Source organism: Martinezella calliandrae (assembly GCF_030272695.1).
Taxonomy (GTDB): Bacteria; Pseudomonadota; Alphaproteobacteria; order Rhizobiales; family Rhizobiaceae; genus Rhizobium; species Rhizobium calliandrae.
The window spans coordinates 1-55,327 of record NZ_JARFYN010000021.1; the positions used below are offsets into that span (position 1 = coordinate 1).

61 protein-coding genes (1 of these 61 cut by a window edge) are annotated in these 55,327 nt (G+C 59.8%); 25 read left to right on the top strand and 36 right to left on the bottom strand.

The window, feature by feature from the left end:
- Positions 1–163 precede the first annotated feature (163 nt).
- Complete coding sequence (locus PY650_RS17285) at positions 164–889, bottom strand: peroxiredoxin-like family protein (protein ID WP_285880651.1); 726 nt, start codon at positions 887–889, stop codon at positions 164–166.
- A 453-nt stretch (positions 890–1,342) separates the two neighbouring features.
- Between PY650_RS17285 and PY650_RS17290 the strand changes: the two genes are divergently transcribed.
- Together PY650_RS17290 and PY650_RS17295 are read left to right on the top strand one after the other, a co-directional pair.
- Positions 1,343–1,690, top strand: a complete 348-nt coding sequence (locus tag PY650_RS17290) for an ArsR/SmtB family transcription factor (RefSeq protein ID WP_285880652.1) — start codon at positions 1,343–1,345, stop codon at positions 1,688–1,690.
- A complete protein-coding gene (locus PY650_RS17295) occupies positions 1,683–2,186 on the top strand; it encodes an SRPBCC family protein (RefSeq protein WP_285880653.1) in 504 nt (167 codons plus the stop codon). Before PY650_RS17290 ends, PY650_RS17295 begins: the two co-directional genes overlap by 8 nt.
- A gap of 223 nt (positions 2,187–2,409) precedes the next feature.
- Here the strand turns inward: PY650_RS17295 and PY650_RS17300 are convergent, their stop codons facing one another.
- The 4 genes from PY650_RS17300 to PY650_RS17315 all read right to left on the bottom strand — a co-directional run bounded on the left by PY650_RS17300 (position 2,410) and on the right by PY650_RS17315 (position 8,886).
- Positions 2,410–3,735, bottom strand: a complete 1,326-nt coding sequence (locus PY650_RS17300; RefSeq protein ID WP_285880654.1) for a hemolysin family protein — start codon at positions 3,733–3,735, stop codon at positions 2,410–2,412.
- A gap of 142 nt (positions 3,736–3,877) precedes the next feature.
- Complete coding sequence (locus tag PY650_RS17305) at positions 3,878–7,339, bottom strand: chromosome segregation SMC family protein (RefSeq protein WP_285880767.1); 3,462 nt, start codon at positions 7,337–7,339, stop codon at positions 3,878–3,880.
- Positions 7,340–7,462: 123 nt separating this feature from the next.
- A complete protein-coding gene (locus PY650_RS17310; RefSeq protein ID WP_285880655.1) occupies positions 7,463–8,197 on the bottom strand; it encodes a DsbA family protein in 735 nt (244 codons plus the stop codon).
- Positions 8,198–8,385: 188 nt separating this feature from the next.
- A complete protein-coding gene (locus tag PY650_RS17315) occupies positions 8,386–8,886 on the bottom strand; it encodes a DUF721 domain-containing protein (protein WP_285880656.1) in 501 nt (166 codons plus the stop codon).
- Positions 8,887–8,985: 99 nt separating this feature from the next.
- On the opposite strand from PY650_RS17315, the gene mutY reads away from it, so the two are divergent.
- The 3 genes from mutY to PY650_RS17330 are packed head-to-tail and all read left to right on the top strand — an operon-like array spanning position 8,986 to position 11,079.
- Positions 8,986–10,098, top strand: a complete 1,113-nt coding sequence (gene mutY / locus PY650_RS17320) for an A/G-specific adenine glycosylase (protein ID WP_285880657.1) — start codon at positions 8,986–8,988, stop codon at positions 10,096–10,098.
- A complete protein-coding gene (locus PY650_RS17325) occupies positions 10,095–10,709 on the top strand; it encodes an HAD family hydrolase (protein ID WP_285880658.1) in 615 nt (204 codons plus the stop codon). The genes mutY and PY650_RS17325 overlap by 4 nt, the downstream gene beginning before the upstream one ends.
- A gap of 4 nt (positions 10,710–10,713) precedes the next feature.
- Entirely contained in the window at positions 10,714–11,079 is a 366-nt protein-coding gene (locus PY650_RS17330) for a nuclear transport factor 2 family protein (RefSeq protein ID WP_285880659.1), read from the top strand.
- Positions 11,080–11,243: 164 nt separating this feature from the next.
- Here the strand turns inward: PY650_RS17330 and PY650_RS17335 are convergent, their stop codons facing one another.
- From PY650_RS17335 to PY650_RS17345, 3 genes are all read right to left on the bottom strand, one after another.
- Entirely contained in the window at positions 11,244–12,374 is a 1,131-nt protein-coding gene (locus PY650_RS17335; protein ID WP_285880661.1) for a site-specific DNA-methyltransferase, read from the bottom strand.
- A gap of 101 nt (positions 12,375–12,475) precedes the next feature.
- Entirely contained in the window at positions 12,476–12,862 is a 387-nt protein-coding gene (locus PY650_RS17340; protein WP_285880662.1) for an antibiotic biosynthesis monooxygenase family protein, read from the bottom strand.
- Positions 12,859–13,188 carry an NIPSNAP family protein gene (locus PY650_RS17345; protein WP_285880663.1) on the bottom strand — a complete coding sequence of 110 codons (330 nt, stop codon included), beginning with the start codon at positions 13,186–13,188 and terminating at the stop codon, positions 12,859–12,861. The genes PY650_RS17340 and PY650_RS17345 overlap by 4 nt, the downstream gene beginning before the upstream one ends.
- Positions 13,189–13,259: 71 nt before the next feature.
- Between PY650_RS17345 and PY650_RS17350 the strand changes: the two genes are divergently transcribed.
- Positions 13,260–13,982 (top strand): ArsR/SmtB family transcription factor, encoded by a 723-nt coding sequence (locus PY650_RS17350; protein ID WP_285880664.1) that lies wholly within the window; start codon positions 13,260–13,262, stop codon positions 13,980–13,982.
- Between the two features lie 402 nt (positions 13,983–14,384).
- Here the strand turns inward: PY650_RS17350 and PY650_RS17355 are convergent, their stop codons facing one another.
- Positions 14,385–15,053: a GntR family transcriptional regulator gene (locus PY650_RS17355; RefSeq protein ID WP_285880665.1), complete on the bottom strand. Its 669-nt coding sequence runs from the start codon at positions 15,051–15,053 to the stop codon at positions 14,385–14,387.
- Between the two features lie 94 nt (positions 15,054–15,147).
- On the opposite strand from PY650_RS17355, the gene PY650_RS17360 reads away from it, so the two are divergent.
- Together PY650_RS17360 and PY650_RS17365 are read left to right on the top strand one after the other, a co-directional pair.
- Positions 15,148–15,582 carry a MarR family winged helix-turn-helix transcriptional regulator gene (locus PY650_RS17360; protein ID WP_285880666.1) on the top strand — a complete coding sequence of 145 codons (435 nt, stop codon included), beginning with the start codon at positions 15,148–15,150 and terminating at the stop codon, positions 15,580–15,582.
- A gap of 195 nt (positions 15,583–15,777) precedes the next feature.
- On the top strand, positions 15,778–16,470 hold the full coding sequence (locus PY650_RS17365) for an HAD family hydrolase (protein WP_285880667.1): 693 nt from the start codon (positions 15,778–15,780) through the stop codon (positions 16,468–16,470).
- A gap of 117 nt (positions 16,471–16,587) precedes the next feature.
- Here PY650_RS17365 and PY650_RS17370 read toward each other — a convergent pair whose 3' ends face one another.
- A complete protein-coding gene (locus PY650_RS17370; protein WP_285880668.1) occupies positions 16,588–17,106 on the bottom strand; it encodes a hypothetical protein in 519 nt (172 codons plus the stop codon).
- 426 nt (positions 17,107–17,532) lie between these two features.
- Between PY650_RS17370 and thrC the strand changes: the two genes are divergently transcribed.
- The 4 genes from thrC to PY650_RS17390 are packed head-to-tail and all read left to right on the top strand — an operon-like array spanning position 17,533 to position 23,823.
- The gene (gene thrC, locus PY650_RS17375) at positions 17,533–18,930 is read left to right on the top strand and encodes a threonine synthase (RefSeq protein ID WP_285880669.1); all 1,398 of its coding nucleotides are present in this window, start codon (positions 17,533–17,535) and stop codon (positions 18,928–18,930) included.
- Positions 18,931–18,950: 20 nt separating this feature from the next.
- Positions 18,951–20,249: a M16 family metallopeptidase gene (locus PY650_RS17380; protein ID WP_285880670.1), complete on the top strand. Its 1,299-nt coding sequence runs from the start codon at positions 18,951–18,953 to the stop codon at positions 20,247–20,249.
- A gap of 50 nt (positions 20,250–20,299) precedes the next feature.
- A complete protein-coding gene (locus tag PY650_RS17385; protein WP_285880672.1) occupies positions 20,300–20,914 on the top strand; it encodes a GNAT family N-acetyltransferase in 615 nt (204 codons plus the stop codon).
- Complete coding sequence (locus tag PY650_RS17390) at positions 20,911–23,823, top strand: sensor domain-containing phosphodiesterase (protein WP_285880673.1); 2,913 nt, start codon at positions 20,911–20,913, stop codon at positions 23,821–23,823. Before PY650_RS17385 ends, PY650_RS17390 begins: the two co-directional genes overlap by 4 nt.
- A 6-nt stretch (positions 23,824–23,829) precedes the next feature.
- On the opposite strand, the gene PY650_RS17395 is transcribed toward PY650_RS17390, so the two are convergent.
- The 3 genes from PY650_RS17395 to PY650_RS17405 all read right to left on the bottom strand — a co-directional run bounded on the left by PY650_RS17395 (position 23,830) and on the right by PY650_RS17405 (position 25,916).
- Positions 23,830–24,882, bottom strand: coding sequence for a zinc-binding metallopeptidase family protein (locus PY650_RS17395; protein ID WP_285880674.1), 1,053 nt, complete (start codon positions 24,880–24,882; stop codon positions 23,830–23,832).
- Positions 24,883–25,022: 140 nt separating this feature from the next.
- Positions 25,023–25,214 carry a CsbD family protein gene (locus PY650_RS17400; protein WP_285880675.1) on the bottom strand — a complete coding sequence of 64 codons (192 nt, stop codon included), beginning with the start codon at positions 25,212–25,214 and terminating at the stop codon, positions 25,023–25,025.
- 96 nt (positions 25,215–25,310) lie between these two features.
- The gene (locus PY650_RS17405; protein WP_285880676.1) at positions 25,311–25,916 is read right to left on the bottom strand and encodes a YqgE/AlgH family protein; all 606 of its coding nucleotides are present in this window, start codon (positions 25,914–25,916) and stop codon (positions 25,311–25,313) included.
- A 140-nt stretch (positions 25,917–26,056) separates the two neighbouring features.
- On the opposite strand from PY650_RS17405, the gene PY650_RS17410 reads away from it, so the two are divergent.
- Both PY650_RS17410 and PY650_RS17415 read left to right on the top strand, forming a co-directional pair.
- The gene (locus PY650_RS17410) at positions 26,057–26,899 is read left to right on the top strand and encodes a protein-disulfide reductase DsbD domain-containing protein (RefSeq protein WP_285880677.1); all 843 of its coding nucleotides are present in this window, start codon (positions 26,057–26,059) and stop codon (positions 26,897–26,899) included.
- Between the two features lie 83 nt (positions 26,900–26,982).
- Positions 26,983–27,468, top strand: a complete 486-nt coding sequence (locus PY650_RS17415) for a peroxiredoxin (protein ID WP_285880678.1) — start codon at positions 26,983–26,985, stop codon at positions 27,466–27,468.
- Positions 27,469–27,602: 134 nt separating this feature from the next.
- On the opposite strand, the gene PY650_RS17420 is transcribed toward PY650_RS17415, so the two are convergent.
- The gene (locus PY650_RS17420) at positions 27,603–27,929 is read right to left on the bottom strand and encodes a VOC family protein (RefSeq protein WP_285880679.1); all 327 of its coding nucleotides are present in this window, start codon (positions 27,927–27,929) and stop codon (positions 27,603–27,605) included.
- A 211-nt stretch (positions 27,930–28,140) separates the two neighbouring features.
- Between PY650_RS17420 and PY650_RS17425 the strand changes: the two genes are divergently transcribed.
- The 6 genes from PY650_RS17425 (at position 28,141) to PY650_RS17450 (ending at position 32,171) form a co-directional block, all read left to right on the top strand.
- Positions 28,141–28,269 (top strand): hypothetical protein, encoded by a 129-nt coding sequence (locus PY650_RS17425; RefSeq protein WP_285880680.1) that lies wholly within the window; start codon positions 28,141–28,143, stop codon positions 28,267–28,269.
- A complete protein-coding gene (locus PY650_RS17430) occupies positions 28,266–29,048 on the top strand; it encodes a metal ABC transporter ATP-binding protein (protein ID WP_285880681.1) in 783 nt (260 codons plus the stop codon). The genes PY650_RS17425 and PY650_RS17430 overlap by 4 nt, the downstream gene beginning before the upstream one ends.
- Positions 29,045–29,917: a metal ABC transporter permease gene (locus PY650_RS17435; protein WP_285880682.1), complete on the top strand. Its 873-nt coding sequence runs from the start codon at positions 29,045–29,047 to the stop codon at positions 29,915–29,917. Before PY650_RS17430 ends, PY650_RS17435 begins: the two co-directional genes overlap by 4 nt.
- A 19-nt stretch (positions 29,918–29,936) precedes the next feature.
- A complete protein-coding gene (locus PY650_RS17440; RefSeq protein ID WP_285880683.1) occupies positions 29,937–30,839 on the top strand; it encodes a metal ABC transporter solute-binding protein, Zn/Mn family in 903 nt (300 codons plus the stop codon).
- A gap of 145 nt (positions 30,840–30,984) precedes the next feature.
- The gene (locus PY650_RS17445; RefSeq protein WP_285880684.1) at positions 30,985–31,479 is read left to right on the top strand and encodes a MarR family winged helix-turn-helix transcriptional regulator; all 495 of its coding nucleotides are present in this window, start codon (positions 30,985–30,987) and stop codon (positions 31,477–31,479) included.
- Positions 31,476–32,171: a GNAT family N-acetyltransferase gene (locus PY650_RS17450; RefSeq protein ID WP_285880685.1), complete on the top strand. Its 696-nt coding sequence runs from the start codon at positions 31,476–31,478 to the stop codon at positions 32,169–32,171. The genes PY650_RS17445 and PY650_RS17450 overlap by 4 nt, the downstream gene beginning before the upstream one ends.
- Before the next feature lie 36 nt (positions 32,172–32,207).
- On the opposite strand, the gene PY650_RS17455 is transcribed toward PY650_RS17450, so the two are convergent.
- The 11 genes from PY650_RS17455 to PY650_RS17505 all read right to left on the bottom strand — a co-directional run bounded on the left by PY650_RS17455 (position 32,208) and on the right by PY650_RS17505 (position 40,481).
- Positions 32,208–32,516 (bottom strand): Dabb family protein, encoded by a 309-nt coding sequence (locus PY650_RS17455; RefSeq protein ID WP_285880686.1) that lies wholly within the window; start codon positions 32,514–32,516, stop codon positions 32,208–32,210.
- A gap of 228 nt (positions 32,517–32,744) precedes the next feature.
- Entirely contained in the window at positions 32,745–33,029 is a 285-nt protein-coding gene (locus tag PY650_RS17460; protein ID WP_285880687.1) for an acylphosphatase, read from the bottom strand.
- A 137-nt stretch (positions 33,030–33,166) separates the two neighbouring features.
- Positions 33,167–33,796 carry an NAD-dependent epimerase/dehydratase family protein gene (locus tag PY650_RS17465; protein ID WP_285880689.1) on the bottom strand — a complete coding sequence of 210 codons (630 nt, stop codon included), beginning with the start codon at positions 33,794–33,796 and terminating at the stop codon, positions 33,167–33,169.
- 99 nt (positions 33,797–33,895) lie between these two features.
- Positions 33,896–35,341, bottom strand: coding sequence for a MocR-like pyridoxine biosynthesis transcription factor PdxR (pdxR, locus tag PY650_RS17470; protein ID WP_285880690.1), 1,446 nt, complete (start codon positions 35,339–35,341; stop codon positions 33,896–33,898).
- A 39-nt stretch (positions 35,342–35,380) separates the two neighbouring features.
- The gene (locus PY650_RS17475) at positions 35,381–36,007 is read right to left on the bottom strand and encodes an FMN-dependent NADH-azoreductase (RefSeq protein ID WP_285880692.1); all 627 of its coding nucleotides are present in this window, start codon (positions 36,005–36,007) and stop codon (positions 35,381–35,383) included.
- Entirely contained in the window at positions 36,004–36,441 is a 438-nt protein-coding gene (locus PY650_RS17480) for a GNAT family N-acetyltransferase (RefSeq protein WP_285880694.1), read from the bottom strand. Before PY650_RS17480 ends, PY650_RS17475 begins: the two co-directional genes overlap by 4 nt.
- A gap of 143 nt (positions 36,442–36,584) precedes the next feature.
- Positions 36,585–37,025, bottom strand: coding sequence for a ribonuclease HI (rnhA, locus tag PY650_RS17485; protein WP_285880695.1), 441 nt, complete (start codon positions 37,023–37,025; stop codon positions 36,585–36,587).
- Positions 37,022–37,987, bottom strand: coding sequence for a homoserine kinase (locus tag PY650_RS17490; protein WP_285880697.1), 966 nt, complete (start codon positions 37,985–37,987; stop codon positions 37,022–37,024). Before PY650_RS17490 ends, rnhA begins: the two co-directional genes overlap by 4 nt.
- 207 nt (positions 37,988–38,194) lie before the next feature.
- Positions 38,195–39,202, bottom strand: coding sequence for a 4-hydroxy-3-methylbut-2-enyl diphosphate reductase (gene ispH / locus PY650_RS17495; RefSeq protein ID WP_285880699.1), 1,008 nt, complete (start codon positions 39,200–39,202; stop codon positions 38,195–38,197).
- Between the two features lie 105 nt (positions 39,203–39,307).
- Positions 39,308–40,054, bottom strand: a complete 747-nt coding sequence (locus PY650_RS17500; protein WP_285880701.1) for an SURF1 family protein — start codon at positions 40,052–40,054, stop codon at positions 39,308–39,310.
- A gap of 7 nt (positions 40,055–40,061) precedes the next feature.
- Positions 40,062–40,481 (bottom strand): DUF983 domain-containing protein, encoded by a 420-nt coding sequence (locus tag PY650_RS17505; protein WP_285880702.1) that lies wholly within the window; start codon positions 40,479–40,481, stop codon positions 40,062–40,064.
- 260 nt (positions 40,482–40,741) lie between these two features.
- Between PY650_RS17505 and PY650_RS17510 the strand changes: the two genes are divergently transcribed.
- Complete coding sequence (locus PY650_RS17510) at positions 40,742–40,882, top strand: hypothetical protein (RefSeq protein ID WP_285880703.1); 141 nt, start codon at positions 40,742–40,744, stop codon at positions 40,880–40,882.
- An 86-nt stretch (positions 40,883–40,968) separates the two neighbouring features.
- On the opposite strand, the gene PY650_RS17515 is transcribed toward PY650_RS17510, so the two are convergent.
- From PY650_RS17515 to coxB, 7 genes are all read right to left on the bottom strand, one after another.
- Positions 40,969–41,778: an MBL fold metallo-hydrolase gene (locus PY650_RS17515; RefSeq protein WP_285880704.1), complete on the bottom strand. Its 810-nt coding sequence runs from the start codon at positions 41,776–41,778 to the stop codon at positions 40,969–40,971.
- Between the two features lie 223 nt (positions 41,779–42,001).
- On the bottom strand, positions 42,002–42,880 hold the full coding sequence (locus PY650_RS17520) for a cytochrome c oxidase subunit 3 (RefSeq protein WP_285880705.1): 879 nt from the start codon (positions 42,878–42,880) through the stop codon (positions 42,002–42,004).
- Positions 42,881–42,941: 61 nt separating this feature from the next.
- A complete protein-coding gene (locus PY650_RS17525; protein ID WP_285880706.1) occupies positions 42,942–43,556 on the bottom strand; it encodes a cytochrome c oxidase assembly protein in 615 nt (204 codons plus the stop codon).
- Positions 43,557–43,565: 9 nt separating this feature from the next.
- A complete protein-coding gene (locus tag PY650_RS17530; protein WP_490390930.1) occupies positions 43,566–43,703 on the bottom strand; it encodes a cytochrome c oxidase system small membrane protein in 138 nt (45 codons plus the stop codon).
- The gene (locus tag PY650_RS17535; RefSeq protein ID WP_285880708.1) at positions 43,703–44,662 is read right to left on the bottom strand and encodes a heme o synthase; all 960 of its coding nucleotides are present in this window, start codon (positions 44,660–44,662) and stop codon (positions 43,703–43,705) included. The genes PY650_RS17530 and PY650_RS17535 overlap by 1 nt, the downstream gene beginning before the upstream one ends.
- Positions 44,663–44,719: 57 nt before the next feature.
- Positions 44,720–46,414 carry a cytochrome c oxidase subunit I gene (ctaD, locus tag PY650_RS17540; protein WP_285880710.1) on the bottom strand — a complete coding sequence of 565 codons (1,695 nt, stop codon included), beginning with the start codon at positions 46,412–46,414 and terminating at the stop codon, positions 44,720–44,722.
- A 14-nt stretch (positions 46,415–46,428) separates the two neighbouring features.
- On the bottom strand, positions 46,429–47,319 hold the full coding sequence (gene coxB / locus PY650_RS17545; RefSeq protein WP_285880711.1) for a cytochrome c oxidase subunit II: 891 nt from the start codon (positions 47,317–47,319) through the stop codon (positions 46,429–46,431).
- 337 nt (positions 47,320–47,656) lie between these two features.
- Here coxB and PY650_RS17550 point away from each other — a divergent pair, with 337 nt between their 5' ends.
- Positions 47,657–48,289, top strand: coding sequence for an invasion associated locus B family protein (locus PY650_RS17550; protein WP_285880712.1), 633 nt, complete (start codon positions 47,657–47,659; stop codon positions 48,287–48,289).
- A gap of 64 nt (positions 48,290–48,353) precedes the next feature.
- Positions 48,354–49,769 (top strand): metalloprotease TldD, encoded by a 1,416-nt coding sequence (gene tldD, locus PY650_RS17555; protein WP_285880713.1) that lies wholly within the window; start codon positions 48,354–48,356, stop codon positions 49,767–49,769.
- A gap of 9 nt (positions 49,770–49,778) precedes the next feature.
- Here tldD and PY650_RS17560 read toward each other — a convergent pair whose 3' ends face one another.
- Both PY650_RS17560 and PY650_RS17565 read right to left on the bottom strand, forming a co-directional pair.
- Positions 49,779–50,096: a nucleoside triphosphate pyrophosphohydrolase family protein gene (locus PY650_RS17560; RefSeq protein ID WP_285880714.1), complete on the bottom strand. Its 318-nt coding sequence runs from the start codon at positions 50,094–50,096 to the stop codon at positions 49,779–49,781.
- Between the two features lie 113 nt (positions 50,097–50,209).
- Positions 50,210–51,511, bottom strand: a complete 1,302-nt coding sequence (locus PY650_RS17565; RefSeq protein WP_285880716.1) for a D-alanyl-D-alanine carboxypeptidase family protein — start codon at positions 51,509–51,511, stop codon at positions 50,210–50,212.
- A gap of 228 nt (positions 51,512–51,739) precedes the next feature.
- Here PY650_RS17565 and PY650_RS17570 point away from each other — a divergent pair, with 228 nt between their 5' ends.
- Positions 51,740–52,786, top strand: a complete 1,047-nt coding sequence (locus PY650_RS17570) for a polysaccharide deacetylase family protein (protein WP_285880717.1) — start codon at positions 51,740–51,742, stop codon at positions 52,784–52,786.
- A gap of 116 nt (positions 52,787–52,902) precedes the next feature.
- Here PY650_RS17570 and pdxH read toward each other — a convergent pair whose 3' ends face one another.
- On the bottom strand, positions 52,903–53,523 hold the full coding sequence (gene pdxH, locus PY650_RS17575) for a pyridoxamine 5'-phosphate oxidase (RefSeq protein WP_285880718.1): 621 nt from the start codon (positions 53,521–53,523) through the stop codon (positions 52,903–52,905).
- Positions 53,524–53,586: 63 nt separating this feature from the next.
- On the opposite strand from pdxH, the gene PY650_RS17580 reads away from it, so the two are divergent.
- Complete coding sequence (locus tag PY650_RS17580; protein ID WP_285880719.1) at positions 53,587–54,045, top strand: RT0821/Lpp0805 family surface protein; 459 nt, start codon at positions 53,587–53,589, stop codon at positions 54,043–54,045.
- A 15-nt stretch (positions 54,046–54,060) separates the two neighbouring features.
- Here the strand turns inward: PY650_RS17580 and PY650_RS17585 are convergent, their stop codons facing one another.
- Positions 54,061–55,327 carry the 3' portion of an HAL/PAL/TAL family ammonia-lyase gene (locus PY650_RS17585; RefSeq protein WP_285880720.1) on the bottom strand. 257 nt of this gene lie beyond the right edge of the window, so only the last 1,267 of its 1,524 coding nucleotides appear in the window; its start codon lies off the right edge, out of view; it ends in the stop codon at positions 54,061–54,063.

A 55,327-nucleotide genomic window follows, 5' to 3' on the forward strand; every position in this document is an offset into this window, starting at 1 on the left:
AACGGGCTCAGACCATGGATGCCGCAATGAATAACGGAGTGCCAAATGTCACCCTGACGAAAGTTCCGTGTTGACCCTCCTCATATAAGCAAATGCCACCAACCCACAAGCGCCGCTTGGCGCCACTAGCGGCTTTGCCCCGATTTAATACGTGTCGTCGCCCTCATTCGACATCGTCCAGCAATGCTGGCGGACGGTTTGCTGCAGGTCGGCGTCCAAGGCTGCCAGCGGCGGCGATGATCTCCGCCGCGGTCGGGAAGATGGAGAGGCTGTTCGGTCCGTCGAGCGCTTCGATTTGTGTCCAGCCGATGGTGCCGTTCGCATCGACCAGGAAGTGCCCGACGAGCTGGGTGGCGTGGTTCTCGAATATTGCGTTATCGGCTTCATCAAGCTCGAAGCGATCCTTGGCGTTGAGTATCGTATTGGCTTCCATTGGGTGTAGCGGCTCCGGCAGCTCACCTGTAGGGTTGATGCGTGCCGCCTTGAACTGCGCCATCGTTGCGCCATATGGCCACTCCGGCTGCTCGCTGCTCTCATCGGGCAGGAACTCGGCATGCGGCACGCCGTAGGCCCGATGCGTATGGCAGTCCGGGTCGCATAGAAGCGTTACTGGCGTCGGCCGGTGGCGGAAATACAGGCGGGCGCGTTCCACCGGCGTGTTGATAACGGCCACGGTCTCTACCCCGCCCGCGCGCAGGGCGGGCTGTATGCCGGCAAGCTGTTCTATCTGACGTCGGCAGAACGGGCAGTGCAGCCCGCGAAAAAAGCCGATCAAGAACGGGCGACCGCTCAAATCGGCGAAAGAGACCGTGCCGTCGGAGTTGGCCGTGGGTAGCGCGAACGCTGGCGCGGTATCGCCAGGTTGCAGCGGGCGCTTCTGGTCTCCCATGGAATAATCCTTTTTTGTATCGCCTAGGTGAAAGACCGAAATCTAATTATATCACTTGTCGCAAGAAGGCCCAGCACTCCATGTTTAAGATCATTGAGTGCGGTTCGGCATACCATTCGCTGCGCCGACCAGTGTCAAAGCCGACCTCCGTTTTTTTGCCTCCCCGGCCGGTAGAAATCCCAACACACCGCAAGAGGCCAAAATCGGCCCATCGCCCGTCTCGAATGCGCCACAAGCCGTCGTTAGCTCCCCTCGAATGGGCGACCGATTTGGGCCGTTAGCCGGCGGACTGCTTTCGGAGAGCAGGCGTTGAAAGCTGACAATCGTTCATCAGCGGCAGCAGACTTTTTTTGCTGCCGCCGCCGCGGTGCATGACCTCGGATGACCGGTCTACGGCATGGAAAGTTCGGGACGCTTGCGCTTTCTGCGAGAGCAGGTTATACACTGAACTAAATGGTTCAGTATTTAAGCCCTCCCATCGATCTCTCGTTTGCGGCGCTGTCCGATGCGACTCGCCGAGGGATCATCGATGAGCTTGGGCGAGGGGACGCGTCGATCACCAGTCTTGCGGATAAGTTCCAGATGACGCTGACCGGCATGAAGAAGCACGTCCAGGTTCTCGAGCGGGCGGGGCTCGTCGTCACGCAGAAGGTCGGACGGGTAAGAACCTGCAAGCTTGGGAAACGCGGCCTCGGGGCGGAGGCCGAGTGGATCGAGGCGCATCGCAAGCTCTTCGAGGCCCGCTTCGAAGCATTGGACGAAATCATTAGCGAAATGAAACAGGAGGGAAGCGATGACTGAGCAAGTTAGCAGTGCAGGTGGTGCGCAGAACCGCACGTCAGTCGAGCGCAGAGGGGATCGCGAACTCGTCGTAACGCGGACATTCAATGCGCCGCCGAGCATGGTTTACAGGGCGTGGAGCCAGCCCGAGCTGTTCCAGCGCTGGTGGGTGCCAAAATCGGTATCCGGCGTTTCGCTCGTATCGTGCGATATGGACGTCCGTACCGGCGGCAAATATCGGCTGGAATTCGGCGCCGGCGGTTCGGACACCATGGCCTTCTATGGCAAGTATCTCGAGGTAGTGCCGAACGAGCGCATCGTCTGGACCAACGACGAGGGCGAAGAGGGCGCGATCACGACCGTGACCTTCGAGGACCAAGGCGGGAGGACACTACTGAATTTCCACGAAGTCTATCCGTCCAAGGAGGCGCTTGAGGAAGCACTACAGGGCTCGGCGGCCGCATTGCCCGAGCAGTTGGAGCAGCTCGACGAATTGCTTTCCAGCATAGGCGAGTAGCGCGGTTCGGGAAACTCGCCTCGAGGAACGTCTGCTCTTGGGAAGTGGCTCCGCCGGCCTTTCTGGCCGGAGCGGGGGCGCAAAACAGCCGCATCCTGCAACAAGGATCAAATGTCCGCCTTGGGCCGAAAGCGGTCATTGGTGGCACCTGCTACATAATCCCGTTCAAAAGCAAGCCAAACGACCCGCCATCGACCACAACCTAAAAACCTCGAACAGGTGATTAAGCCTCCGCATCCCGCCGGGCCAGAATCTTGTCGATCCGCATACCGTCCAAGTCGACGATTTCGAAGTGCCAGCCATCGAATGTAAAGCTCTCGCCGACCTCCGGAATGTGACCGAGTTGGTAAAGCGCAAAGCCGGCCAAGGTGTGAAAATTACCGTTTTCCTCGCCCTCACGCAGGCCGAGCCTTGCGAAGGCGTCATAGACCGGCATCATGCCTTCCATGAGCAGTGAGCCGTCGGCGCGCTCAACGATATCCGGTCCTTCGTTCTCCAAATCCGGCAGATCACCGGCGATGGCCTCCAGCAGGTCCGTCTGGGTGACGATGCCCTCCAGGCTGCCATATTCATCGATGACCATGGCGAGACGAACGGGCGCGCGCTTGAAACTCTCAAGCACTTTGAACACGGCCGTCGCTTCATGAACGATAAGAGGCTGACGCATGATTGCTATCGGATCGAGGGGCTGGCCGTTCAGGAGCTGATCGAGAAGATCCCTCTTCAGGATCATGCCGATCGGTTCGTCTATGGTCCCGCGACCGACCAGGAGCTGCTCAAAGCGGCTTTCGCGAATGGCCTTCAACATCTCCTCAGATGTGTCCTCGGCATCGATCCAATCGATCTCCAGCCTCGGCGTCATTATATCGGAGACATCGCGATCGCCGATATTGAAGACACGTTCGACAAGCTCCTGCTGCGCCTGTTCCAGCAAACCGGCCTCCTGGCTTTCGGCGACCAGCAGCTTGATTTCCGCGGGGGAATGCAGCGAGCCTTCGCCGGTGCCTGGCCGCAGACCGAAGAGGCGCACGACCATATTGCCGAGGCCGTTCAACACAAAAATCGCCGGGCGAAGCAGAAACAGGAACAAGCCCAGCGGTCGCACGACACCGAGGGCGGTGCCTTCGCTGCGCTGCAATGCCAGGCTCTTCGGCGCAAGTTCACCGAGAACGATATGCAGGGCCGTGATGATGATGAAGGAAATCGCGACGGCCACGGCATGCGATCCAGCGGCAGCCAAGGAGCCGGGCAGAAAATCGAGAAGCGGTTCAACCAGATGGGCGAGCGCCGGTTCGCCGACCCAACCGAGCGCGAGCGAGGATATGGTGATACCGAGCTGGGTGGCCGCGAGATTGGCATCGAGATTGTCGACTGCCCGTTGCAAGGCTGCGGCGTTCATCCGCCGTTCGACCACGAGCTCAGCCACACGGCTGCGCCGGACGGAGACGAGCGAAAACTCAGCGGCAACGAAGAAACCATTGGCGGCGACAAGAAAAAACACGGCGAATATTCCGAGGACATCGAAAATACCGCCATCATATCCAGACATGCTTCCCTTCCGGGCGGATTAGCGCCACGTATTATTGATCGAAAACAAATCTAACACGCTTTCTGGCTGTGCGGCAGCCAAAGCAGCAATTTCTTGTCGATATGGGAATAGTTTATCTTTTTTCCAATCGAAAAGAGACGCCTCAAGCGATTTCCCGCAGTTGCTCCGCTGTCTGCAAATCCACGGAAACAAGCTGTGAAACGCCCTGTTCAGCCATGGTCACGCCGAAAAGGCGGTCCATGCGAGCCATGGTGATGGGATTGTGGGTAATGACCACGAACCGCGTCTCGGTGGAGGCGGCCATCTCGTCCATGAGATTGCAATAGCGCTCGACATTGTGGTCGTCGAGCGGCGCGTCCACCTCGTCCAGCACGCAGATCGGCGCCGGATTGGTAAGGAAGACGGCAAAAATAAGCGCCATCGCCGTCAGTGCCTGTTCGCCGCCGGAAAGCAGCGTCATGGTCTGCGGCTTCTTGCCCGGCGGGCGGGCGAGAATTTCGAGGCCAGCCTCCAGCGGATCGTCGGATTCGATCAGTTGCAGCTCAGCCGTGCCGCCGCCGAAAAGATGGGTGAACAACCGCTGGAACTGGACGTTGACGACGTCGAAAGCTGCAATCAGGCGCTCGCGGCCCTCCCGGTTGAGGCTTTGAATCGCGCCGCGCAGCTTGCGGATGGCGTCGATGACATCGTCGCGCTCCTTAATCAAAGCGCGCAACCTCTCGGTCAGTTCCCTGCTTTCCTCCTCGGCACGCAGATTGACGGCACCGAGGCGCTCTCGCTCGATCTTCAGCCGCTCGAGCTCGCGTTCCACCTCACGCAAATCAGGAACATCCTGCCCCACCGACAGGCCGGCAAGCCGCAACACCTCGTGCGGCTCGACATTCAGTGCCTGACGGATGCGAAGCTCGTTTTCCTGGCGACGCTCGCGCGCGGAAACCAGCCGCTCCTCGATACGGCCACGCTTTTCGCGGCTTTCGGCCAGTTCAGACAGTGCCGTGGCAGCTTGCCGATCGGCCTCGCGCTGAACGATCTCAGCCTCAACCAAGCGGTTGGCCGCAGCGCGGCGTGCCTCCTCCGATTTCTGCAGCTCGTTCATCAACGCGCGGCGCTTGTCCTCGAACTCATCCGGGGCAAGGTCAAGCTCAGCGGCTTCATCGCGCGCCTCTTCCTCACGATCGCGTAGGATTTGGATATGCTCTTCGGCGCTGGCGGCGCGCTGCCGCCAACCGTCGCGCTCCTGCCGGATCGCCAGGATACGGCGCTGCCGCGCTTCGTTTTCCCGGTTCAGGCCTTCATAACGGGCACGTGCCTCGGCGAGCGCGCCGCGATCCGTCGCGACTTCCGCCTGCTGATCGCGCAGCTTGAGATCGATAGCCGTCAGGTCAGGCGCACCCTCCAGTTCGATGCGGGCTTTTTCGTCCTGCCCCGTCACCTCTTCCATCTGCGCCTGTAGCTGGCTGACGGCCTCGGTGACGATATCACGACGGCGGAGCAGATCACCGGAGGCGCGCTCGGCCACCGCCAGCGCTTCGCGGGCCTCCGCGAGATGGCGAGCGGCAAGCCGGCTGGCATCGCGCGCAACCACCAGACGGCCTTCCTCACTCCGGATCGCGTCGCCGGCAGTCGCCAAACGTTCCTTGGACTCGGCCAGGACATCGTGCGCCACCCCGGTTTCGGCCTCAAGCTCCACGAGACGATTCTTCTGTGCCAGGCGCAGAGCCGCTGCGCTGGGGGCATCGGCTCCAGTCACATGCCCATCCCAGCGAAATACGGCGCCGTCCTTCGTCACCAGCCGCTGTCCCGGCTTCAAACCCGCCATCAGGCGCATGGCGTCTGCCGCAGCGACGAGACCGATCTGGCGCAGACGCCGAGTCAAGGCGGCCGGTGCGCCGACATGGGTAATCAGCGGCACGATGCCTTCCGGCAAGGCGGGATCGGTCGCGCCGCTGCCATTGTCGGACCAGTGGGCCGGCGCGTTCGGATCCAGCGGCGACTCCAGATCGTCGCCAAGGGCTGCGCCTAACGCGGTCTCAAAGCCACGATCGACACGCACCTCTTCTGCAACGGGTGCTGATGTACCCGAGGCGGCTCCGGCCGCCAGCATCTTCGAGATCGTGCGCGCTTCCGTTTCCAATTCGTTTAACCGCGAGCGGGCTTGATCGACTGGCGCGCGCGATAAAACTTCGATCTCGCGCGCCTTGGCGAGAGCCGCCTCGACGAGTTGGATCGCGCCCTCGGCATCGGCGACGACACTTTCGGCTGCTTCAACCATATCGCGTTTTTCGCCGGGATCAGGCAATGTGGCTATCTTTTCATCGATCGCGGCGAGCTCGCCGTTGGCCTCGTCCATCTGCCGTTCCAGCCGCATCTTGCGGTCGGCAAGATCGCGAATGGCGCGCTCAAGCTGATTACGGGCGGCGGCGGTTTCCGCACGCTCGGCAGTTAGTGCGGCAAAGATGCCCTCGCTATCCGCCAGGTTCGTGGCGGCCTCGTCGAAAGCCTCGCGCGTTTCCTCGGCGAGCCGGCCGGAATCGGCGAGGATGTCGGCGATGTCGGCCTCCTCCGCATCGAGCTTGGCCAGGATTTGGGTATTGTCGGAAACCAGGCGTTCTTCACGACGAATGTCTTCGGCCAGTTGCGCCAAGCGCCGGGTCAACTCGTCGCGACGGCGCAGAATGCGGTTGGCATCTTCTTCCAACTGCGTGCGGGCGATCTGCAGACGCTGCAAGGCGGCTGCGGCTTTCGCCTCCCCTTCACGCAGTTCCGGCAGCTTCAGGCTGGCAATGCCCTGTATTTTCGCCGCCTCTATCTGTATCTGCGCCTTTTCGGCGACCAGGAGCGTCGCCTGCTTAAGGGCGTTATCGGCCTCCGCTTCCGCCTCCTTCGCTTGCACCCAGTGGATATGCAGAAGCATGGCCTCGCGGGCACGGATATCGGCAGACAGCATCTTGAAGCGGTTGGCCTGACGTGCTTGGCGCTTCAGGCTATCGATCTGGCTTTCGAGCTGGGAGGTCACGTCATCGAGACGTTCGAGATTGCTTTCGGCCGCACGCAGTCGGAGTTCCGCCTCATGCCGGCGCGAATGCAGGCCGGAAATGCCGGCCGCCTCTTCGAGAAGCTGCCGGCGAGCCTGGGGCTTGGCCTGGATCAGCTCGCCGATACGCCCCTGCCCGACCATCGACGGCGAACGCGCGCCCGTCGAGGCGTCGGCGAACAGCAGCTGCACATCCTTGGCCCGGGCCTCCTTGCCGTTGATGCGATAGAGCGACCCCTGCTCGCGCTCGATGCGGCGGGTGACCTGGATTTCGTCGCTGTCATTAAAGGCGGCGGGCGCCGTGCGGTCGCTGTTGTCGAGATAGAGGCCCACTTCCGCGGTGTTGCGCGCCGGGCGATTACCCGAACCGGAGAAGATGACATCGTCCATGCCGGAGGCGCGCATGTTCTTGTAGGAATTCTCGCCCATCACCCAGCGGAGCGCTTCGACTAGATTGGACTTGCCGCAGCCGTTAGGGCCGACGACGCCCGTCAATCCGCGCTCAATGACGAATTCCGCCGGCTCCACAAAGGATTTGAAGCCGACGAGACGAAGCCTGTTGAACTTCATAAGCGCCACTCCCCCTCTCCCCGCCAGCGGGGGAAGGAAGGAAACCCTATCTTTTTAGGGGCGAGTGACAAAAAGACGGGCGCACGGGTTTCCCTGCCGCCCGCCGTTTCGAAAAGGCACGGATCAGAGAAGGCTATCGATGAGCTTCGACATGGCACCAACCGACATGTCCCCTGCATAACGCTTGCCGTTGATCAAGAAGGTCGGCGTAGCATTGACACCAAAGTCTTTGGCTGCACGTTCCCTAACTGAGTTGACATCATCCAGAAGCTTCTGGTTCGTCAAGCATTTCGTAAAGCTATCCTCAGTAAAACCGGCAAGTTTCGACATTTGAAGCAGCGCGGCACGGCCATCGACATCCGGCGAGGCCCAGGCGATCTGCTGTTTGAACAGCATATCGACCATCGGAAGATACTGTTCCTGCGGCGCGCAACGGGCCAACATAAAGGCAGCGGCGGCGCGCGGGTCGAAGGGAAATTCGCGGATGATGAAGCGGACTTTGCCTGTGTCGATGTATTTCTGCTTGATTGCGTCGAAGGTGGTAGTGGCGAAGTGCGCGCAATGCGGGCAGGTCAGCGACATGTATTCGACGATCTTGACCGGAGCATCTTCCTTGCCTAGCGCGATTTCCGGCAGGGCGCCGGGCTTCAGCACTTCGTTCATGTCGACGTTGCCATCTGGAGACGGAACTTGGTCCTCCGGCGAGCCGGCGTTGGTGGTCTCCTGGGCGCCGCCTGCGGTGGTGGCATTGGCGGCTAATGCGGTGTCGGCAAAGGCGGCGAACGCCAAGGAAAGGGCCGCGACGGCAGTGCCGCCCAGCAGGTGGCGTTTGGTCAAGAGCATGTCGGACATCGGCATAGAGTCACCCGTCGTAAGAGGTCTTTGAATGGTTCATTGCGATATAACGGCTCGTTACTACTAACAAGGCACGGTTGACCAACTTTCTTCAAAGAATTGTGACTTACAGAAGACAAAAAGGTTAAATTATCGTCAGAATTGGCGGGGATTGGCAATATGAGCGAGTTCAGTGGTAAGGCAAACCCGGACTATTTCCTACCCCGCTTCCAAGCCATCGCCGTGCCCAATCTCTGAACCGCAGCACGCAACTTGTCGTCCTCGATGCCGTCCATCATGTCCTCCAGCTTTCGCGCCGCCTCGCCCTTCAGCGGCGGCGGTGTGCGGGGGCGTTTTGAAGCAGTCGAAACTGGCTTCTGGACGATGCGGATCTGGTTGACGGCGTGGAAGCCGAAGAAGCCGTTGATGCGTTGGATAAGTTCGCCCTGCGCGTGGGTCAGAAACAGGGCGCGTGCACCTTCGCAGGCGATGGTCAACACGCCAGGCTGGTAACCGCCATCCTCGCCCGAACCGCCTCGTTTCGCCCAGGCGATCTTTTCCGGTCGCGTGCATTCGGCGAAATCCTCGCCGGCGATCTCGTCCCAGGAGCCAAGCAGCGCGGTATTGATACCCGCACGCTTCGCCAGAACGGGATCAATGATGCCGTTGGTCAGCTCGGAAATCTGTTTCTCGCCTTTTCGGGGATAACTCATTGGATAACAGAACCTGGAACCTTGTTTGTGCCTCCAAGACCTTGATCGTTCGGCGCAGCTTGGCCAAGTATAGAGCACTTCCCCTCGATGCGGCAAATCATGACGACGACAATAAAATCCCCGACGGCCGCATCCCTGCTTTTCTGGTACGATCGCCATCACCGTGACCTGCCATGGCGTGTCTCGCCGCCGATGGCAGCGCGCGGCATCCGGCCCGACCCCTATCAAGTCTGGCTATCGGAAGTGATGCTGCAGCAGACCACCGTGCCGGCGGTCAAGGCTTATTTCGCCAAATTCCTGGAGCGCTGGCCGACGGTTCGTGATCTGGCGGCAGCGCCCGCCGACGATGTCATGGCCGCGTGGGCGGGGCTCGGCTACTATGCCCGCGCCCGCAACCTCAAGAAATGTGCGGAGGCCGTCGCGGCTGAACACAACGGGCGCTTCCCGGACACCGAGGATAGACTGCGGTCTCTGCCCGGAATCGGCGAATATACGGCGGCGGCAGTCGCCGCCATTGCATTCGACCGGCAGGCGACGGTCATGGACGGCAACGTCGAGCGGGTTATCTCCAGACTATACGCCATCGCCACACCATTGCCGGCCGCCAAGCCATTGATGAAACAGAAGGTTGCGCTGTTGACGCCTGCCGATCGTCCCGGCGACTTCGCGCAAGCGATGATGGATCTCGGCGCAACGATCTGCACCCCGAAACGACCAGCCTGTTCGCTCTGTGCCTTCAATAACGCCTGCGAGGCGTTGCGGCTGCATGATCCCGAACATTTTCCAGTTAGGACAGCAAGGAAGGAAAAGCCCGTGCGCCAGGGTGCCGCTTTCGTTGCGGTGAATGGCGATGGCGAGATTTATTTGCGCCGGCGCATCGCCAGCGGTCTGCTCGGCGGCATGACCGAAGTGCCGACGACTGGTTGGACCGCACGGATCGATGGCGAGACCAGCGCTGCGGCCGCCCCCTTCCCTGCCGATTGGCGGGCAGCCGGGACCGTGACGCATGTCTTCACTCATTTCGAACTGAGGCTATCGATCTATCGCGCTCAAGTGGCATCGAGCACGATCCGCAATGACGGATGGTGGGAGCCGGTTACAAATCTTGAAGCACAGGCCTTGCCGACTGTCATGAAAAAAGCCATCGCTCAAGCTATTCCACGCGCATTCACAAAGACCAAGACATTCGAAAAGGCGGGACATATTTCATGACGACGGAAATCCGGCACATTGTCTTCGATATCGGCAAGGTGCTTGTTCACTACGATCCGAGCATCCCCTATAGCCGCATCATCCCCGATGAAGCGGAACGAACCTGGTTCCTCGCCAATGTCTGCACGCATGAATGGAATATCGAGCAGGATCGCGGCCGGACCTGGGAAGAGGCCGAAGCACTGCTGATAGCCGAACATCCCGAGCGCGAAGACCAGATCCGCGCTTTCCGCAAATATTGGAATGACATGGTACCCCATGCCTATGACGACAGCGTCACCATCATGGAAAAGCTCATTGCCGAGGGCTACGACGTCACGATGCTGACCAATTTCGCCCCCGACACGTTTCGCGAAGCACAGACGCGCTTCGACTTTCTCTCCAAGCCGCGCGGCGTCACCGTGTCAGGCGACATTGGCCTGATCAAGCCGGACCTTGCGATCTATGAGGCACATGTGAAGAGCTTCGGGCTCGATCCGGCTTCCACCATCTTCATCGACGATTCGCTTGCCAACGTCGAAGGCGCAAAAGCTGCGGGTTGGAGCGCAGTCCATTTTACTGGCGCCGAGAAGCTGCGCAGCGATCTCGCCGCCTTTGGCATCAAGGTTTGAACCCATGATTTTCGATCCGGCAGAACGAATCACCCTGTTCCACGACGCGATCAACAGGCTCGACTACGAGGCAATCGAGAATTTCTTCGCGGAAAATGCCACCTATGTCTCCAACGGCGTCGGCAGCCTTGCAGGTCGCGAGGCGATCATGGAAGCATTTCGTGGCTATTTCGATACCTATCCGGATCAAACCGCCGAAAATTCATTGGTGGAAACGCTGACGCCGCTTTCCGGCCGCGCCGTCTGGTCCGTCCGGGCGACGAACAGCAAGACAGGCAAGCCGCTGATCCGTGAGGGCGAGGAGATGATCACTTTCAACGAAGACGGACGCGTCGTCCGGGTCGATGTGACTGACTATCAGGAATTCTAAGCCGTCAGCAAAAAAAGCGCCCAGAGTTCGCGAACCCTGGGCGTCTTCGCCTTCCTCGCTAACTGGAGGTACTCGACGGGAGAAGGCGGACATGCGGATCCGGTTGCGGCATGATTGTGAACGCCGGGAAAGGCTTTCGGATCATACCGTTCAAACAGTTGGGATTAATCTGCCTTGGCCAGATCATTGCGGACGATCGAACGCAGATCGTCGATCGGGCGCAGGGACTGCCCGTCGTCGAAATGCCAGAACGTCCATCCGTTGCATGCATCAAGGCCTTGGACTTTCGCGCCGAGGCGATGAATGGAGCCGGCCTCGCCGCCGGACGCGACCGTACCATCGGCACGGACGATGGCGCTGTAGTGGCGCTTTGCATCCGTCAGCACCTGGCCGGGCTTAATGAGACCGCTCTCGATCAAAACGTTGAACGCGACGCGAACCTCGGCTTTCTTACCGGTCATCACGGTTAGTTCGGCCTTGCCGAGCGGCTCGACGGCGGCGATCCGGGCGCTGGCCGCATCGATGTAATCCTGCTCGCGCTCGATGCCGACAAAATGACGGCCGAGACGCTTGGCGACGGCGCCGGTGGTGCCCGAGCCGAAAAAGGGATCGAGCACGATATCGCCCGGCTTGGAAGAGGCCATGATGACGCGGGCGAGCAGGGCTTCCGGCTTCTGCGTAGGATGCGCCTTCTTGCCGTCCTGATCCTTCAATCGCTCGCCGCCGCTGCAGATCGGGAACAGCCAATCGGAGCGCATCTGCACGTCGTCATTGGCGGCCTTCAGGGCATCGTAGTTGAAGGTATAGCCCTTGGCCTTGGCGCCTGGGCTCGCCCAGATCATCGTTTCATGCGCATTCTGGAAACGACGCCCCTTGAAATTCGGCATCGGATTGGTCTTGCGCCAGACGATGTCGTTGAGGATCCAGAAGTTCAGATCTTGCATAGTCGCGCCGACGCGGAAGATATTGTGATAGGAGCCGATGACCCAGATCGTTCCCGTCGGCTTCAGCACGCGACGGCACGCAAGCAGCCAGGCGCGGGTGAAGGCATCGTAAGCCTCGAAAGAGGCAAACTGATCCCACTCGTCGTCGACCGCGTCGACCAGCGATTGGTCGGGGCGATGCAGGGTGCCGCCGAGCTGCAGGTTGTAGGGTGGGTCCGCGAAGATGACATCGACGGAATGGGTGGGCAGTGCTTCAAGAGCCGCCACGCAATCGCCCTTGATGATCGTGTCGACCCAGGAGCCCGGCGTTGCGGAGGTCCTGAGGTCGGCAAGCGGGAAAACTGACGCCATGTGATACTCGCTGTTACACTTACTCGATACGCTTAACTGAGTGTTATGGTTACCTAAGTTGGTTACCAAAGGCTAAAGCGAACAACACATTTTGCAAATTCTCAAGACCTCGTCGATTGTCGGTCGTCGCTCGCCGTCTCGGATCCATCATGCACCGCGCGGCTGTCCGCCGGTGCCTCTTGCCTCTCATTCATTCCGTAATCGCGGACCACATGAGCGATGCGCAGACGGTAGTCAGCGAAAATAGCCCCTCGCCCGGCCTTCTGTGCCGCTCGGTGCGCCTCGCGGTTCCGCCATTCTTTGACAGCATCCTCGTCGCGCCAGAAGGACAGCGAGAGAAGCTTTCCGCGTTGCGTCAGGCTCTCGAATCGTTCGATTGAGATGAACCCGTCGATCGTCTCGAGCTCGGCACGCAGCTCGCCGGCAAGATCAAGATAGTGATGGCGTTCGCCAAGATAGGGAATGACCTCGAAAATGACGGCGATCATGGCGTCACCTTTGGACCATGCGGCAGCGACATGTTTTTCAGGAAGATGCGATCCTCCCTGATAATGAAGCGTTCGCGGCGTGAGAAATCGAAGGTCGCCTTGGCAAGCGGATCGGCGGCGAGACGAGCGCGATAAGCTTCATATGCGGCCAGGCTTTCGATGTTGTAGACGCCGTAAGCAGTCGTCGCCGAGCCTTCGTGCGGGGCGAAATAGCCGATGAGATCCGCGCCGTTGCGTGGGATGACCTGGCCCCAGGCCCTGGCATATTCGATGAAGGCGTCCTTCATTATAGGATCGATCTCGTAATGGATGAAACAGGTGATCATGGTTTTCTCCGATGGTGATGGAGATCTTGTCGCATATTGCATGACATCAATGCTTCGGTTACGATCGAACTATGAAGGAAGGCCCTGACATAGCACAGATCGGTGCGCTCATTGGCGATCCGGCACGGGCGAACATGCTTACCGCGCTGATGGGCGGCCGCGCTCTGACAGCAACGGAGCTGGCGCAGGCCGGCGGCATCACCCTGCAGACGGCGAGCACGCATCTGTCGAAGCTCGAAGCGGGCGGGTTGCTTGCGCAACGCAAACAAGGCCGGCATCGATATTTCGCGCTGGCCGACGATGGTGTCGGCAAACTGCTTGAAAATATCATGGGCTTTGCCGCCGGACGAGGGCATCTGCGCCACCGTCCCGGCCCAAAAGAGCCCGCGCTTCGCAAGGCACGCATCTGCTACGACCATCTTGCCGGCGATTACGGTGTGCGCATGCTCGACAGCCTGATCGCGGCTGGTGCGATCTCGGCCGTCGGGGACGGCTTGAGCCTCACGGAACGCGGCGAAGCGCATCTCACCTCAATCGGCATGGACGTGACCGGGCTGCGTTCGACGCGGCGGCCGCTTTGCCGGTCCTGCCTGGATTGGAGCGAACGCCGCGCGCATCTCGCCGGCAGCCTCGGCAAGGCGCTGCTTTCCAACTTCTTCGACAAGGGCTGGGCGCGACGACTGGAAAACAGCCGCTCGATCCTGTTTACATCGGAAGGCGAACGTCGATTTCTGGCGCTGTTTCCTGTAGAGACCGATGCGACGAACAAAGAGCAGAGTCGTGCCGATGCCTGAACTTTACGCCCCCGCTTGATGCTGCAGATACCGGCGGCCTTAGCTTGAACCGATCAATATCCGAAATTGCTTGCAGCGATGGCGCGCAGAGTTCTCCCCATTCGCAGCCACGACACGCATCGCGAAGTTCACCGCTCTCGAAATTCCGGCGCAGCCGTGCGAGAAGACGGGCATTGGGAACGAGAACCGAGCCAAGCTCGATCTCGTCATCCAGAGGTGTCGCCACGCCTCTAAGGCGGCGGCGTCGCGTGCAATCACGCTGTCCTTGAAACAAGGCGGATCCTTCTCGTCAAGAAGCGGTGCACAATGGCGTCAAACGCGCGAGAAAAGACGAGTTTCCTCTCGACATATCATCTCCCATAAGGGGGAAGGCAGAGCCCTGGCATCAAATTATCTTAATTTTTATCCAACGATCGCAAAAGCTTCGCGAGTCGTGCCTGATGGCGTGCGCACCGGCGCCCGGCCGATCCATTGCACGTGTTTCTGCAGGATAGAGGCTGCCTCTTCCGTCCGCCCCTGGCGCAGGGCGGCAAGGATGGCGCGATGGTCGTGATCGGTGCGTTTTTCCCAGCCGGATTGCCAGGCGGAGAAGAGAAAGCGAGCACTGGCTGCGTGCAGGTCGTCGATTGATGCGAGCAGCCGCGCCATGCCGCAAGGCGCTAGGATTAAGCGGTGAAAGCGGCGATTGGCCTCTTCCCAAGCACGGACGTCGGCAGCCGCATCCCCTTCCCGCGTCGCCTCTTCGGCGGCATCGAGGATTGCCGGTGTCAGGTGTTGCGCCGCATGTCTCAATGCCAAACTCTCGAGCGCCGCTCGCATTTCCGCAACCTCACGAACCTCCTTGAGATCGAAGGAAGCGACGCGGACGCCGCGGCGGGGCACGCTGATCGCCAACCCCTGCGCCTCCAGCCGCCGGAACGCCTCGCGCACCGGCACGTGGCTGGCGCCGAACTCCTCGGCAATATGATCCTGCCGCAGACGCGCATCTGGCGCGATCTCGCCGCGGATGATGCGGTCGGCAAGCACCCGGCTGATACGGCTGGCAATCGTGTCGTCGCGCTCTCTGGCCATGGATGATCCTTAAAGATGGCAATCGGCCTTGTCGAGCGTCCAGATCAAATGCGATGCGACTTGACCAAGTGTATATGCACATATATTATAAATCATGCAAACTGAAAACGACCTTGGTCCCCTCGCCTGTCATTGCCTGGCAACCCGGCAGCTGGCGAGGCATGTCTCGAAGCTCTACGAGCGCCATATGGCGCCAACCGGCATAACAAGCACCCAATTTTCGCTCCTGAATTTCCTCGACCGCGACGCGCGGATGACCATGAACGACCTAGCGGCCGCGATGCTCATGGACCGCACGACCCTGCTGCGGGCCGTGAAGCCGTTGCAACGACAAGGGCTGATCATCGCTGCGCCCGAGATGAAGGATAGCCGCCGACTGATGTTGGAGCTATCACCGGCCGGCCGAAGCAAGATCGCGGAGGCGGAGCCTTTCTGGCGCGCAGCGCAAGAGGAATATGAGTCTCAGGTCGGCCAACTCCATGCCAAAAGCCTGCGCAGCGACTTTTTCAACATGACCCATCACGGCTGACCCCTTTTTGTTGGACCCAAAGCTCGGCCTATCCTTTCCCCCAGTGCATTTCTGCCATGCCTGCTGATTGGTTGAGCTTTGCCGGAGCATCGTGTAAAGCCGCACGATCCTTTTTTGCGCAGGCCCCAAAAAGCGCGGAGCGCCTTTTGGATAAGGCCATGCCAATCCAGAGCCCCATTAAAGGCAGTATATCTCATGAGCAATGGCTTCGATCTCATCATCTTCGACTGCGACGGCGTTCTGGTCGATTCGGAAATCATCGCGGCGGAGGTTGAATCCAAGCTCCTGACCGAAGCAGGCTACCCAATCGGCGTCGAAGAAATGGGCGAGCGCTTTGCCGGCATGACCTGGCAGAACATTCTGTTCGAGGTCGAACGCGAAGCGAGCATTCCGCTCTCGGCATCGCTGCTCGACAAGTCCGAGAAACTTCTCGACTTGAGGCTCGCCAATGACGTCAAGGCTATACCAGGCGTTCCTCTTGCCCTGTCGCGCCTGCCGATGCCGCGTTGCATCTGCTCGAATTCCAGCTCCGCACGGATCGACACGATGCTATCCAAGGTCGGCTATAAAGAGCTGTTTGCGCCGTATATCTATTCCGCCAAGGACCTCGGCGCCGATCGCGTCAAGCCGAAGCCGGATATTTTCCTGCACGGCGCCAAGCAGATGAATGTTCCACCGGCAAACGTTATCGTCATCGAAGATTCGGTCCACGGTGTCCAGGCGGCGCGTGCCGCGGGCATGCGCGTCATCGGCTTCACCGGCGCCTCGCACACCTATCCTTCGCATGCCGACCGACTGACCGACGCGGGCGCAGAAACTGTCATCGCCCGGATGGCCGATCTGGCTGGCGTTGTGATGGCATTGTCGGAATGGGAAGACGTTTTCTGAGCGGCCTAGGCAATAGGCAATAGGCAATAGACGCTGCCGCTATAGTTATAGTGCCGACAGTAGCAAGGACGAGTGTCCTTTTGCTGCTGTCTACTATCTACTGCCTGATCCCCAGCCTTACCGATGCTTCTTACGGACCGGCTTCTGGCCCTTCTCGGGCTTCTGCGGTCCCTGATCGAAGCCGACCTGGACGCTGGTGAAACCACCGGAACCGCCAGCAACCTTGATGTCGTCGTCGGTGAAGAGGAACTGCGTCGTGGTCTCGCCCGGCGGGATTTCGGCAGTGTAATTAATGGTCTTCTCGTAGAGCGCGGTGTTGTCGTCCATGACGGCGACATGGATCGGCATGGTCACCTTACCGGGGCCGCCCGTCGGGCCGGCGACGAGACGCCCCTGCGCGACGACGTGGATATTGAGGCTGGTGCCATCGGTGGTGCACTGGCGCGTCGCCTGGGCGAGCGAGCCTTGATACGCCAACTGGTTCGGATCGTCCTTGGCGCCCTTTGCATAGGTTCGATAGACGGATGCCTCGTCGCGGATCACCACTTGCGGGCATTTACCGGCAACGTAGGCGCCGGTCACTTGCGGCGCGGGGTCGGCAGAGGATGTATTGCCCGCTGTTGCCTGCGGCGCCACCGTTACATCCGTCGCGGACTGCTTGTCGCCACCTCCGATTCCAAGAGAGCTACAACCAGTCAACATTACCAGGAGCGAAGCGGAGAAAAGACGACGAGAAACTCTGCCAAACACTATTATTCCACCCTTTGCAATATTTCACATTATCGGCCTGCCGCCTGTTCGACGGGCCTTTTATGACACTTGGCGATGGTCTATACCAGCGGCGCAGCGAAAAATCGATTGGGTAGGCACCGTTTTGGCTCACTTTTCGACGTCGACAGATTGGCGCAAGCCGCCGCCCGCCGGAAGCATCCGGCCGGACATTGCGCAAACGCGAAAACCACGCGGCTGATCCGACGCAAAAAGACGGCCTGCCATCGCTTCGTTCTCCTATCCTCTCACCCCATCACTCCGGCAATTTTGCGACCAAAGGAATTCTAGACCGTGGACTATATCTCAACGCGGGGAGAAGCCCCTGCCCTTGGCTTCTGCGACGCCCTTCTGACCGGCCTTGCACGTGATGGCGGGCTTTATGTACCCCGCAAATGGCCGACCCTGACGAAAAAAGAGATCCGCGCTTTCCGCGGCAAGAGCTATCAGGAAATCGCCTTCGCTGTGCTGTCGCCTTTCACGAACGGCGAAATTCCGAACAATGTCTTCCGCGGAATGATCGATGAAGCCTATGCCACCTTCCGTCACCCCGCCGTCACGCCGCTCGTGCAGACGGGCCCCAACAGCTTTGTGATGGAGTTGTTCCATGGCACAACGCTTGCCTTCAAGGATGTCGCCATGCAGTTGCTTGCACGGCTGATGGATTATGCGCTCGAAAAGCGCGGGCAGCGAGCGACCATCGTCGGCGCGACATCGGGCGACACCGGCGGTGCTGCGATCGATGCCTTTGCCGGCCGCGAGCGGACCGACATCTTCATCCTGTTCCCGCATGGCAAGGTCTCGCCGGTGCAGCAGCGGCAAATGACCACCTCGACCGCGGCCAATGTGCATGCGCTGGCGATCAACGGCAATTTCGATGACTGCCAGAACCTGGTCAAGGCCATGTTCAACGACACCGCCTTCCGCGACGGCGTCAAACTTTCGGGCGTCAATTCGATCAATTGGGCGCGCATCATGGCGCAGGTGGTCTATTATTTCACGACCGCGGTTGCGCTCGGCGGACCGGACCGGAAGATTTCCTTCACCGTTCCAACCGGCAATTTCGGCGATATTTTCGCCGGCTATGTCGCCAAGCGCATGGGCCTGCCGATCGACCGGCTGGTGATCGCCACCAACGAGAACGACATCCTTGCTCGCGCCCTGAAGACCGGCCGCTATGAGATGCGCGAGGTCAAGGCTACCAGCGCGCCGTCGATGGACATCCAGATCTCCTCCAACTTCGAACGGTTGCTGTTCGAAGCCTATGACCGCGACGCCTCCAAGGTACGCGCGGCAATGGAAAGCCTGAAACAATCGAATGGATTTTCGATTGGCGAACACGCGCTGAAGACCATCAAGAAGGACTTCCGCGCCGGCCGCGCAAGCGAGAAGCAGGTGGCTGCGACGATCCGCAAAATGCTCGACGACACCGGCTATCTCATCGATCCCCACACCGCCATCGGTGTTTTTGTTGCGGAAAAAAACGACAAACTGGCAAGCCCGATGGTAACGCTTGCTACCGCGCATCCAGCAAAATTCCCCGCCGCAGTAAAATCGGCATGTGGTATTGACCCGGCGCTTCCGACGTGGCTTGCTGGACTGATGAACAGGGAAGAGCGTTTCGACGTCCTCGATCCCGAGCTTAAAGCCGTAGAAACCTTTATCGGCAAACATGCCCGGGCCGGGGAATAATAAACGCAGAAAGACAGGCGATGACAGTGGAGTGCACCCGGCTTGCGTCCGGGCTGACAGTAGCGACCCAGACGATGCCACACCTCGAAAGCGTGGCACTCGGCGTCTGGATCAAATCGGGTTCGCGTAACGAAACCGAGGCGGAGCACGGCATTGCGCATCTGCTCGAACACATGGCATTCAAGGGTACGGCCCGTCGCACGGCGCGCCAGATCGCCGAGGAAATCGAGAATGTCGGCGGCGAAGTCAATGCCGCCACTTCTACCGAGACGACTTCCTACTATGCGCGCGTCCTGAAGGACCATGTGCCGCTCGCCGTCGATATCCTCGCCGATATCCTGACTGAATCCGCTTTCGACGAAGACGAACTGCAGCGCGAAAAGCAAGTCATCCTGCAGGAAATCAATGCCGCGAACGACACGCCCGACGACGTGGTCTTCGACAAATTTTCCGAAGTCGCCTATCGCGGCCAGACGCTCGGCCGAGCTATTCTTGGCACGCCGGAGACCGTCGTTTCCTTCTCGCCCGGGCAAATCCGCGGTTATCTCAGCCGCAATTATACGACAGACCGGATGTTCGTCGTGGCCGCTGGCGCGGTTGACCACCAAAGCTTCGTCCGCCAGGTCGAGGAGCGCTTTTCCAGCCTGCCGACCAAGCCGTCTGCGCCGCCCGTTATCGAGCCTGCCCGCTATATCGGCGGCAATATCCGCGAGACGCGCGACCTGATGGACGCGCAGATCCTGCTCGGCTTCGAGGGGCGCGCTTACCATACACGCGACTTTTACTGTTCGCAGATTCTTGCCAATATTCTCGGCGGCGGCATGTCCTCACGTCTGTTCCAGGAAGTGCGTGAATTCCGCGGTCTCTGTTACTCGGTCTATGCCTTTCATTGGGGCTTTTCCGATACCGGCATATTCGGCATCCATGCCGCGACTGGCGGAGAGAACCTGCCGGAACTGGTGCCGGTCATCATCGATGAGCTGCATAAATCCTCCCATAAGATCGAGCAGCAGGAAATCGAGCGCGCCCGCGCCCAGATCCGCGCCCAGTTGCTGATGGGGCAGGAAAGCCCGGCGGCGCGCGCGGGCCAGATCGCACGGCAAATGATGCTCTACGGCCGGCCCATCCCCAACCAGGAAATGCTGGAACGTTTGCAGGGCATCACCATCGACCGCCTGACGGATCTTGCAGGTCGTCTCTTCTTCGACAGGGTGCCGACGCTGTCGGCAATCGGGCCGCTGGAGCAGTTGGCGCCGATGGAAGATATCATCACGTCCCTATCATCGCCGACCCCCGCCTCCAAAAGCGCGAGCGGCTAAGACCGCATCGCGAGCCGATGGTTTCAATCTTTCGGGGAGTACTGGGCGGAATGCAAAAATCGGTCTTTCGGTTTCTGTCACGTCATCCGGACGCGGTCGAACTCGAAAACGCGACCTATTTGCTACGGCTGCCGCGTTACTCCGATTTCAATCAATGGCACCGGCTGCGGGCCGAGAGCCGGCGCTTCCTGGAACCCTGGGAGCCGACCTGGCGCCATGACGAACTGACCGAGGGCGCCTATCGTGCCCGTGTCATTCGTGGAAAACAGGAATACAGCTCCGGCCAGGCCATTCCGCTTTTTATTTTTCTCAAAGAGAGTATGACCTTACTCGGCGGCATCACGATCGGCTACATCCGGCGTGGTGCCGCGCAAAGCTGCATGATCGGCTATTGGATGGGCGAGCGGCATTCCGGCCAGGGCCATATGTTCGCCGCACTTCAGTTGGTTATACCCTATATCTTTTCGGGACTTGAGTTGCACCGTATTGAAGCAGCCTGTATTCCGGATAATGAGCGTAGCATGCGGCTTTTGGAAAAGGCCGGGTTCCAACGGGAAGGTCATTTGCGCGGTTATCTTAAAATCAACGGTCAGTGGCGTGATCACGTGATGTTTTCCCGGTTGGCGTCTGACGCCGGCCTCAGCAGAAAATCCGACCAGCAATGACGGCCGATCTTACGCCGCCCCCACGATTGACCAGGTGGTCGTCCGCGATCCTCGTAACACTCGCGGCTGCCTTGCTGTTCCTCATTGCTGGCATCGTGCATGCCGCCGAGCCTGTGAAGATTTCGCGCGACGACACCGCGCTGGATCTGACCGCGACGACTGAAATCTATACTAATCAGGGCGAGGCCTTTCAGGTTTCCACCGCCGCCGGCGCCGACGGCATTCGCCGCCGCATTGAGGTACGGTCCTCCTCACCGAACCACCAGGGCGACTGGGCTGTCTTTGCGCTCGCCAATGTCTCGGAAGAACAGCTCGAGCGCGTCATAGTCGCGCCGCACTTCCGCCTGGTGAACTCGAAAATGTTCTGGCCGGACCTCGGCTCGCAGCGCATCATTGCGATCACGCCGAGCGAGGGTTTTGCCCTCGACCGGCAGCCAAGCGACGAGGCCGATGTCTTCCGCATCACGCTAAATCCCGGCGCAGTCGTCACCTTCGTCGCCGAGCTCTCCTCGCCGAACCTGCCGCAGCTCTATCTTTGGGAGCCGAACGCTTATAAGGACACGGTCAACGCCTTCACACTCTATCGCGGCATCGTGCTCGGTATTGCCGGCCTGCTGGCGGTGTTTCTGACTATTCTTTTCGTCGTCAAGGGTACCTCGATGCTGCCGGCGACGGCCGCGCTGGCCTGGGCGGTACTCGGCTATATCTGTGTCGATTTCGGTTTCCTCGGCAAACTCATCAGCATCACCTCCAGTGATCAGAGAATATGGCGTGCCTGTGCGGAGGTGGCGCTTGCGTCGAGCCTGGTCATCTTCCTGTTCACCTATCTGAACCTCAATCGATGGCATGCACATCTGGGATACGTGACGCTTGCCTGGGTACTCGGTCTCGCCCTGCTCTTCGGCGTGGCGATCTATGATCCGTCGATCGCGGCGGGCATCGCGCGGCTGTCACTGGCATTGACGGCGACAGCGGGTCTGTTGCTGATTATCTATCTCGGCTTCAGCCGCTACGACCGCGCCATTTTGCTGGTGCCCGCCTGGGCGCTGATCCTGGTCTGGCTATTCGGCGCCTGGATGACGATCACGGGCAAGCTCGACAACGACATCATCCAGCCCGCACTCGGCGGCGGCCTCGTTCTGATCGTGCTGCTGATCGGCTTCACGGTGATGCAGCACGCCTTCGCCGGCGGCGCATTCCAACAGGGCCTGTTCTCCGATCTCGAGCGGCAATCCTTGGCGCTCACCGGCTCCGGCGATACCGTTTGGGATTGGGACGTGGCGCGCGACCGTGTGGTGACCACTCCGGATATCTCAATGAAGCTCGGCCTGTCGCCTGGCACTATGCATGGCGCGGCACGGAACTGGTTGCCGCGATTGCATCCCGATGATCGCGATCGCTTCCGGGCAACACTCGACGTGCTCCTCGAACACCGCCGCGGCAGGCTGAACCACGAATTCCGGATCCGTGCCGAAGACGGGCATTTTCACTGGCTGTCGATCCGCGCCCGCCCGGTGCTCGGCTCGAACGGCGAGATCATCCGCTGCGTCGGCACCATCGTCGACATCACGGAGCAGAAGAATTCGATCGAGCGGCTGCTGCATGACGCACTACACGACAATCTGACTGGTCTGCCCAATCGCCAGGTTTTCATCGATCGCCTGCAGGCCGTTCTCACCTTGGCGCCGGAAGGCGGCCAGTTACGCCCGACGGTGATGGTGATCGACATCGACCGCTACAAGCTGGTCAACGATACGCTCGGCGTTGCTGCCGGCGACAATATCCTGATCGCGCTGACGCGGCGCCTGCGCCGGCTGATGAAGCCGCAGGACACGCTGGCGCGGCTCTCCGGTGACCAGTTCGGCCTGATCCTCGTTTCCGAGCGCGATCCGGCAAAGGTCGCCGATTTCGCCGATGCCATCAGCAAGGCAATTATGGTGCCGATTAATTTCGCCAATCGCGAAATCATCCTGACGGCTTCGATCGGACTGACGTCCTGGGTCGATCAGCAGGAGAGCGCCACCGGTCTGTTGAGTGACGCCGAACTTGCGATGTATCGCGCCAAACGCGCCGGCGGCAATCGCGTCGAGCCATTCCAGCCTGCTTTCCGCAGCTTCGGCACCGACCGCCTGCAGCTTGAAACGGACCTTCGCCGCGCCGTCGAGCGCAAGGAATTGTCGCTGGTCTACCAGCCGATCGTTCGGCTGGAAGATGCAGAAGTCGCGGGATTTGAGGCACTGATGCGATGGGAACATCCGAAACGCGGCAATATTCCGCCTTCGGAATTCATACCGATCGCGGAAGCTTCGGATATAATCGGCCCGCTCGGCATGTTCGCGTTGGAACAAGCGACCAACGACCTGATGGCCTGGCAGCGTCAGACCGGCGACTTGCCGCTTTTCGTTTCCATCAATCTGTCCAGCGTGCAGCTCCTCAACAACGAGCTCTACGATGATGTCCGTGCATTGCTCGCAAAAACCCACTGTGAACCGAACCGCATCAAGCTCGAATTGACAGAATCGCAAGTGATGGAGAACCCGGAACAAGCCCGCCTCGTGCTCGGCAAGCTGCGCGAAGCCGGCATCGGCCTGGCGCTCGACGATTTCGGCACCGGTTACTCCTCCCTCTCCTACCTTACCCGTTTCCCCTTCGACACGATCAAGCTCGACAAGGCGATGGTGCGTGACGAAAGCGATAAGAAAGCCGTGCTTTTGCGTTCCGTGATCTCCATGGCGCGCGAGCTCAATATGCGGGTCGTCGCCGAAGGCATCGAATCGGAAGAGGATGCGCTCGAACTCGCCAAGATGGGCTGCGCCTACGGCCAGAGCTTCATCTTCGGCCCGCCGATGGGAACGGACTCGGTGCTGCGGCTGTTGAAGGAACGCTTTCCGTTGACGAAGCGAGCGTAGCAAGTGCTAAGCTGCCTTGATCACTCCATGTAGATATTCCAGCTTCGCCACCACCGGCGGCGACAGGATGAAGGGATAGGAATCCGGCTGGCCCATGCTGCGCTGGATCGCGTTGATCGCGACGCTCAGCGGAATCCAGGCGCTGACGAGTTGTTCAGCGCTTTCAGCTCTGTAGGGATCGAAATCCACCGCCGCCGCCATTTCGTGATAACCGTTGGGATTGATTGCCAAGCCGAAAGAGCGGGCAGTTTCCAGGGTGTCGACGATGTGAAGGTAGTGCGCGAAACATTCGGCAAAATCTTCCCAGGGGTGGGCGCTCGCATAGGCGCTGACGAAATTTTCCTGACAATTTGGCGGCGGTCCATTCTGATAGTGCTGCTGCAGGGCTGCGCCGTAATCCACGCGCTCGTCACCAAAGGCGGCACGGAATGCATCGAACTGGTTGCGGTCGCGGATCAGCTTGTTCCAGATGAAATGGCCGGCTTCATGCCGGAAATGGCCAAGCAATGTGCGATAGGGTTCATTCATCGATGCGCGCGCCTGTTCGCGCGTAACGTCGTCGGCCTCCGCGGCGCGGATGGCGATCAGCCCCTCCTCATGGCCGGTCCTTGCCGGCACGACGTTACCATCCTGCACCTCGTCCTCCAAGAAATCGAAGACCAGCCCACTGCGCGGATCGTGTTGGCGATCGGGGTGCGGCAGGTTCCAGCGCAACAGCGAATAGAACAGATGCCGCTCGGCCTGGCCGATCCGCCGCCAACGATCAACGCCCTGCTGCGTATCCGTATTCGGCACCAGCCGGTTATGGCGGCAAGCAATGCAGAAGGGTTCGGGATCTCCGTTCTCGACCGTCCAATTGCAGATATCGAGTTCGGCGTTGGCACAGAAACGGACAATATGCATCGGCTCGGAAACTAGGCGCCAATTCGGCCCGTCTGCCTCCAGCGCGTAAATCGCAAGAAGCTCGGGAACAAAGCCGAGCTGATGGCCGCAGCACACGCATTGCCGGTTATCAAAATGCACCGGTTGGCCACAATGATCACATGCGAAAAGCCTCATGGAAAGCTCTCCAAAATCAGGCCGTCGAGGGCATGAAAAGAGCCTGTCGCGATATTGCGACAGGCTCTTTTACTGCGCCGCGCATGCCACGGCTCGCGAAAGAGCGGAGCACTTTAATCGGCGCATATCAGACTACCGGATTACATCCGGCTGGCAGCGCCCTTGGCCTTGTCCTTGGCTTTGGCAACGGCCACCTGGGCCTTACCCTTGGCCTTCTGGGCCGTGCCTTCGGCCTGCATAGTCTTACTCTTGGTGGCTTTGCCCGCAGCCTGCTTGGCCTTGCCGGCCATTTCATTGGCTTTGCCGGATACCTTTTCGCTCATGCTGCCCATATCAAACGCCTCCTCATTCTGCGCCAGCGGGGTTGCCGGTGCAGTGACGGGGAAACGTCACCGACGAATTTTCGTTCCAAAGGGGACGCAAGGAGCTCAGCAATGCCCCGCATGCGGCGACAGCATGGCGGCACTAATGCCCATCAGCGCCAGAGCGCGTTCATACTTATCATCAAGACTGCGGTCGAAGATCAGCTCCTCATTGGCCGGGCAATTGAGCCAGCCATTGTTGCCGATTTCAGCCTCGAGCTGACCTGCACCCCAGCCGGCGTAGCCGAGCAGCATGGTGGCGCGCTTCGGCCCGCCGCCTTTGGAAATGGCGCGCACAATATCCAATGTCGCCGTCAGGCTGATGTCGTCGCTGACCGGAATACTGCTGTCGCTGATATAATCGTCGGAATGCAGGACGAAACCGCGGCCACTTTCAACCGGACCGCCAGTCTGGATCGGGAAATCGCGAGCGACCGGCGGCAGAAGAATAGCATCGTCGTCCTTGATCATTTCGAGATGCAGCAGCACGTCGGTAAAGGTGAGATTCTGCGCCCGGTTGATGACGAAGCCCATGGCACCGGCTGCGGAATGAGCACAGATATAGATCACCGTGCGATTGAAATTCTGGTCTTCCATACCAGGCATAGCAATCAGGAACTGGCCGTCGAGAAAACCTCTTTCGCGTTTGTTCTTCAGCGTCGATAGGGACATCGTACCTCCTGACTGCAGTCTGTAACTGCGCCCCTCAGAAAGAAGATGCGGCAATGTCATAAATCAATCAACTGAAAATGATCATTTCTTTTCGGCGTCGTTCTGGCACAGCATCGCTCCATCCGATAAATCCTTGTTCCATGACCGGAAAACTCTCTTTCGCGCCTCTGTTGACAACGCTGCTCGGAGCGCTCGCCGCCGTAGTGCTGACTGACGGCACCGCCGCCCATGCTGCCATGAGCGGCTGGGCAGACAATGAGGGCGGACGCATGCGCCTAGTAGCACTGGCGCCGGACGCTCGGGGCCATATCCATGCTGCGCTGCAGATCGAGCCCGCACCCGGCTGGATCACATACTGGCGTGAGCCTGGGGAAAGTGGGATCCCGCCGCAGGTGAGCCCGGCGCCCGGAAGCGGCGTTACGCTGGTAAAGACCAGCTATCCGACACCCAAACCCATCACCGTTGGGGCGATCCAGGAAATCGGCTATGACGCGCCGGTGACCTTGCCGCTCGAGTTCCGCGTCAACGGTAAACAGCCTGCGACGCTCGACCTCACCGCCTTCATCGGCCTCTGCAAGGATATCTGCATACCCTTCCAAGCAGAATTTTCGCTGCCGCTATCGGACGCCAGCCAACCGGCTCCGAATGAACAAGCCCTGTTGGATGCCGCCGGCGCGTCGCTGCCGCAGGGCCCTTCCTCGGATTTTGCCGTCGAAAATCACGGACTTTCGCCCGATGCGAAGACCCTTTCGCTGCGCCTGACGCTGCCGGAAGCAAACGGCGACGCACCTTTGATCTATGTGACCGGCCCGTCCGGATATGTCTTTTTCAAACAGGCCAACGGCAAACGCGACGGCAAGACTTTTGCGACCGACATCGCCGTCGGCAAGCTCCCGAAGAATTACGATATCAAAGGCAAAAGCTGGGACATCCTCGTCGTCGATGGTGAACGCGCCATGGAAACCACGCTTGCCTTCGAATAGCCCGGATCTATAGTTTCGCCCAACGATTTTCACTCAAAGAGCGGCGGTTCAGCCGCCCTAAATCGCGACCCAAGGAGAGTGCCATGACCATCGCTATCGGCGATAAACTGCCTACCGCCACCTTCAAGGAAAAGACCGCTGACGGTCCGGTTGAACTCACCACCGATCAGCTTTTTGCCGGCAAGCGTGTCGTGCTTTTCGCTGTTCCCGGCGCCTTTACGCCGACCTGTTCACTGAACCACCTGCCGGGTTATCTGGAAAACCGCGACGCGATCCTCGCCAAGGGTGTCGACGACATCGCCGTGGTGGCCGTCAACGACTGGCATGTCATGGGCGCTTGGGCACAATCCTCGGGAGGCATGGGCAAGATCCACTTCCTCGCCGACTGGGACGGTTCTTTCGCCAAAGCCCTCGGCCTCGATATCGACCTCTCCGCCGGCGGCCTCGGCATCCGCTCCAAGCGCTATTCCATGCTGGTGGAAAACGGCGTGGTGAGGACGCTCAACATCGAGGAGAGCCCCGGCCAGGCAACGGTTTCAGGCGCGGCGGCGATGATCGAGCAGCTTTGAGATTTCAGCGAACTAAAGGAGCTGGGCGCGTCGCGGCCAGTTCCTCATTTCGCTACAAAAGCAGATACAGCCACGCTTTTTATTCCTGTGTTCAGTGCCTGCTTGTCACCGGATATAATAGCCATCCGGATCGATTATGCGAAAAGCTCGCAGACTCCATGGTTGCAGGACAAGCTCGAATACCGAGTAGCCCTGCGCCCTGATGGTTTCATGGAAGCGATATCCGAGACGCCCAACACGATTTCGATACCGAGGCCAAGCCGCTCGCCATTTTCGGCCCCGAGAGGATGATCCGGCCCTAGCGCTTCCAGCGCATTTATGAAAATGGCCGCCTCGCCATTCGTGAGCATCGTGCATTCTTTGCCCACCTCACCGGCCACCTGGAAATTCAACACCCGGCAATAGAATTCTCTCAAACTCTGAACGTCGGCAACAAACAACTCCAGCCGTGATTTCAACATCCTCCCTTTCCCAATCGGGCGCCGCATTCTTCAGATCGCAGCATCGCGAACAGATAACGACGTCGCGGCTATGGTAACGAGCGGTCATATTTAGCTTGGGAAATATTCTTGCGCAGTTCACGGCGAACTTGGCCAATCACCTTTCGCCTCTTTTTTGCCGCATTCTCCTCACTACAACACGTAATGTTATTACATTTTTCGGGAGCCCCTCATGCCCTTCAGCAACGATCCCTTCGCCTCTTCCCTGATCGGGCGCTCTGCATTGACGCGCCTCGCCTTCGTTGTGATCGGCATCGCAATCCTCTGGGCGATGATCGGCTGGGCGGTGGCGCTGGCATGAGCGCTTTGATCCGTCTGGACAATCTCACGGTCACCTATGAGCGCCATCCGGCTGTTCATCACGTTTCTGGCGCCTTCAAGCCCGGCAGCCTGACGGCGATTGCCGGGCCGAACGGGGCGGGCAAGTCGACGCTCCTGAAGGCGATCATCGGCGAATTGAGACCGGCAGAAGGATCCATCGATCGCGGGGCGTTGACGCGCAACGATTTCGGCTATCTGCCACAGGCGGCTGACATCGTCAGACGTTTTCCGATCTCGGTGGCCGATACCATCATGCTCGGTGCCTGGAAAAATTCTGGCGCCCTCGGTCGCTTTTCGCGCGCGGACGCAGAGCGTGCCCGGGATGCGCTTGCGGCTGTGGGCCTAGCCGGCTTCGAGCGTCGCCACGTCGGCTCGCTCTCCGCTGGGCAATTCCAGCGCGTACTTTTCGCGCGGCTGCTGCTGCAGGACGCCCGCATCATCCTTCTCGACGAGCCCTTTACCGCCATCGACCAGCGCACGACGCGCGACCTGCTCGACATTGTTCAGCGCTGGCACGGCGATGGGCGCACCGTGATTGCCGTGCTGCATGATTTCGATCAGGTGCGCGCACATTTTCCCGAGACGCTGCTGATTGCCCGCGAACTGGTTGGTTGGGGGCAGACAGGGGACATCATGAGTTCCGACAATCTCATCAAGGCGCGGGCGATGGCCGAGAGCTGGGACGAGGACGCCGAAGATTGCCTGCCGGAGCAGAAATCTGCTCACCGCAGATTGGCGAAACGGGAGCTTGCCGAATGACGGCCTATGATATCTTCCTCGCGCCCTTTGCCGACTACGGCTTCATTCGGCGCGCGCTCATCGCCTGCCTCTGCCTCGGTCTTGGCTCCGGACCGATCGGCGCATTCCTGATGCTCCGGCGCATGAGCCTGATGGGCGACGCCATGAGTCACGCTGTCCTTCCGGGCGCGGCAATCGGCTATCTGATAGCCGGCTCGCTGTCGCTGACGGCGATGGGGCTTGGCGGGCTTGTGGCCGGCCTCTCGGTGGCGCTGCTCTCCGGGCTCGTCAGCCGCATGACGGTGCTGCAGGAAGATGCGAGTTTCGCCAGCTTCTATCTGACGTCTCTGGCGCTCGGCGTGCTCATCGTGTCGCTGCGTGGTTCCAACATCGATCTCCTGCATGTGCTCTTCGGCACGATCCTGGCGATCGACGCCCCTGCCCTCTACCAGATCGGCGCAATCACCACTGTGACGCTACTGGCGCTCGCCGTCATCTACCGGCCATTGGTGATGGAGTGCTTCGATCCCGGCTTTTTGCGCGCCGTGGGCGGTCGGGGGGCGGTCTATCATTTCCTTTTCCTGCTGCTGGTGGTGCTCAATCTCGTCGCCAGCTTCGAAGCGCTCGGTACGCTGATGGCGGTCGGGTTGATGATGCTGCCGGCGGCGGTTGCCCAGCTCTGGTCGCGCAGCCTGCCGGCGATGATGGCGATCGCAGCGGCAACGGCGACCGTGTCGGGCTATATCGGGCTCGTAGCCTCGTACCACCTCGAATTCGCCTCCGGCCCGACCATCATCATCACGGCGAGCCTAATCTACGGCTTTTCCCTTTTGTTCTCACCATCGGGCCTGGCCCGCCGGTTTATCCCGCGTCCCCATCTCAGGGGCTAATTTGACCAAGGAGATTTTTATGATCGAACACAGACTGCTTCTCTCCGCCGCACTGCCGGCCTGCATCGCCTTTGGCATAGCGGCGCCGGCTTCGGCCGAAACCTTGAATGTCGTTGCGTCCTTCACCGTGCTCGCCGATGTCGTCAAGCAGGTGGGCGGCGATCATGTAAAGGTGTCGAGCCTAGTCGGCCCGAACGGCGACCCTCATCAATTCGAGCCGTCGCCTGCCGACGCCAAGAAGCTCCATGCGGCCAAGGTCACCTTCGTGAGCGGTGAAGGCCTGGAAGGCTGGATGGATCGGTTGATTAGCGCCTCCGGCTACAAGGGCACGCCGGTCGTCGCCTCGGAGGGCATAAATACGCGTACAATGGTCGACGACGGCAAGACTGTCACCGATCCGCATGTCTGGAACAGCCCGGTGAACGTGAAGATCTGGGTCGCCAACATAGAAAAGACACTGGCAGCCGCCGATCCGGCCGATGCGGCCGATTTCAAGGCCAACGCCGAGCGTTATACCAAGATCCTAACCGATCTCGACGCCTATGCGCACAGCAAATTCGACAAGATTGCCGATGATCGCCGCAAGGTCCTGACCAGCCACGACGGCTTCGGCTATTTTGGCCGCGAATACAACGTCACCTTCCTGTCACCGGTCGGCGTTTCGACCGAAACCGAAGCCTCGGCCGCCGGCGTCGCCAAGCTGATCGAGCAGATCAAGACCGAGCATGTGAAGACCTATTTCTTCGAGAACTCGAACGATCCGCGCCTGGTCAATCAGGTCGCAAAAGCCACCGGCGCTCAGCCCGGTGGCGAACTCTATGTCGAGGCCCTCTCCAAAGCCAACGGACCAGCTCCGACATATGAAAAAATGTTCCGTTATAACGTTGATCAGCTAGCCGCTGCGATGGCGAAATCGAGCTGAGGCCGTCGGACAACATGGTCACAGGCGTCTGCCTGTGGCCTCTTTCCATTCGAAGATTGGAGTGAAGGTCAGCAGGCCGGCACGGCGCTTGACGACAACCCATAACAATTTATATAACACATTATGTAAATTGCGGGAGAGCGCCGTGGTTGAAGATGTCGTGAAATCGTTGGGCTTCCTCTGCCTCGGCAGCCGCTTTCGCCGTATCGGCGAGCGCCTTCAGGCCGACACCCAGCAGATCATGGGGGAGCTCGGCGTCTCGCTCCAGTCCGCCCAATATCCGTTCCTCGCCGCAATCGACCGCGGCGGCCCGCTTACCATCGGCGAACTTGCCCAAGCGGTTGGCATCAGCCAGCCGGGGGCCACACGCACCGTCTCGCAGCTTCTGGAACTGGGTTACGTCGACATGCAGGCCTCGGCCGAGGATCAGCGCCGAAGACTGGTTTCGCTGACGCCAGAGGGACAGGAACTCGTAGATTATTCGAAACGATCGGTGTGGCCGCGCATCGAACAGGCTGTCATCGAGCTCTGCGGCGAGAGTTCCGGGCCAATCCTGGAACAACTCGCTGCAATCGAGGACGGGCTTGCCGAGGTGCCGCTTACCCGTCGGGGCAATCTCGACAAGGAGCAGAAACCATGAGCCATATTCTCGACCGTCCGGCCTGGCATGCGCTTCGAACTGCCCATGCGACATTGGCCGAAGGCAGTGAGCGCGCCCGGCGGTATCCGCCCTCCATCGTGCCTTTCGCAGCCGCTGCCGATGATACGGCGGAAAGCCTCGAGGCTCTGGAGAACCTGCCGGCCGGCGACGAGGTCATGGCGCTCGTTGAAGCCAAGCCCGTTACGATCCCACCGGGATTGACGGTCATCTCCGAAGGCAAGCTGGTCCAGATGATCGCCGAACGGCCCTATGAGCGGATCTCGGACAGCCGGATCGAGCCGCTGACGGAAGCCGATGCAGCGGAGATGCTGGCCTTGGCCACGCTAACCAAGCCTGGTCCCTTCACGCTCCGTGCCCAGAGCCTCGGCACCTTTTGGGGCGTGAAGATGGATGGCCGCCTCGTTGCCATGGCTGGCCAGCGCATGCGCCAGTCCGGCGGCCAGTCCGGTTTCGCCGAACTCAGCGGCCTTTGCACCCATCCCGATTTTCAGGGACGCGGCCTCGGTACCTTGCTCTTCCGCTTCGTCGCCGGCGAGATCTCGGTAAGGGAGGAGACCGTCTACCTACACGCCTATGCCACAAACACACCAGCCATCTCGCTTTACAAGGCGATGGGCTTCCGCATGCGTTGCGAGATGAACCTCACGATCGTCACGCAGCGGTCAGCGTGATCATGGCCGCAGGCACCTATCTGCGGCCCTGTTCAATTAAAGATTGAGATCGAAGACCAGCAGGCCGGCAAGGCCGCCATCGGTCGACGAGACGATGCGCTCACCGACGGCAACGTGTTCGGGATGCACGAGATAGGCGTCACGTACTTCAGGGCTCTCGAACGTCACCACGAAGCCGTCAACGAAGCCGCCATGCAGCCCCTCCGGCGAGACATTCGGCCCGTATTTAACATCGATGATGCCGGGAATGACCTGCTTCAGCGCAGCGACGGACTCGAAGAGTGCCTTTTTCTCATCCTGTGTCATGGCGGATTTGAGCCTCATGAAAACGCAATGCAGGATCATATTTGTCTCCCTAGGTGTTTGGCGCAGCATAGAGAGAAAGGACCGATGGGCAAGACATCACTGCCACAGTGTTCGAGCTTTTCCGTGTTACCACGGTGACCGTAACCCACTTCGAGGTAACAATTCGCGTTGTCCGATGGTTAACGCCAGCAGCCGCTGCAGGGATGCTGAAATAGTTCCGGCTTCTGAATCCTAAGGAAATCACAGGTTTGCCACTGCGGAGGCCCATCAGCCGGTGATGCGGAATCCTGTCGGCCTCTCCGTGAGCGTGGTCGGTTGCTTCTCGACACTGGAAACCGAAGCACCGGGAGGCCCTTGCCAGAAACGCTCGACCATGGTCGAAACCGCCGTATTGGGTCCCGCAATCAAAGCGAGCACGGATCCGTCGGATTCGTTGCGAACCCAGCCCGCCAGACCGAGCCTCAGTGCCTCGTCGCGCGTCCAGACACGGAAACTTACGCCTTGTACCCTACCGGTTACCTGCACCACGGCAGCTTCATAATTAACGGACATGGCAGCTTCCTATCCCGACGGAATTGAGCTGAAGAAAAACGCAGTCCCGGATCATAAGTCAGCCTGCTGGCACCGCATAGCGGAAAGGACGGTACGGCAAGGTATGCGGCCGTCTAATTTCCACTGTGCCTGGACGGCTACCATCCAAGAACCGATTTGGCCTTGGCGTTCGAAACCGGGCCGCCATCCTCAACCACATTGAAGATTCCAATCGCGCGGGACTGTACGGCCAGCAGAGCGGCGCGTGCAGCATCCTCCACATAGAGATTGATCACCCCACCGGGCGCGTCTGCGCCGGTTTCCGGTCCATAGAGCAGGCCATATCGCAGTACCGCATCGGCAATGCCGGCGGTCGTCAGGGTGAGGGCCTCGAGTGTCCGTATCGCGGTTGCGCTTTCCTGAAGCGGCGTTTCTTCCATGATCTCGCCGGCGGCGACCGCGGCATCGACCAGATTCTTGGTTCCCACTTCACGAAGGCGGGCGTTTCGAATGCGCCCTTCGGCCATCTGTGCCGGATCGAGCCCGAACGGCAGATCAGTCAGCTGGTGAATAACGATGTCGGGCTTTGCCTGCCGCAACGCCACCTCCAGAGCTTTGCCGTCGAAAACATCGACCACCACAGGCGTCGCACCGAGGGCGCGCAGGCTGTCTACCAGCTCCGGCTTTCGAGTTGTGCCGTGAACGGTGAAGCCTGCCTCGATCAGCATGGGGACAAGCTTGCGTCCGATGGCGCCGGTCGCACCGGCAAGGAAAATGGTCTCGGCCATTTGGGACTCCCAGAAACATCATTCGCCACGGTTTTTGCCATGCCCTTGGCCCGGAAAACAGATGCAAGAATTGCAGATTTGACGAGGCCAAGATCGAACTCAGGCCTCGCGATCCGCTACTATGCAAATGTCGTTGAGACGCGCCGCAAGTGAGCGGGCAATCTGTCTGCTTTCGAGATTGGTGAAGCCGAGCAGCAGACCGTCGATCGATTGCGGCCCCGTGTGCCAGAGCGACAGAGGCTGCAGACCGAAGCCCTCGGCCTGTGCCAATGCGGCGATCCGGCTCGGAGGTGGGTGATGGCCCTGGAACTGCATGACCAGATGCAGGCCGGCCGCAGGTGAATTTGTCGTGACCCGATCGCCGAAGACATCGCGCATGGCATCGACCAGAAACTGGCGGCGCTCGGCATAAAGTGCCCGCATCTTCTTGAGATGGCGAATGAAATAGCCCTGCTCCATGAAATCTGCGATGACGGCTTGATGGAACTCGGGGCAGCCGACACTTGCAACGCGGCAGGCACCCTCGAACGTCGCTATTTCGGACGAAGGCACGACCAGATAGGCGAGTCGCAGCGCCGGATAGAGAACCTTGCTGAACGATCCGGTAAAGAGGACGCGCTCGCCACGATCCATGGCCTTGAGCGACAGCGGCGGCCGGCGGTTATATCGATATTCGCTGTCGTAATCGTCCTCGATGATCCAGCGCTGATTGGTCTCAGCCCATTTGAGCAGTTCGGCGCGACGCTCCATCGGCATCATCACACCGAGCGGACTTTGGTTGGCCGGGGTGACGATGGCGAAGCGGGCATCGGGCGCAAGCCGCCTGCCCTCTTCCACAACCAGCCCATCCCGATCGACTGGGACGGGATGGAGCCTGGCACGCATCGAGCGCAGGAAATCCCGAGCGATCGGATAGCCCGGATCCTCGAACCACATGCAATCGTCCGGGCGATAGAGCGCGCGCATGATCAGTTCGAGGCTGGCACGATGACCTGCAGTCACGAAGACCTGCTCCGGCCGGCAGGCGATGCCGCGTGAAAACGCAAGATAGGCCGCGATGCGCTCGCGAAGTGCCATGAGGCCGGCTGGCTCGGGATACCCGAGCTGCGCCGCGCCAAGTTGCCGCGAGCGGTGACTGACAAGCCTGTTCCAGGTCTTGCGCGGAAAGGCATCGAGGGCGGGAAGACCAAGCTGAAACGGCCTCACGTTAGACGATTGCTCGATCAGAATGTTTTTTGTAGCGGAAGGCTGTGGCGCGCCAGCATAGGGCGTCGGCAAGCGCATGTCGACAAATGTGCCGGCAGCGCCTCGGAAGACGACATATCCCTCTTCGGCAAGGATCTGATAAGCCAAGTTGATCGTTCCGCGCGACAAACCAAGCTCGCTCGCGAGTGCCCGCACGGATGGCATCCGGTCGCCGGGTGCCAAACGGCCCTCGGCGATGGCGGTCTTGAAGCGGGCGCAGACCTGCAGGTAGATCGGATGACTGTCCTCATGCGAAAGCGCCGTGTCTTTCGCATGGTCCGAAGGTGCCTGCTTCGCCATGACGGCCATATTCCTGCATGTCGGGGCTGCCACCCCTTCTTACGATCCCGTGGCGGCGGAGACTAGCCCGAAGACAGGATGGACGGCAAGCTGCCGCTCGGCAAGGATGCGAGACTGTTCGGCCATATCCGGCCTTACCAATCCCTGCAGATGAATGAACTGCACGTTGTTGATGCCGATCGTTGCAAGAATAAGGGCGAAATAGGACGAGAGATAGTCAGGCTGCCTGGCATGTGCGCCATGATATACGCCGCCGGAACCGACGACGACGAGCGTCGGGCGATCGGCAAGCAGGCCGATTTTGTAGCCATCCCGGTGCGTGAAGGTGCGGTTGACACGCAAGACATAGTCGATCCAGAGCTTCAGCGACGCCGGCGCGGTGAAATTGTGCATCGGCGTCGCGATGATCAGATAATCGCAATCGATGACTTCCTGAATCAATATTTCCGATTGCGCGAAAGCAGGTGCGTCGCGTTCCGCCCGTTTTGCGACCGCGTCGGCGTAATCTTTGGCGATCGGCGACGGATGCGCGGGGGAAAGATCGCGTTCGATCAGTCTGGTGTTGGCTCCGGAATCGAGAAGCTTGTCAGCCGCCTTCCTTGCGATGGCGTAGGCGCGCGAGGCCGAGCCAAGTGGGCTGGCATTGACGAGCGGGATGGTTTTCATGCGCCGGTTTCCTCAAGCTGCTGGCTGAAATGGAGACCGCGCGCCAAGAGGCCATTGCGGAAATAGAAGCGCTGCGCCATCGAGTTGGCGAGCCCGGTATCTAGCACCAGCATGGCCCGACCATCGGCTTTCGCCAGCGTGCGAACCTGATCGATCAAGCCCTCGCCGAGTTTGGAGCGCTGGCGGGAATGGCGAACCACAAGGTCATCGATATAGGTGAACCTTCCGTAGATCAGGTTTTCAAGATGGCGGTATCCGGTAAGCCCCGACAGTTCATCGTCCTGCCATACGCCCAACAGACGATATCCATCCTGCTGCTGTCGCTGGACGCGCTCACAATAAAGATTGGCGTCTTCGATATGTGGTCGCAGCTCGCGCATAACCGCAAAGCTTTCCACAATATCGTCTGCGCTTTCGATATGCCTATAGATCATGTTGGCTCTCTCTGAATTGGGACAGACAAGAGCTACGCTTCCTATGGCCCGGTCGATAGGACCAAAAAACGAAAAATGGAATGGGCCAAGGCTGACCTATACCAGCCGGGCGCACATGGCCCACTTTTATCCATGGCAGAAAGCTACTTCTTTTTGAAAGGCTCCATGCCCTTGCGCGCGAGCTCGTCGGCCCGCTCGTTTTCCGGGTGCCCGGCATGGCCCTTGATCCAATGCAACGTCACCTTGTGACGGTTATAGGCCTCATCCAGCACCTGCCACAGCTCCGCATTCTTCACCGGCTTCTTGTCGGCAGTCTTCCAGCCGTTCTTCTTCCAGCCGAAGATCCATTTGGTAATGCCGTCCTTCACGTAGACGCTATCGGTATAGAGATCGACCTCGCATGGCGTCTTGAGCGCACCCAAGGCCGAGATCGCCGCCATGAGCTCCATGCGGTTGTTGGTGGTCTCCGATTCGCCGCCGGAAAGCTCCTTTTCGACATCGCCATAACGCAGCACCGCGCCCCAGCCGCCGGGACCGGGATTGCCGGAGCAGGCACCATCGGTAAAGATATCGACGTGTTTCATGCCTTGAGCCCGTATTCGGCGCTGGAGGCGATCTGGCGATGGAAACGCAGCTTGCGCAGATATTCAATCGGGTCTTTCTTGGTGACCAAGGCGCCTGCCGGCGTCGTCAGCCAATCGTAGAGGCGGGTCAAGAAGAAGCGCAGCGCCGAGCCACGCGACAGCGTCGGCAGGGCGGCGATTTCCGCGGCGTCCAGCGGCCGTACGCTCTGGTAACCTTCCAAAAGCGCCATGCCCTTGGTGATGTTGTAGGCGCCGTCCTTCTCGAAGCACCAGGCGTTGAGGCAGATCGAGACGTCGTAGGCGAGCAGATCGTTGCAGGCAAAATAGAAATCGATCAGGCCGGAAAGCTCGTCTCCGAGGAAAAAGACGTTATCCGGGAAGAGATCGGCATGGATGACGCCGTCGGGCAGGCCCTTCGGCCAATGGCTGCCAAGGAATTCGAGTTCGCTACGGATCTCGTCCTGCAGGCCGGGCTCAACCTCGTCGGCGCGCGCTTCCGATTTTCCCCAAAGCCCGTGCCACCCATCAAGCGACAGCGCATTCGGCCGCTTGATGGCGAAGCCTTCGCCGGCGACATGCATGGCGGCCAGAGCCTTGCCAACCTCACGGCAATGCTTTGCCTCGGGCTTGCGCAGCCACATGCCCTCGAGGAAGGAGATCAGCGCTGCCGGGCGGCCCGAGAGATGGCCGAGCAGCGCACCGTCCTTGCGCGGCAAGGGAAGCGGGCAGGACAGGCCGCGGCTTGCCAGGTGCTGCATCAGGCCGAGGAAAAACGGCAGGTCGCTCTTTTCGACGCGCTTCTCATAAAGCGTCAGGATCAGCGGCTCGCGCGACGTATGCAGCAGGAAGTTGGAGTTTTCGACGCCCTCGGCGATGCCCTTATAGGACAGCAATGTGCCGACATCATATTCGGTCAGGAACCACTTCAGATCGTCTTCGGTAATATCGGTATAAACGGCCACGAATTATTCCCTGCTTGATACATAGTGGTCACCGCGGCCACCCGCCCTCGGGTTTCGAGGCGGCCCCCTTCGACAAGCTCAGAAGGGCCGCCTCACCATGAGAGCTGATCTTTGACGCCTGGCAAAACTCTCTCCGCCTCATCCTGAGTTGCCCTAGCGATGCAGCGTCAGCGCAAGCGGCAGGCCCTCGAAGGACGAGGTGGCCATTCAATCTCCATTGACAAAGGCCATGTCGGCCGCCGTCAGTTCGATATTGCGCAGCTCGCGATTGACGAGAAAATTCTCGGTCTCCTTGACCGTTTCCGCAAGCTCCACCACGGCATTGTAGCGGGCGCGGAAGGCCTCGATGATCTCGTTGACGATAACTTCTGGCGCAGATGCACCAGCCGAGAGACCGACGGTTTTGACATCGCCGATATCGTCCCAATCGATCTCGGAGGCGCGCTGGACAAGCACGGATTTCCCTGCCCCTGCCCTCAGCGCCACCTCGACGAGACGCTTGGAGTTGGATGAATTCGGTGCGCCGACAACGATGAAGAGATCGCAGCCCGGAGCTGCCTCCTTCACCACTTCCTGGCGGTTTGTCGTGGCGTAGCAGATCGAATCGGCAGCCGGTGCTGTGAGATTCGGGAAGCGCTGCTGCAGCCGCGCGATGACGCCGGCGGTGTCGTCGACGGAAAGCGTTGTTTGCGTGACGAAACCGAGATTGTCGGGGTCGGCAGGCTGGTAGGCGTCGGCATCCTCCACCGTCTCGATCAAAGACACCGAACCCTCCGGAAGCTGGCCCATGGTGCCGATCACTTCCGGGTGGCCCGCATGGCCGATGAGGATGACATGGCGGCCGAGGCGGTTGTGCCGCATGGCCTGCTTGTGCACCTTGGAAACCAGTGGGCAGGTGGCGTCGAGATAGAAGAGATTGCGGGCATCGGCATCCGCAGGCACGGCCTTCGGTACGCCATGGGCGGAAAAGACGACGGGCTGGGCGCGATGCTTCGGCGGGATTTCGTCGAGTTCCTCGACGAAGACCGCGCCCTTGGCCTCCAGCCCTTCGACGACATAGCGATTATGCACGATCTCATGACGGACATAGACCGGCGCGCCATAGGCCTTCAGCGCCAGCACGACGATCTGGATGGCACGATCGACGCCGGCGCAGAAGCCGCGCGGACCGCAGAGCCGGATGGTCAGATCAGGTTTGGAAACCACTATGTTCATGTCTCTTCCGAAATCAGGGACGATGGCAAAGCTATAGATAGGTTCGCCTTGCCGCTTGCTCTAACCGAATATTCCATCGAAATGAAGCTATTCTATTGCGTAAACCTATTGCTGGGTCGCATCTGGATGGCGTTTGCGCCACCAGAAAACGAAAACAATGGCGACCAGCGCCGCCGCCAGGCCGTACCAGGTCAAGGCATATTGTAGATGGTCGTTCGGCAGCTCGACGATGGTAACGCCGCCGATCGGCAGACCCGCGGGGTTGGGCGCTTTGTCGGCATCGACAAAGAAGGGTAGCACCTTATCCGTTGGAAGCTCATCGCTGGCAGCCATGGCGTCCAGGTCTTTCCAATAGAATATATTCTTCGCTAGATCATTGTCCGGTATGCCCGAGGGTTGGCCGGCAAGCTTGGCGCGGGCAAGGCCGGTGACGGTCTGCTCGCCCGTCAGTTGCCCCTGCATGCGCATTTCCGGCTCCTTGGCGTCATAGGGGACAAAACCTCTGTTGACGAAGAGATAGCGCCCATCCGCAAGCTGAAGCGGCGTATAGACGTGGAAACCGGGATTGCCGTCGAAGGTGGCGAAGAAATGTCGTTCCTTATTGTTGAGGTAATGGCCGGACGCAGTGACAACGCGATATTCGATATCGCCGCCGGAGGCGGCCATGGCCTCGATCGTCGACGGCGGCACAGGGGCGGCGCCCTGGCGCTCGGCGATGTCGGCGAGCAAGCCTTCCTTCCAGTGCAGCCGCTGGACCTGCCAAGTGCCGAGCGCCAGCAGGATGCCGAGCGCCAAAAGCAGGATCAGTAGCTTGCCGACCCGCCAGAAAACATTGGCGCGGTGAGCGGGCATGGCGGCCTCAGTCACGATGAATGCGCCCTTCGCTGGCATTGTTGCGGTATTGCAGCGCAATAAGAATGCCCTTGCACCAACGGAGCGACAGAAGCGACAGAATGATGGTCAATGGACCGAACAACAGGATATGCACCCAGATCGGCGGCGAATAATTGACCTGGAGCCACAGCACCAGACCAATGACGATGAAGCCGACGATGAGGATGACGAAGACCGCCGGTCCGTCGCCGGCGTCGGCAAAGGCATAATCGAGACCACAAGCCGCGCAACGCGGCTTCAGCGACAACAGCCCATTGAAGAGCTTGCCGTTACCACAACGCGGGCAGCATCCCTGAACGCCGACCTTGAACGGATCGACGGGTGGAAAGAGGGCGCTATCGCTGTTTGCCTGTTGATTCGGGCCTGCGTCTTGCTCTGGGCTCAAGGTTTGATCTCGATCGATTGCCATTCGCGACGAGCGTTCAAATCTCGTCCATGTCAACATCAGTAACCGCGACAGAGCCGCCCGTCCAATCCAAAAGCAACATCCCTGCCGAAACACCAGGCATGTCTCTGCACCATGATGTCGCGGCCATGTTTTCCAGGCCCTTGCAGCCAGTGTCGCAGGGGGTCGGCGAAAGAAGCGATACTGCTGCCACCGAAATCGCTGCGCTTGAAAATCATCATCGCGACCCGTAGACGCAGGTGCATCGACCCGGCATCTATGATCTGGAAGTCGATACCTCGATCAAGAGCGCACAAGGCGGTGCTGACGAGATAAGGCAGCTCATGTTTCGCGGCGTACCGCATCCGACAGCATTCGAGCGGCTTGCGGCCGACAACTGAGACAGGGACTCGAAGTCGGCCACATCGACCTGCAACTTTACAACATTGCGTGAGTGAATGATTTGCCAGTCAGCGTATTCCCGAGGCTATGATTCGAGCCGCCGTATGTGGCGTTCGGCTGAACGGGCAACGCTTTCTTTTGCGTTGTTCGATATGAACTTATCTCTCCAACCGCCGTAGATGCGGTCAAAGCGAATCTCTGCAATGCGGCGGGCAATACGCCGGACCTCACGCGTGGGCAAAGGTATCAAGTTGGGGTAGGAATACATGAAGGAAACCCATCCTCTTCCCGGAACCACCTGAACGGTGTCGCCGACAAACAGCACTCCATTCTGGTCTGCACCGACTTCCCATTCCAAGACGGAGCTTCCTTCAAAATGCCCACCCAGCCGATGAAGGTTAATACCGGGCAGCACCTCGTATCGATCTCCCAGCCAAGGTCGAATATGCTCGCTGGTGCGGGTGACGTATGGCAGATCAGCCTGGGGCAGCAGGATCGGCACGCCGCCAAGGGCTTCGCTCCATTCCACCATGCCGGTATAGAAATGTGGGTGCGACAGGCAAATGACCTTGATGCTGCCGAGCATTAAAATGCGATCACGCGTTGTCTCATCCAGAATGGGGGTGCAATCCCATAAGACATTTCCGTGCAGGGAGAGCACCAAAAGAGCGCGCTGGCCGATACCGATGGTCGGAGAGACACCGATGCTAACCAAATTTGGTTCCAGCTCGCTCCAGTCATTCTCATGGGTGGAGGCAAGCGTTTCCCGAGCGATCCATTCCTGCCCACCCTCAGGAACGAACTGTCGCTCATCATCACAAATGGAACAATGCGCCGGAGGAGCGTCATTCGACGCATAGTGCGAACCACATGCTTTGCAGATCCAAATAGACAACTGTGCGATCCTCTATAGGGCCCTGGAGCTGTGAAGGGCGAAAACAACGTTGTCGGCATTTAAAGCCGCCACGATGGAGGCGACAGCTTCGCGCCCCTTTTTTTCGCCGCTTAATTTCACTGTATAGACTAAACAAAAATGCCGTCGCGAAAACCTAGGCTCGGCTTTCGCGACGGCAAGCAGCTCACAACCTTTTAAAGGTTAGTAGCTGGAGGCTCCGGTGTTAGCCGGCTGCTACCGGAGCGCCCCAGCTGCCCCAGATGTAGATGCAGAAGAACAGGAACAGCCAGACGACGTCGACGAAGTGCCAATACCACGCAGCCGCCTCGAAGCCAAAATGCTGCTTCGGCGTGAAGTCGCCGCGGATGGCGCGGATGAGGCAGACCAGCAGGAAGATCGTACCGATCAACACATGGAAGCCATGGAAGCCGGTCGCCATGAAGAAGGTCGCGCCATAGATCGTGTTTCTGAATTCGAAGGGCGCATGCGCATATTCATAGGCCTGCACGCTGGAGAACAATGCGCCCAGCAGCACGGTCAGGATCAGCCCCTGAATCAGGCCCCTGCGGTCATTGTGCAGCAGCGCGTGGTGCGCCCAAGTAACCGTTGTGCCCGAAAGCAGCAGAATGATGGTGTTGTAGATCGGCAAATGCCAGGGATCGAGGACTTCGATGCCCTTCGGCGGGAACTGGCCGCCGAGGAAGGCAGTTCGCGAGGCCTGGATCGCTTCGTTCGGGAAGAGGCTGACGTCGAAATAGGCCCAGAACCAAGCGACGAAGAACATCACCTCGGAGGCAATGAACATGATCATGCCGTAGCGCAGGTGCAGCGAGACGACGCGGGTATGTGCGCCTTCATTCGCCTCCTTTATCGTGTCCGACCACCAGCCGTACATGACATAGAGGATCACGGCCAAACCGATGAAGAACAGCCATGGTTGCGCCCAATTCAGGCCGAACAGATGCACGGTGCCACCGTTCAGGTAGCGCATGAAGCAGACGCCGCCAAAGGTGATGACAAAGGCTCCGAAGGCCGCTGTGATCGGCCACGGGCTGGGGTCGATAATGTGATAATCGTGTTTTTTCGTATGCGCCTCTGCCATGTCAGCAATCCCCGAATGACTTTTCCCATATCGCTTCCGGCTGAGCCGAAAGCAGTCTCCATCAAAGTTTCTTTTCCACCACCTTCGTCGCGCCGTCGTTGGAAGCCACAGGCTTAGCGCCATCGCGCGGATAGAAGGTATAGGATAGTGTCAGCGCGGTAATCGTCTTGGTCTCTTCCGCCTTGGTGATCTCGGGATCGACGTAGAAAACCACCGGCATCTCGCGCTTTTCCCCCGGCGCCAGATCGGTCTCGTTGAAGCAGAAGCACTGCACCTTATTGAAATAGGCGCCCGCTTCCACCGGCGTGACGTTGAAAATGGCCTGTCCGCTCGTCGGCTGGTCGGACTTGTTCTCCACCAGGAAATTGACCTGGACCGTCTCGCCGATCCTCGTCGTGACCGCTTTCTGCTTCGCCTGGAAGTCCCACGGCACGCCAGGCGCGACGTTGGTGTCGAAGGAGACCGTCACCGGCTTGTCGAGAATGACGCTGGAGACCTGGTCGACGCGCTGCGTCGTGCCGTTGAATCCGGTCACCTCACAGAAAATGCGGTAGAGCGGCACGGCGGCGGCGCACATCGCGCTCATGCCGACCACGAAGCTCAGGCACATGGCAACTACCAGGCCGTTATTGCGGCGGCCGGCACTCCTTGCCTTGCTTGTTGTCCCCTCCTCCATCACGCCTCCTCAAACGTGTCCGGTGCCGACCTTGATGATGGTGATCGCGTAAAACAGGATCACTAGGCCAGCGAGCACCAGGCCGAGCGCGATATTGCGCCCGCGCCGCGATTTCCTTTGCGCTTCCGTGAGCTTTACGACTTCGATCACAGCCAGCCTCCCGCACCGCCAGACATCACCACAGCAACAAACCGGTCGATAAGCAGTGCCGAAAAGATTGCGAAGAGATAGAAGATCGAGAAGGCGAAGAGTTTCTTCGCCGGGATCATCTTCACATCGCCATCCGGCATGCGCCAGACGGCGATGGAACAGTAAATGAAGACCGCGCCGAGCACGGCCGCGACAATGCCATAGCCGAAGCTCGCAAAGCCCATGTACGCCGGCACGACGCCGACGGCGGCCGTCAGCACAGCATAGGCGACGATCTGGTTCTTGGTGGCCGGCACACCTGCAACGTTCGGCAACATCGGTACGCCGACCGCCTCGTAGTCGCGCATCTTGAACAGCGCCAGCGCCCAGAAATGCGCCGGCGTCCAAAGGAAGATGATCAGGAAGAGCACGACGCTTTCGATCGTCACGTTACCACTGACGCAGGCCCAGCCGATGACCGGCGGGAAAGCGCCCGCGGCGCCGCCGATGACGATATTCTGCGATGTCGAGCGCTTCAGCCACATCGTGTAGATGACGGCATAGAAGAAAATGGTGAAGGCGAGGATCCCGGCCGAAAGCCAGTTCACAGCAAGCCCGAGGATCGTTACCGAGAAACCTGACAACACTAGCCCGAAGGCAAGCGCTTCCGAGGCGGTAACACGACCCGCCGGGATCGGGCGGTGCGCCGTGCGACTCATGACCGCATCAATGTCGGCGTCATACCACATGTTCAGCGCGCCGGACGCGCCTGCGCCGACAGCAATGCAGAGAATGGCGATCAGCCCGAGGACCGGATTGATATGACCGGGCGCCAGCACCAGACCGGCAAAGGCGGTGAATACGACCAGCGACATGACCCGTGGTTTCAGAAGCTCGAAATAGTCGCGCGCACTCGCTTCCGACAAGCCGGTTTCGCCCTTCTTCGGGAGCACTTCGTGATTGTCGATGACCGTCATTCTCTCATCCAATGCCAGTTAAGCCGGACGCCGCTTATCACGGCGTCCGGAAATAAGCTACTTGATACGCGGCAGCTCTTCCCACTGGTGGTACGGCGGCGGCGAAGAAAGCTGCCATTCCAGAGTGGTCGCACCCTCGCCCCAGGGATTGTTGCCGGCAACGCGCTTCTTTGCGAAAGCGTCGATGACGCCCCAGAAGAAGAAGCAAAGGCCAACGGCTGCGACATAGGACCCGATGGAGGAAACGAAATTCCAGCCGGCGAAGGCGTCCGGATAGTCGATGTAGCGGCGCGGCATACCAGCACGACCGAGGAAGTGCTGCGGGAAGAATATCATGTTGACGCCGATGAAGGTGATCCAAAAATGCGCGTTGCCGATCTTCTCATTGTACATGTAGCCGGTCATCTTCGGGAACCAGTAGTACCAGGCAGCGAAGATGGCGAAGACGGCGCCGAGCGACAGCACGTAATGGAAGTGCGCTACGACGTAGTAGGTGTCCTGCCATACGCGGTCGAGACCGGCATTTGCGAGCTGAACACCCGTGACGCCGCCCACCGTGAACAGGAAGATGAAGCCGATCGCCCAGATCATCGGCGTGCGGAACTCGATCGAGCCGCCCCACATCGTCGCGATCCAGGAGAAGATCTTCACGCCGGTCGGAACGGCAATAACCATCGTCGCGAAGACGAAGTAGCGCTGCGTGTCGAGCGACAGGCCGACCGTATACATGTGGTGGGCCCAGACGACGAAGCCGACGGCACCGATCGCGACCATGGCATAGGCCATGCCGAGATAGCCGAAGATCGGCTTGCGTGAGAAGGTCGAGATAATGTGGCTTATCATGCCGAAGCCGGGCAGGATCAGGATGTAGACTTCCGGGTGACCGAAAAACCAGAACAAGTGCTGGTAAAGGATCGGGTCACCGCCGCCTTCCGGCGCGAAGAAGGTCGTGCCGAAGTTGCGGTCTGTCAGCACCATGGTGATGGCACCAGCGAGAACCGGCAGCGACAGGAGCAGCAGGAAGGCAGTGATCAGCACCGACCAGGCAAACAGCGGCATCTTGTGCAGCGTCATACCCGGAGCGCGCATGTTGAGGATGGTTGTGATGAAGTTGATCGCACCGAGGATCGACGAAGCGCCGGCAATATGCAGCGAGAAGATCACCAAGTCGACTGCCGGGCCGGGATGACCGACGACGCCCGATAACGGCGGATACAGCGTCCAGCCGCCGCCCGCGCCGTAAGCGCCGGCCGGACCTTCGACGAACATCGACAGGACCAGCAGCAGGAAGGCGGGAACGATCAGCCAGAAGGAAATGTTGTTCAGGCGCGGGAACGCCATGTCCGGCGCACCGATCATGATCGGCACCATCCAGTTGGCGAAACCGCCGATCATCGCCGGCATGACCATGAAGAAAATCATGATCAGCGCGTGGGCGGTGACGAAGACGTTGTACATCTGCTTGCCGCCATCGATGGAGGCATCACCGGAGTAACCATAGACCATGGAGGCCAGACCGCTGAAGATCTGGATGCCCGGCTCCTGCAATTCCATGCGGATCGCCACGGACAGCAGGAAACCGATGACGCCGGCAAAGATCGCAAACACCAGATAAAGGGTGCCGATGTCCTTGTGGTTCGTCGAGAAGAGCCAGCGGTTCGCGAAACTGAGCTTGTGAGAGTGATGGTCGTCATGCGCGTGAGCGTCATGAAGAGCGTGCGAATGATCGTCGTGTGCCGTAGATCCAGCCATTATCCCTATCCCTCTTACTCAGCCGTGTTTTCAGCGACATTGACGGTAGCCGGCTGATCGACGGCGGCCATCAGGGCCTTGTTTGCCTTGCTCAGATCACTGGCGGCTGTGGTCAGCCACTGCTGGTATTGATCCTGGGAGACGACGCGGATGGCGATCGGCATGAATGCATGGTCCTTGCCACAAAGCTCGGAACACTGTCCGTAATACAGGCCCTCACGATCGGCCTTGAACCAGGTTTCGTTCAAACGGCCCGGAATGGCGTCGATCTTGATGCCGAAGGACGGCATCGCGAAGGAGTGGATGACATCCGTGGGTGCGGCGGTGACAAGAACGCGCACAACCTTGTTGACGGGCAGCACCAGTTCGTTGTCGACGGCGAGTAGCCGCGGATATTTTGACTTGTCTTCCTTGCCGGCCGCGGCGCGGTCCTGATCCTTCAGCAGGAAGGAATCGAAATCCAGAGGCGTGTTGCCGCTATTTTCATATTCATAGTTCCATTGCCACTGCGTGGCCGTCGCCTTGACGGTAACGTCAGGATTTTGCGGGAACGTCAACTGTGCGGTCAGAAGATCGAAGGACGGAACGGCCAAGAATAGAAGGACGAGGACCGGCCCCACGGTCCAGATGACCTCGATCAGCGTATTGTGGCTCGTTCTGGAGGGCACCGGATTTTTCGAGGCCCGGAACTTGACCATGACGACAATCAAGAGGACCAACACCAGTATGGTGATTGGAACGATAAACCAAAGCGTGTATGCTTCGAACCAGCGTATTGCATGCATATTGCCGGTTGCCGCCTCTTGCAAGCCGGTTTGCCACGGTCTTGGCTGATCGGCATAGCTGCCGGTCGCAAAAAGCAGACAGGCGATAGCCGCCAGAGCTGCGTAAGCCCTCTTAATCACGATGTCTCTCCCTCCAGCGTTTGATCCCAGATCAATCTCAAACGCAGTATCCCTACAGTCCATGCGCTTCAAACCACAGTTTGGAGCACTCCGCAACAACTCCCGACATTTGTCCGTGCGGCATTTTTGCGCGAAGTATAGTCCCCTCGCACGCCGAAACATGGCAAGCATTTCATCATCATACGAAAAATTGCATGATGGTCCATCGCCTTGCCTGGCCAAAATGGGATAGAGGTCGTATTTCCGCCGCAGTCGGTTGGAATCCAGCACGCGGGGCTTTTCATTTGCCGGCATGGGCTTCAACAATAGCGGCACTGATTCGAATCTAGAGGTTTCCATGGGTTTTCGTTCCCTCGCCCGGCTTTCGTTTGTCACCGCCAGCGTCGCTGCCGCGGCCGCAGCGCCCGTTCTGGCGCAGCAGGCACAGCAAACACAACCGGCGCCGCAGGCTCAACCGCTACAAACCCAGCCGCCGCAGCAGCCGGGCCAGCAGCCTCCCGCACATACCCAGCAGCTTCCGACCAGCCAGGTTCCACAACCGCCGGGTACGGTGCGGTCGAGCCACGGCGCATGGTCCGTCGTCTGCGACAAGCCGGCCGGGGCATCAACCGAACAATGCGCGCTGATGCAGAACGTCATCGCCGAGGACCGGCCGGAAGTCGGCCTTTCGGTCGTTGTGCTGAAGACCGCCGACCGGAAGTCGAAGATCCTTCGAGTGCTGGCGCCGCTTGGCGTGCTTCTGCCGAACGGCCTCGGCCTCAACGTCGATGGCAAGGATATCGGCCGCGCCTATTTCGTGCGCTGCTTCTCAGATGGCTGCTATGCCGAAGTGGTGCTTGAGGACGAGCTGCTGAAAACGCTGCGCAGCGGCGCGACCGCCACCTTCATCGTCTTCCAGTCGCCGGAGGAAGGCATCGGCATTCCCGTCGATCTTAAAGGCTTTGCCGAGGGCTACGACGCGCTTCCGTAATGCGACAGGGCTTGCTCTCTCGTCATCCGAAACCTACATCGGCTCTGAACGGAGCACCTGACCCATGAATACCGATCTCCTTACCTTGTTCGATACCGACGAAAGCAAGCTGCGTGGCATCGTCGCCGACGCGCTTACCGGTGCCGACGACGGCGAACTCTTTGTCGAGCATATCCAGGCCGAATCGCTGACCTTCGACAACGGACGCATGAAGGGTGGCAGCTTCAACACAGAACAAGGCTTTGGCCTGCGCGCCGTCGCGGGCGAAGCAGTGGGCTATGCCCATGCGGGCGATCTGTCCGAGGCGGCGCTGAAGCGCGCCGCCGATGCGGTGCGCGCCGTCACTAGCGGCTATGCGGGCTCCTACGCCGCGGCCCCTCAGCGCACAAATAAAATACTCTACAGCGACGAGAACCCGATCGGCAGCCCGAGCTTTGAAGACAAGGCGAATCTGCTGCAAGAGATGGACAGCTATCTGCGCGACAAGGACGGCAAGGTGCGTCAGGTGACGGCCTCCATCGCCGCAAGCTGGCAGGTGGTCGATATCCTGCGCGCCGACGGCCACCGCGTCCGCGACATCAGGCCGATGACGCGCATCAATATCTCGGTGATGGTCGGCGAAGGCGACCGGCAGGAATCAGGTTCCTTTGGCACGGGCGGCCGCATCGGCTTCGGCGATTTCATCACGCAGGAAAATTGGCGCCGCGGTGCCGACGAGGCTTTGCGCCAGGCACTGATCAATCTCGAAGCGATCGATGCGCCGGCAGGCACGATGGATGTCGTTCTCGGCTCCGGCTGGCCTGGTGTCATGCTGCACGAAGCGGTAGGCCATGGGCTGGAAGGCGATTTCAACCGCAAGAAGACCTCGGCTTTTGCCGGGCTGCTTGGCCAGATGGTCGCGGCTCCCGGCGTAACGGTGGTCGACGACGGCACGATCGAAAACCGCCGCGGCTCGATTACCGTCGACGATGAAGGCACGCCATCAGCCTATAACGTACTGATCGAAAACGGCAAGCTGGTCGGCTATATGCAGGACCGGCAGAACGCCCGTCTCATGGGCATGAAGGCGACCGGCAACGGCCGCCGCCAGGGTTATGCCCACACGCCGATGCCGCGCATGACCAACACCTATATGCTCGCCGGCGACAAAACACCGGAAGAGATCATCGCTTCGGTGAAGAAGGGCATCTACGCAGTCTCCTTCGGCGGCGGCCAGGTGGACATTACCTCTGGCAAATTCGTCTTCGGCTGCACCGAGGCCTATCTGATCGAGGACGGCAAGGTCGGCGCGCCGATCAAGGGCGCCATGCTGATCGGCAACGGCCCGGATGCGATGAAGCGCGTCTCGATGATCGGCAACGACTTGAAGCTTGACACTGGCATCGGCAATTGTGGCAAAGGTGGCCAATGGGTGCCTGTCGGCGTCGGCCAGCCTCATCTCAGGATGGATCAGGTGACGGTCGGCGGTACGAAGGCGTAGCGGTTCAAATTATGAACTGATCCCCTCCCCCGGCCGGAATCGCCATTTCCGCTCGACGGCCGCGGCAAGGTCGAGACCGTTGCGACGGGCGAAGAGGAGGACATGGCCAAGCACGTCGGCGGTTTCGTCGGCCAGCGCGATCGCCAGTTCTTCATCGCTCATGCCCTTGCGTCGTCCGCGGCCGGTCGCCTTGTTCCAGATCTGGGTGAGCTCGCCCATCTCCTCCTGCAGTTTCAGAACAAACCAGTCGCCGTCACGCTCCAATCCATTGGCGGCGGCATAAGTGGCGGAGGCTTTTTCGAATTGTTGGATCAGGCCGGACAGCATCGACATCGTTCCCTGTATGTTCCTGCGACAGGAGTGAACGATTCTGCCGGAAATGTCGAGACGGCAAAGCTTGCGCCCCGCCGTCCTTATGGTTCCAAATCTCTGATTTCCGCTCAGCCCTTGTTCGGCAGCAGCATGCAGTTGAAATCTTTGCGCTTCAGCGCAGCGCAGGCGGAATTCGCGTCGTCGCGGCTGTCGAAGCCGACAAAGCGGGCGCGATAGACCGTGCTGCGGCCTTTTCCGACGGCCTCAGTATAGGGCGAGGCGTTGGCAAGCGCATCGCCGGCCTTAGACTGCGCTTCGGAGAGTAGGTCCTTGGCGGCCTGCGCCGTCGGGGTGGCTGCGATCTGCACCTGCCAGCGGCCGGCTGTCGCCGGTTTGCCGGCATTCTGGATTTCATCCATTGCCATCGGCCGATCCACCGGCACGGTCACATTTGTCGTGGCGGCATAGGCGAGCGGGGTTTGCGAGGGGGTGAATTCGGCGTGTTTGCGTGTCGTGGCCGTGCGCGCCGTTGCCGTGGTTTGCGCATCGACATTGACGGCAACGTCGTTCGCCGCCGAAGCGACTTCAACCTGCTTTGTACCGCCGACGCTGGCGACGAGGCGCGATGAGGCGGCCGGAGTAGCTTTCGGCACGTAACGATTGAGAAGCGAGGCCATGAATGCATCGCGGCCGCGGGCAGTCGCACCACCCATCACCACGCCGATGACGCGGCGGTTGCCTTGGCGCACGGCGCTGACGATGTTGAAACCGGACGCATTGGTGTAGCCGGTCTTGATACCGTCCATGCCCTCATAGCGATACATCAGATTATTATGGCCACGAATACGGCTGCCGCGATAGGTGAAGCCCGACTGCGAGAACAGCCTGTATTCCTGAGGATAGTTGTTGATGAGCGCAACGGCGAGCGTCGACATGTCGCGCGCGGTCGTCACCTGCTCCGTGCTCGGCAAGCCAGAGGGGTTGGTGAAGACGGTGCGACGCATCCCGAGTTCGCGCGCCTTCTGCGTCATGATGCGAGCGAAGCCGCTTTCGCTGCCGCCCAGCGCTTCGCCCATGGCGGTGGCGGCGTCGTTGGCGGACTTGATGATCATGCCGTCGACGGCATCCCGGACGGTGAGAGTGCTGCCCGGCTTCAAACCGAGCCTGGTCGGAGGCTTGGCCGCGGCGTTACGCGACACCGGTATCGCGCTGTTCCAGCTGAGCTTGCCGCGATGAATCGCCTCGAAAGTCAGGTACAGCGTCATCATCTTGGTCAGCGAGGCGGGATGATTGAGATCATCGGCATTGTCCGAAGCGAGAACCTTACCGGACTTCGCATCCATGATGAAATAGGCGCTGCCCGCAAAGCTCGCCACAGGTGCGCCCAATAGCAAGACGGCCGCAGAAAGGGCCATCAAAAGTTTTTTCATAATCGTCCCCAACCGAAACAAATGCCAATACACCGCATCAAACCGTTGTGCGCTTTTGCGACAAAAGCCTGATTTCGGTGCGATATTGAGGCAACACCCTCGATAGATTTCCAATTTTGCCTTTGCTGGTAAAATAACGGTTAACACATTGAAAAGATGGTGTGGATTTAGCAAGACTTAACGGCGAATGGGCTACAGCATGGGCATTTGGCAACCGGGTCAATTCCCATGGAACAGGGCATAAGAATCCGTCTCAAGCGCGCCGCAATTTCCGGCGGACTGGAAACCGCTGCAATTCTGAAAAGCCTCGGCCTGATGCGGGACGTCGCCGGCCTCGGCGCCATCTTTACCCTGCATCATGTCCGTCCTCCCTTGCGCCGAACCTTTGCCCCAAACGCACATCTGGAAATTTCGCCCGAATTCCTCGACCGCGTCATCAAAAGGCTGAAGCGGGACGGTTATGAATTCATTGCTATCGATGCGTTGCCGGAACGTATCGCAAATGATCGCAACAAGCCACCCTTTGCTATTTTCACACTTGATGACGGCAATCGGGATAATCTCGACCACGCACTGCCGGTCTTTTCCCGCCACAGCGCGCCCTTCACCGTCTTTGTCGCCCAGGGGCTGTCGGAGCGGACCCACAGCATATGGTGGGAGACCCTGGCCGACCTGCTCAATCGGCTGAACCGCGTGACCTTTGATTTCGGCGGGGGTGCGGAGAGTTTCGACCTCGACAAAGCCAGCCAACGACAAGCCGTGTTTGCCCGATTCGCTGCCTACGTTCATGGCCAAGAGGAGATGGAAGCCGTCGCGCGGATCGACGAGCTGGCTCGAAAGAACGGCCTCGAGCCACTCGATCTCGTGCGTGCATCCATCATGGACCGGGATGAACTGAAGCAGCTTATCCGTCACCCCCTCGCCTCGCTTGGGGCACATACGGTCAGCCACCGGGCGCTCGCACGGCTGCCGGAGGCGGAAGCAGCGGCAGAGATGGCATTGTCTGCGGATTATATTGCCGACATCACCGGCCGGCGACCGGCTACGATCGCCTATCCCTACGGCACTGCCGATGCGGTCTCCCCCCGCGAAGCGAGGCTTGCGGCGGAACTCGGGTTTTCCGTCGGGGTGACGACCCGGCCTGGAACGATCGGAGCGGTAAATGCCGCCACGATCACGCATCTGCCGCGGCTGTCGCTGAACGGCCATTACCAGAAGGCGCGGTACGCCACAGCACTCGCGTCCGGCATTCCCATGCGGCTGATGGGACACTAAAGCGCATCGCGATCCCCGGGATTCGCCTCTTGCGCTTTAGGCTATTCATTTTGCGCATATCCTTATCGCAAAACCGCTGCGCACTTTTGGGCGACATACCGTAGGCGTCGGCATAGTTACGGATACATTCGCACCTTTTCCCAGGCACCTTCCGGCATGTCGCGGCGGAATTCGACACGGTCGTGCAGGCGGAACTGGCGATCATGCCAGAATTCGATCGACAACGGACGGATGCGGAAGCCGGACCAGTAGGGCGGGCGCGGAATATCGCCGATGGCGTAGCGGGCGGTATATTCGGCAACCGCCTTTTCCAGTGCAAAGCGGCCCTCGAGCGGGCGCGACTGTTTCGACGCCCATGCGCCGATGCGACTGCCGCGGGCGCGCGTCCTGAAATAATCGTCGGCTTCCTTGTCGCTCACCACTTCAACCAAGCCGCGCAGCCTGACCTGCCGGCGCAGCGATTTCCAGTGGAAGCACATGGCGGCTTTCTTTTGGGAAAGAATTTCTTGGCCTTTCTGGCTTTCGAAATTTGTATAGAATACGAATCCGTCGCTATCGAAACCTTTCAGAAGAACCATGCGGACATTTGGCAATCCATCCTTATCGACCGTTGCCAAGGCAACCGCATTCGGATCGTTCGGCTCTGTGGCTTCGGCCTCGCGCAGCCAGGTAGCAAAAAGCTTGAAGGGCTCGTTCTGTTCGGTGAAGTCACCGCTTGTTAACTCGTTTTCCGACATATTAGCTCAAATTCTCCGCATTTCCTAAAAACCGCCAGCCCCAACACTGGCCAAGATACTCAGGTGGAAGTCATAGCAAAGTCGACCGTTCATACAAAGCGCAAGCTTGCAAAAGGCGCGACGATGGTGATTGCCATTTTCTCCCTTTTCTCCCTTGGCGGCTGCGTCGGCGGCGGCATGGACACGCTGAGTTCAGCGAAGGTGGACCGCAGCGTTTCGACTGGCACCGTCCCGACCGCTCCTGTGACTGCCGACAGCGTCTCGGACGAGACTACCGTGCGCAATGCCGTGACTTCGGCAGATCTCAACAAGCTGAATGGACAGCCCGTGCCCTGGGCGAATGCCTCGACGGGAAGCGCCGGCGTCATCGACACCATCGTTGAAAACAACACTTCGGGACAAGTTTGCCGTCAGTTCCGCACGACCCGCCACTCTTATGACGGTATCGCCAATTTCTTCGGCAAGACTTGCCTTCTCAGTGACGGCGAATGGCAATTGCTGAGCTTCCAACAGGCCGGCTGATCGCCGCCCCATTTCTTATCTCAGCGTCGAAAGCGGCCCAATAAGCGTACCCGCCGCAATGCCATCCGCAAGCGCGTAGATATCGTTACTGGGAGAACGGTCAACCTCAAGCGGCGGGACGATCGAGCGGACTGCAGCAAAAAGAGCCTTTGTCCCCTCACCCAACTCCATCGCACCGCGCAGATCGATGGCGCGAGCTGCCACGATCAGCTCGATGGCGGTCAGATATCGAAGCTTCTCCATCAGCCGTCCGGTCTTGTCGACCACCGACATGGCGAGCGAGGCATAATCCTCGACACGATCGGCGACCGGCGTCACTGCAAAAGGCATGGGCATCGCCAGGTGGCCGATCTCCGCGGTCAGCGCTGCGACGGTCTTTTGCAGCGCGCCAAAGCCGTTGGCGCCGGCACTGTCCGGGGCAAGAAAACGCGGCAAATCCGAGAAGCCCGGCGACAGAAGCTTCATGATCCGCTCAGCCGTCATGGCGGCCAGACGCGCGAGCGCCAGCGTCAAGGTGTCGAAGGCCAGGACCATATGGGTCGGATCGAAATTGCCGGTCGGCAATACGACGTCTTCGGCGGCAAGGACCGATGGATTGTCATCGCCCGAGCGCAGCTCCAGCTCGGTAGCGGCCCATGCTCCTCTCAACGCGTGTAACGCGGCGCCGGAGACCGATGGCACGCAGCGGAGGCTGAGCGGGTCCTGAAGACGCCGGGCGGCACCCGGTTTTGTAAGATCGCCCCCTTCAAGAAGCGATCGGATCGCGGCTGCGACATCGCCCTGGCCGGGGCCGGGCCGCAAGCGGCTCGCCAAGGGATCGAGTGGATCAAGGCAGGCGCGAAAACCTTCATAGGACAGCGCGACTGCGCCGATATGCGCAGCGAAAACGCGTCTGGTGTCCTGCAGCAGCAGGCAGCCGAGACCGACGGACGCGGCGTTGGAAGAGATCAGCGACAGTCCATCCTTGATGCCGAAGGGCGGCTGCACGAGACCGGCAGCCGCCAATGCGTCGGCGCCGGAGACCTCGCGGCCATCCGCGAGGATGGCTGTGCCTTCGCCCACCAATACCAAGGCAACATGGGCGAGCGGCGGAAGATCCGCCTCGCCGATCGAGCCGGTCATCGGCACCTTTGGATAAACGGCGCGATTGAGCATGCCAACAAGCGCTTGCGCCATCTCAGGCGACACACCTGAATAGCCGAGGCAGAAGCGGGCAAGACGCGCCGCCATCATCGCCCGGACCTCGTCCGTTTCGGCAAAACGCCCGACGCCGACGGCGCGG

Bases quoted from the DNA above. Each gene is read 5' to 3' on its own strand.
- PY650_RS17405 (WP_285880676.1), bottom strand. From the start codon at position 25,916: ATGTCCCTATCGACGCTGAAGAACAAACGCGAAAGAGGTTTTCTCGAC.
- PY650_RS17475 (WP_285880692.1), bottom strand. From the start codon at position 36,007: ATGAAAACCATCCCGCTCGTCAATGCCAGCCCACTTGGCTCGGCCTCG.
- PY650_RS17550 (WP_285880712.1), top strand. From the start codon at position 47,657: ATGGGTTTTCGTTCCCTCGCCCGGCTTTCGTTTGTCACCGCCAGCGTC.
- PY650_RS17520 (WP_285880705.1), bottom strand. From the start codon at position 42,880: ATGGCAGAGGCGCATACGAAAAAACACGATTATCACATTATCGACCCC.
- PY650_RS17500 (WP_285880701.1), bottom strand. From the start codon at position 40,054: ATGCCCGCTCACCGCGCCAATGTTTTCTGGCGGGTCGGCAAGCTACTG.
- PY650_RS17400 (WP_285880675.1), bottom strand. From the start codon at position 25,214: ATGGGCAGCATGAGCGAAAAGGTATCCGGCAAAGCCAATGAAATGGCC.
- PY650_RS17335 (WP_285880661.1), bottom strand. From the start codon at position 12,374: ATGGCGTCAGTTTTCCCGCTTGCCGACCTCAGGACCTCCGCAACGCCG.
- PY650_RS17430 (WP_285880681.1), top strand. From the start codon at position 28,266: ATGAGCGCTTTGATCCGTCTGGACAATCTCACGGTCACCTATGAGCGC.
- PY650_RS17380 (WP_285880670.1), top strand. From the start codon at position 18,951: ATGACAGTGGAGTGCACCCGGCTTGCGTCCGGGCTGACAGTAGCGACC.
- PY650_RS17285 (WP_285880651.1), bottom strand. From the start codon at position 889: ATGGGAGACCAGAAGCGCCCGCTGCAACCTGGCGATACCGCGCCAGCG.
- PY650_RS17300 (WP_285880654.1), bottom strand. From the start codon at position 3,735: ATGTCTGGATATGATGGCGGTATTTTCGATGTCCTCGGAATATTCGCC.
- PY650_RS17480 (WP_285880694.1), bottom strand. From the start codon at position 36,441: ATGATCTATAGGCATATCGAAAGCGCAGACGATATTGTGGAAAGCTTT.
- PY650_RS17310 (WP_285880655.1), bottom strand. From the start codon at position 8,197: ATGCCGATGTCCGACATGCTCTTGACCAAACGCCACCTGCTGGGCGGC.
- PY650_RS17330 (WP_285880659.1), top strand. From the start codon at position 10,714: ATGATTTTCGATCCGGCAGAACGAATCACCCTGTTCCACGACGCGATC.
- PY650_RS17355 (WP_285880665.1), bottom strand. From the start codon at position 15,053: ATGGCCAGAGAGCGCGACGACACGATTGCCAGCCGTATCAGCCGGGTG.
- PY650_RS17420 (WP_285880679.1), bottom strand. From the start codon at position 27,929: ATGTTGAAATCACGGCTGGAGTTGTTTGTTGCCGACGTTCAGAGTTTG.
- PY650_RS17345 (WP_285880663.1), bottom strand. From the start codon at position 13,188: ATGATCACCTGTTTCATCCATTACGAGATCGATCCTATAATGAAGGAC.
- PY650_RS17385 (WP_285880672.1), top strand. From the start codon at position 20,300: ATGCAAAAATCGGTCTTTCGGTTTCTGTCACGTCATCCGGACGCGGTC.
- PY650_RS17340 (WP_285880662.1), bottom strand. From the start codon at position 12,862: ATGATCGCCGTCATTTTCGAGGTCATTCCCTATCTTGGCGAACGCCAT.
- PY650_RS17435 (WP_285880682.1), top strand. From the start codon at position 29,045: ATGACGGCCTATGATATCTTCCTCGCGCCCTTTGCCGACTACGGCTTC.
- PY650_RS17395 (WP_285880674.1), bottom strand. From the start codon at position 24,882: ATGAGGCTTTTCGCATGTGATCATTGTGGCCAACCGGTGCATTTTGAT.
- PY650_RS17425 (WP_285880680.1), top strand. From the start codon at position 28,141: ATGCCCTTCAGCAACGATCCCTTCGCCTCTTCCCTGATCGGGCGCTCT.
- PY650_RS17410 (WP_285880677.1), top strand. From the start codon at position 26,057: ATGACCGGAAAACTCTCTTTCGCGCCTCTGTTGACAACGCTGCTCGGA.
- PY650_RS17455 (WP_285880686.1), bottom strand. From the start codon at position 32,516: ATGATCCTGCATTGCGTTTTCATGAGGCTCAAATCCGCCATGACACAG.
- PY650_RS17560 (WP_285880714.1), bottom strand. From the start codon at position 50,096: ATGCTGTCCGGCCTGATCCAACAATTCGAAAAAGCCTCCGCCACTTAT.
- PY650_RS17570 (WP_285880717.1), top strand. From the start codon at position 51,740: ATGGAACAGGGCATAAGAATCCGTCTCAAGCGCGCCGCAATTTCCGGC.
- rnhA (WP_285880695.1), bottom strand. From the start codon at position 37,025: ATGAAACACGTCGATATCTTTACCGATGGTGCCTGCTCCGGCAATCCC.
- PY650_RS17325 (WP_285880658.1), top strand. From the start codon at position 10,095: ATGACGACGGAAATCCGGCACATTGTCTTCGATATCGGCAAGGTGCTT.
- tldD (WP_285880713.1), top strand. From the start codon at position 48,354: ATGAATACCGATCTCCTTACCTTGTTCGATACCGACGAAAGCAAGCTG.
- PY650_RS17465 (WP_285880689.1), bottom strand. From the start codon at position 33,796: ATGGCCGAGACCATTTTCCTTGCCGGTGCGACCGGCGCCATCGGACGC.
- mutY (WP_285880657.1), top strand. From the start codon at position 8,986: ATGACGACGACAATAAAATCCCCGACGGCCGCATCCCTGCTTTTCTGG.
- ctaD (WP_285880710.1), bottom strand. From the start codon at position 46,414: ATGGCTGGATCTACGGCACACGACGATCATTCGCACGCTCTTCATGAC.
- PY650_RS17350 (WP_285880664.1), top strand. From the start codon at position 13,260: ATGAAGGAAGGCCCTGACATAGCACAGATCGGTGCGCTCATTGGCGAT.
- PY650_RS17525 (WP_285880706.1), bottom strand. From the start codon at position 43,556: ATGGAGGAGGGGACAACAAGCAAGGCAAGGAGTGCCGGCCGCCGCAAT.
- PY650_RS17415 (WP_285880678.1), top strand. From the start codon at position 26,983: ATGACCATCGCTATCGGCGATAAACTGCCTACCGCCACCTTCAAGGAA.
- PY650_RS17360 (WP_285880666.1), top strand. From the start codon at position 15,148: ATGCAAACTGAAAACGACCTTGGTCCCCTCGCCTGTCATTGCCTGGCA.
- PY650_RS17440 (WP_285880683.1), top strand. From the start codon at position 29,937: ATGATCGAACACAGACTGCTTCTCTCCGCCGCACTGCCGGCCTGCATC.
- PY650_RS17390 (WP_285880673.1), top strand. From the start codon at position 20,911: ATGACGGCCGATCTTACGCCGCCCCCACGATTGACCAGGTGGTCGTCC.
- PY650_RS17460 (WP_285880687.1), bottom strand. From the start codon at position 33,029: ATGTCCGTTAATTATGAAGCTGCCGTGGTGCAGGTAACCGGTAGGGTA.
- pdxH (WP_285880718.1), bottom strand. From the start codon at position 53,523: ATGTCGGAAAACGAGTTAACAAGCGGTGACTTCACCGAACAGAACGAG.
- PY650_RS17295 (WP_285880653.1), top strand. From the start codon at position 1,683: ATGACTGAGCAAGTTAGCAGTGCAGGTGGTGCGCAGAACCGCACGTCA.
- pdxR (WP_285880690.1), bottom strand. From the start codon at position 35,341: ATGGCGAAGCAGGCACCTTCGGACCATGCGAAAGACACGGCGCTTTCG.
- PY650_RS17365 (WP_285880667.1), top strand. From the start codon at position 15,778: ATGAGCAATGGCTTCGATCTCATCATCTTCGACTGCGACGGCGTTCTG.
- ispH (WP_285880699.1), bottom strand. From the start codon at position 39,202: ATGAACATAGTGGTTTCCAAACCTGATCTGACCATCCGGCTCTGCGGT.
- PY650_RS17535 (WP_285880708.1), bottom strand. From the start codon at position 44,662: ATGACGGTCATCGACAATCACGAAGTGCTCCCGAAGAAGGGCGAAACC.
- PY650_RS17450 (WP_285880685.1), top strand. From the start codon at position 31,476: ATGAGCCATATTCTCGACCGTCCGGCCTGGCATGCGCTTCGAACTGCC.
- PY650_RS17565 (WP_285880716.1), bottom strand. From the start codon at position 51,511: ATGAAAAAACTTTTGATGGCCCTTTCTGCGGCCGTCTTGCTATTGGGC.
- PY650_RS17290 (WP_285880652.1), top strand. From the start codon at position 1,343: ATGGTTCAGTATTTAAGCCCTCCCATCGATCTCTCGTTTGCGGCGCTG.
- PY650_RS17305 (WP_285880767.1), bottom strand. From the start codon at position 7,339: ATGAAGTTCAACAGGCTTCGTCTCGTCGGCTTCAAATCCTTTGTGGAG.
- PY650_RS17315 (WP_285880656.1), bottom strand. From the start codon at position 8,886: ATGAGTTATCCCCGAAAAGGCGAGAAACAGATTTCCGAGCTGACCAAC.